Genomic DNA, 57,671 nt, shown 5'->3' on the forward strand with positions numbered 1-57,671 from the left:
TTTGGCAATTCTCTTTGCCCTCGCTGCATGACCTTATGTAAAACGGCATTTACTAATGCTCCCTGTTTTTTACCACCATGTTTTTTGGCTATCTCTACAGCTTCATTGATGATGGCATATGCCGGCAGTTTATCCATATAAAACAACTGATATGCACTCATATCCAATAAGACTGCTGTTTCTTCTTTTGGTAATTTCTGTACCATATCTTCCCATTGATAGCGACATAAGCGATAGTTTTGTAAGGTTCCATATACAATAGTCGTGATGAGTCCTTTATCCTTATGTTCAGCCTTATCTAATTCTTTACGTAAATAAAGGTTACTATAGGTTTTATGGATACAGATCTGACAAAGCGCTGTGTAAGCAAACATTCTAGCATTCATAATACTTCTCTCCTTCGATAATATCTTCGATAAAACAAATACCAGCTATAGGTCATAAGAAAGCCGACAGCAGTATCACTTAAAAAATGAGCACCCATGGCCATACGTGAGATAGGCATGTATATAATTAACATCCAAATGATGATCGTACGCACGATTGATGATTTTTCATAACGGTTTTTCCGCCACTCTAAGAAACACAGGATGCTAGTAAATCCGCTCGTATGACCACTAGGAAAAGAGCGATTTCCAGTAACACCTTGTGGGAGATACCATTTTATAAAATCCTGTGCATTTGTTAAATCACGATAGCGAATTCTGCCCCAAAAATGCTTTATGATGGTTGTACACGCTGCGGCACTTAACATCACACAAGTAAAAAAGATAAAGAAAGGTAGCCGCTGTTGCAACAAATGTTGATCCATTTGTGATAATAGAAGCAATATTGTAAAAAGATAGAGAACTGCCAATATAAGAAGTATGCCATATAACCATAGAGCGTCTATGCGCATCCAGTAATGTAAGGCATCCTGTACGACGTAAATAGAAGCAATCATAGCACAAAAAAGATATCTATATTTTCGTTTTACGAGATACAACATCGCAAAGGTTACGATGACCATAGATTGCAAAGGAATTAAAATCAATCGTTCAAAGAAAACACCACTATAGGGCAATCGTCCATGCAAAGCATTGGTAATCTGATAATCATAAAAGCTGCCAATAAGCAATAATACAATTGCTATACCATAGGGCAACACTGTTTTTAAAAGTTCTTTTTTCATATTTACTCCAGTACCACCGGTGATACATCAATATCCAATCGTGTTCTAGCTTTTTTGGTTATATGGTTCTGATAGACATCCCATGCATAATGATTCAATAATGCTTGATCCTTTCCTTTTAAGAGGATCCGCATGCGATATTCGTCACGTAGCTTGTTTAAAGAAGCCGGGCCTAAAATCTTACCGTTTTCTTTCTTTTCTAAAATCTGCATGGCTGCTTTCACATCCTTTTCCACCATTTTTTTTGTTTTATGAGAAAAAACCAAAGACACCAAATAACGATACGGCGGATATCCGGCTAAGTGACGATAACGCATCTCATGCTTAAAAAACATCAGATAATCATGATGAAGGGCACTTTGTATAGCATAGTGTTGCGTATCATATACTTGCAGGATGACTTTTCCTGCTTTATCACCACGCCCACTTCTGCCACTTGCCTGTTCTAATAAATCATATGTCAGTTCTCCGCTGCGATAATCACTTCGATTCAGCATAGCATCGCCATTCACAATGCCAACCAATGTAACATTGTCAAAATCTAATCCTTTTGCAATCATCTGCGTTCCTAAAAGAATATCTGCCTCATGATTCCCAAAGGATTTCAAAATGTCTTCATGGGCATGCTTTTTTCCGGTAGTATCTGCATCCATACGCAAAATACGAGCCTGTGGAAATTTGATCTGGACAAATTCTTCCAACTTTTGTGTACCTATACCTAAATACCGCCAACTGGCTTTACCACATGTAGGACAATAGGCAGGTACTGACATCGTGTGTCCACATGTATGACATTTTAGTACCTGTTCTTCTTTATGATACGACATTGCCACATCGCAATGGGGACACATTTGAACAAATCCACAGGAAATGCAGCGTAAGATTGGCGTATAACCACGGCGATTTAATAATAAAACAATCTGTTCTTTCTTTTGCAGACGCTCATAAATGGCATCCAATAAGTCATTTGATAGTAAATAGCTTTCTGAATTACCGACAGCTTTGCGCATCTCTACCAATTGCATTTCAGGGAAACGGGCATTGATGCGTTTTGGCATTTCTACTAGCTGATAAATACCTTTATGAGCTCTGGCATATGTTTCTAAAGACGGTGTTGCACTCGCCAACACGACTTTGGCATGATGATACTTTGCACGCCATACAGCGATATCACGGCAATGATAGCGTGGTGTTGCATCCTGTTTATAACTGGTATCATGCTCTTCATCTAAAATAATCAATCCCAAATGATCAAATGGCATAAAAATAGCACTGCGTGTACCAACGACAATTTGTACTTTATGCTCTTTTACCAATTGATACTGTTCATACTTTTCCTGAGCATTTAATGCGGAATGATAAATAGCTACTGCTTTCCCAAAACGTGCTTTTACCCGTTGTACCATTTGGGGAGTCAATGCAATTTCAGGGACCAACAACACAACCTGTCGTCCTGTTTCTAACACTTTTTTGGCAAGTTGTAAAAAAACCTCGGTTTTCCCACTTCCTGTCACACCATGTAGTAAGGATACCACCTGGGTTGCATGTAAAAGCTTTTGCATAGCCTTTTTTTGATCCGGCTGTAATGTCTTTTCTTCATCCTGCTCACTTTCCAGCAAGCTTGCCTTTGCTTCTTGTTCATAGCTTTCGACAATACCATATGCAATCAATTTTTTACCACAAGATTTAAACATTTGATAAAATGTGCTGCGCCGCATGCAGCCATGACGCTCAAGCTGTTCATAAGCAGCCTGTTGTTTTTCCGTTAATTTCTGTGTCGGCTCTTTGCAAATCCGTACCCATGTTTCCATTTTGATCTTGCCATGTGTTGAACTTGGTTTTAATTTTGCCGGCAGCATACATTGAAAACATGCAATACGCGGAGCTATATATGTTTTCCCCATCCAGTCAGCCAAAGCAAACAGTTCTTCATTAATCAATGGTTCTGCATCTATAATCTTTGTAATTTCTTTTATTTCATAAGGATATTTTGCAAGCGTTTGTTCATCTGCTTCTTCTACTTTACTGACAAATCCAATGATACTTGTCTTATGAAAAGGCACTTGAACACGGACACCACGTTTCACATTGGCATCGTAACAACGGTAAGTAAACGTATGGTCTAAATGTAATATTGGATGTTCTACAAATACATGTACAAGCCTCATCAGTTTCGCCTCGCTTTTTTTATGTAGGTATTATATCATGTTTTCTTCTTTCTTTTCTTATCCTTTTACTTATCTTTTACCATTCTTTCCGTTGAAACACTCGACGTTTGCTTTTTCCTATCCCACATGATTACTTATATGCTATAATAACCATACGTAACTGCTAATTCAGATTGTATGGAGATGAGTATATTGATACGATTACAAACGATTAATGAAGCCAATTATGAAAGATGTCTAGCTTTAAAAGCAACTGTCGCAAATACGAATTTTGTTGACACGGTAACATATTCATTGGCAGAAGCATATGTTTTTTATCATGATATGAAACCATTCGCCATTTATGAGGATGATACAATGATTGGCTTTGTTTCTATGTATGTAGGTGAAAAAAACTATCAAATTATTAATTTCTTTATTGATGATGCTTACCAGAAGCAAGGATTTGGTATAAAAGCGGCGAAAGTCTGCATTCATTTCTTACAAAAAGAATATAATGCAGCAAGAGTTTCTTGTCCGGTAGATCTTCATAACAAGGATGCGCAAGCCTTTTGGAAAAAATTAGGCTTTCAATTCTCAGACACGGTAGAAAATGGGTATGTTTTTATGCGGTTTATGATACCCGAAGATAAAAATTCCAGCTTTTAGCTAATATATAGAGAAAGGGTGATGTTATGTTTTCACGAAAAGAATTAAAAGACCGCTGTAAGGCAGTCATGCAGCGCAGCTATTGGAGGATGTTTCTCGTTTCCTTTATCGCCATGTTATTATGTGGCAGTATCAGTGATTCTATTGCCAATCAGGCACATCATGTATCCGATTATAAGGATGGTATCACATTGGGTGTTGGATCTTTAACTTATACTTTCCATGATGCGACGATCTTTGATACCATTTGGCTAAACAACTTTTTGGGCTTTGCATTTTTAATTGTTTTTATTATTGGCATTATAGGTATTCTGTACGGTATCTTTATCGCCAATCCTTTACGTTGCGGTGTCAATCGCTTTTTTCTTCAAAATATACAGGAAGCGCAAAGTATCGCCGTTATCTTTTCAATTTTTTCGGATAATTATCTCAATGTCGTAAAGATTATGCTGTTAAAAAATATCAAAATCTTCTTATGGACCTTGTTATTTGTTATCCCTGGCATCATAAAATCCTATGAATATCAGATGATTCCATATCTGTTGGCAGAAGATCCGTCAATGAGCAGTGAAGAAGCCTTTGCGCGCTCCCGTCATATGACAATGCATCATAAATTCGATATGTTTGTACTTGATCTATCCTTTATCGGTTGGCGTATTCTAGGCAATTTATTGATTATCGGTAATTGGTTTGTCAATCCCTATTATGAAGGCGTATTAGCTGAATTATATCTGGACCTACAGTTACGTAATGGATATGACAGTACTCATGATTTTTATTAAGTAACGATAATTTCCAGCTATTTTAAGACATCCAGATTGAAAAAGGTGCGTGATTTCTCACGCACCTATTTTACTTCATAGCCAACTTCTTCAATGGTTTCATTAATATTTTCTTCTTTAACCTTCGTTTCATCAAAGGTAATGACTGCCTGATTGTTCTTTGCGCTTGCTTCACAGCTCGTCACTCCATCTAGTGCCATAACAGCATTTTGAACACGTGTTTCACAATGTTGGCACATCATACCTTCAATCGTTATTGTTATTGTTTTCATCATCATCACTCCTCATCTATAGTGTAGCACAAGTTCTTATCATTTACTGTTTTTTTGCCTTAGGATCGCGCTCTTGCAATTTCACATGCACAGAATCTGAAGGCTGTTTGTTGATTATTGCACGAATATCTTTGCGTAACCCTAAAATATGACAAGGGGTCTTCATCTTAACTAAACTGCCATCATAAGGTACATCATCAAACCATGCATGAACATAAACACGTCCTTTGCCAAATTCTTTTTTCACATCAAAGGGAATCTCGACATACGCTCCATCTATATCTTCCACTTTTTTGATAATGGCATCAAATTCATAGATTTTTTCCTTCATATGTTTCACCTAGTAACAATATGCCACATAAAAACTTTACTATACATTATAGATTGGATCAATTTGTTTCAATTCTTTAAATGTATCTATTTCCACAATATCTTCCTGATGAACCGGTTTTACCATAACCTTATGATGATGCAGACATTCCGCTAAAGCCACCTCATCCCAATATTTTTCTTTACCTCCCGGCATTCTAAATACGGTTTCAATATCCTCAGCCATCGTTTTGCCATCTTCCTTATTCCAATAAGAAATACCGACCATCTGATGACAATCTTTCCCCCCGACACCCAATTTGGTTATATATCCTTTTTTCGTATGAAAACACCAATCATCGGTAACATCTACTTTAATCCCACAGTAATTGGTCGCATATTCATATTTGCGGATAATTTCCGGATTGTATAATAGCAAATCACTTTCCAACACATATGCACCTTCCATCATATCCTTGATCAGATACGCACTGGAGATATTATTGGTCTCATTATACAATGGATTTTCAATAAATTTAATTTTCGGATATTTATGCAGCAAGACATCAAACTGCTCACCTAAATAACCTCGTACGATTGTGATATCCTCAATACCGGCTGCGACGACCGCATCCAATAAGGTTTCAATGATGCGTTTCCCATGAACAAGTACTAATGGTTTTGGTGTATTTAAAGTGATAGGCACCATACGAGAGCCAAAGCCGGCAGCTAAGAAGATAGCTTTTTTCACCCGGTAAGGTTCTAAGGTTTCATAGCCTTTCAATGTCACATCATACACTGAATTGCGAATACTGCGCAGCATTTCACTTTCCAATAGCTCTGCCAGTGTTTTATTAACAACACCCAGTGATACATCTAACTGTTTTGCCAATGCTCGCTGTGTGATCTTTGTGTTTTGATGACGTTCTATGTAGACAAGTAATTCAAATTGATTTAATGTTAGCGTCATAATTCCGTTTCTCCTTTATGTAATCGTATTATAGCATTTCCCTTTGTTCTTGCAAACTACTTTTCTTTTTGTAAGGAACGCTTTAGTAAATAAATAATCAGCTTCATTACCAAATTCACGCTTAAGATCACAATGGAGATAAAAGCCGTTGCTTCAATGAGTGATTGTGAATCAAATTGTGGGATCAGCAAAGATAATGGCATGTTGCGGAAATTTGCCAAAAAAGACACCGCCGATATGGTAACCATACAATTCACAAAGATATAAGAAAACATTTCAATGATGGTTGCTTGCGTACATGGAATATATACATCTTTTAACATTCGTAGTTTAGAAATCCCCATCGTAGCTGAGATATCTTCCAAATTGCTGTGAAACTGCTGTAAGGAATTATAAGCAAGCAAGTATGGATTGGCGAAAAAGTGTGTAATATTGACGAGTACCAGAATGGAAAGTCCTCCATAAAGTAGGCTTCCTTTATAAAACAGCACATAGCTCAAACCTAAAACCACACCAGGAATGGCCAGTGATATCATGGAAATCAGATGCAGCGCCATATTGGAAAAGCTATGATGGCTGCGGGCGGTAATAAATGCCGTAAAATAGGTTAAGCACACACCTAGGATACTGGTCAATAAGGCAATTGCTAACGCATTTTTAAGATACATGCGAACTCCCAGATCAAAAGCCTGTACTACATTATCCAAGGAAAAACTCATATCGGTAGGATATTGTTTAACAAAGGATAAAATGGCGAAGGTGATAATCGGCAAAGAGATAAACACCACCGTGGCAATGCAGATGATATAGGCAATGCGATCACGTTTGCGATTTGGTGTTATGACATAGTTTCTTGTAACCGTAGAACTATTTCCTTTATTATCATTTTTAAAATCAATGATAAAAGCGATAAAGGCCGGTATTAACAGCAATATCCCAATGATGGCCCCTTTTGAAAAATCAAGCAAGCCGATTACTTCTCGATACATATAAACCGGCAATGTCATGGATTTCCCCCCAACAACCAGCGGTACTCCATAATCGGTAAAGATCATGGTAAAAACAGAAAAAATCACACTGATCAAAGGTCCTTTCACATTGGGCAAAGTAATTGTAAGAAACTGTTGTTTCTTACTTAGTCCTAAGACAGTTGCCGCCTCATAGGTCGTATAATCCTCATATTGAAAGGTATCACACAACATGAGGAAAGCAACAGGAAAGGAGTATAAAATAGAACCTAAGATGATGCCATTGTATCCATATAAATAAAACTTCATATGCAAAAGATTACTGATGAGTCCATTATCGCCAAATAATAACACCAAGCCCATGCCATGAGAGATGGAAGGTATAAGCATCGGTAACGTAAATAAAACGGTAAATATGGAACGATACCGAAGATTGGTACGATTCATGAACCAGGCCAAAGCAAAGGCTAGTGAAACAGAAAAGATCGTAGCCAGTGTCGTCGTTATCAAAGAATTAATCAACATCGGCGCGAATTGCGGACTGTGGATGACCTTACTGATATCTTCACCATCAATATGAAAAAACAAAGTGAAAAGAGGCAGTAATACAGAAAAACATAAGAAGATGAGCACCAACAGCTTACCTGCGCGAAAACCTCTATTTTTCATAAACATTCTTCCCTGTGCACACACACAACGATGCCAGCTTACTATCTAAATGAGCAATGACAAAATCTTTGATATAGTCATTAGCCGGATGTTCATAAATATTTCTCGGTGTATCGATTTGTTCAATATTGCCTTCGCTCATGACCATGATACGATCGGATAAATAAAAGGCCTCTTCCTGTTCATGGGTAATAAAAATCATAGTTGAGTTAAATTTTTTCTGAATATCCTTTAATTCCTTTTTCATAACCTCGCGCATGCTGACATCCAATGCGCTGATAGGCTCATCCAATAATATAATCTTAGGATTTAGGGCAAGCGTTCTGGCAATCGCTACACGCTGTTGCTGCCCACCGGATAATTGGGAAGGACGTTTATCAATCTGATCCAGCATACCGATTGCCTCTAAGGTGGACAGAGCAATCTTACGACTGTTTTGCTTCAAATCAGCACGCAGTTTTAAGGCATATTCCACATTTTCCAAGACACTCATATTTGGGAATAACGCATAGTTTTGAAAAATGATGCCCATCCCACGTTCACTTGGCTTTAAATGCGAAATATCTTGAGCGTCTAATAAGATTTCACCATCATCTTGTTTCTCCAAACCAATCAGAATACGCAATAAGGTTGTCTTTCCACAGCCACTTGGTCCTAATACACTTAAGAATTCCCCTTCTTTTACAGCAAAGGAGATATGTTTTAAAATATCCTTTCCGTCAAAGTTTTTATATAGATCCTTAACGATGAGTTTTGCATCCTTTAGTACTTCCATACTTCTAACAACCTTTCTTTTTCATGTATATCTTCGATTCCGGTCATATCCGCATAAGGAATATGTTTCGGATAATTGGGTATTGTATTTTTTTGATGCTGCAAGATCTGCTCCGGTGAGAAATGTTCCTTATCATATAATAGAAAATCATTTATGATAAAATCAAATACACGTTGTACATCGGCATCATTACTGCTATGTTTCATCATACCAGTGCCAGTCAATGAATATGGAGAACCTTCTTTCGGATAGACAATTTGAAATGGTGAACCTTCATTGATCTGATTTACTGCTTGAAAAGTCAGCCCTAAACCGATTCCAATTTCGCCCTGTATTAATAATTTAATAGGGCCACTGCCACTTTCACTAAATTGCTTCACATTATATTCCAGTTTATCAATATATGCTAAGGCATTCGCTTCTCCCATGGTATTCACCAAATTCTTATAAAAGAAATAGCCGGTACCACTGGATTTCGGATCGGGCATGGCGATAAGATTATAATATTTGCGATCTAACAGCTGTTCATATGTTGTCGGAATAGGAAGATGGTGTTTTTTTAAGACTTCGGTATTGATAATGAAAGCCCCTGCCTGACGTTCCCAGATTACATAGCGATTATCAAATTTATCCGGTTGTAATTCACGCAGATAAGATAATTTGCTATAACCTTTGATATCCGCTAATTCCTCTTTGATTTTTTCCATATAGCTGGATTCCAATCCTACGATGATATCTGCATCACTTTGATCCTTTTCCACATAGATTTTTGCTGCGGCTTTGGCGGTTGGCACATACATCACCATGGCATGCAGATCAGGAAATTGTTCATTCAATTGTTTTTGTAATTCTTCCCCACGGAATTGTTCCATGGAAGAATAAATAATGATGGTTTCTCTTTCCTGACGAATGCTCAGCAACAGAATTGCCGTAATTAAAAACAATGCCACGATTGCCTTCCTCATCTTTCCACATCCTCCCTTTGTTCAAGTTATATTCATTTTAGCATATAAAATGAACAAATCAACCTTTTAATTCTTAATTTAAGTTCATATTACTTCCGATGATTTTACATAAATTGAACAATCCATAATAATGAAAACGCTTTTTTGATCTTCCTAGTGAACGATTGTAGCAATAGCAAGTTCATAGCGAATGCCTTCAGATTGAGATTTGTGATAAGAAAAATCCCTTATCCACTTTTGCATGAAGACCATCGTAGCATACATACTAACCTTAGAAGGAGGGTAATCCTATGAAAAAAATTTATACAGTCTTTCTCATGGTGTTATTTTTATTTATCTTAACACCTGTACATGCAAAAGATACGCAAAACATCCTCATCACCGGAAAGCATCTTCCTTATATCATGGTAGCCAGTATGCAGGAAGATGATTCTATGGATATGTACCTTATACCAACATCTTTGACCTTACCGCTTTCGCAAAACCCCCAGCAGTTGCGGCCATTAAATCAATACGATAAGCAAGAAGAGATCAATCGCATACGTGAAGTGATTCAGCGATTCTTTGAGCTTCCCATCACCAATACCGTGTATTTACATATGGATACTATTCAAAAGGATATGGGAGTCGCTTATAATGAACAAACCTTTTCTGATGTAAAACATATGACCGCTTATTTCGCAAAGGTGGTCAAACAATTAAAACTCTCGATGATTTTTCATGCGTCTGATTATCTAGAGGATGATTTAAATATCAGTGATTATTATGCATTCTATAAGATATTCCACGATGGTTATCCAAAAATACGCTATCATTATGTAAATTATCTGTATATTGATTCTACCGTCTGCTATCCATTACATAATCAATTTTCATAAGGTAATATATCACATACGAATGGTAAAGTAAGATTGGGTAAAAACAGAAGTTGCCTTTCTTTGCTAGCTTTTGCTAACATCCATAACTCCTCCATCATAAAAGGAGCTATGGATTTATTTTTGCACATCTATTTATTTTCTCATGAAAAAAATTAAATTTTTTTAAATTTCTGCTTGCATTTTTTGTATTTTATTATATAATGTTATAGCACCGATGATGTGGGGCAATCAAAAATAAATATAAGGTTCCGTAGCCAAGTGGTAAGGCAATAGACTGCAACTCTGTGATCATCGGTTCAAGTCCGATCGGAACCTCCATTACTTGGGGTAGTGGCGAAATAGGCAGACGCAACGGACTTAAAATCCGTTGGGAGTTAATCCCGTGCGGGTTCAAGTCCCGCCTTCCCCACCAACTTACGAACTAGCCTTTGCAAAAAGGCTTTTTTTATGTTTTACCATTTCAAAAAAAGCATAAAGCCGTTTGCTCTATGCTTCTTATACCATGCAGGTAAATATCATTTTTCATATGCTTGCATGGTTTTTTTATGCTTTCCACATCAAGTGATATACCTGAACATTTATTTCTGCATCGTTTTCTTTTGTTAAAATAGTAAAGTGTTCCCTTTGATAAAAACGCAATGCTTTTTCATTCTTTTCATATACATGCAGGTGTAAAATTGTTTTGTGTTTTTTTAATTCATCCATTAACTTCTTTCCAATGCCCCTATTTTGCATCGCTTCACTAACAAAGATACCCGCAATATACGTATCCTGCAATCCGACAAACCCCACAACAGCACCATTCTCCTCATATACATATACCTCTGCTTCTTGTATGGCTTGAGAAACCATCGCATACTGCTTTTTCCAATAGGTAGGTGATAGAAAGGAATGCGCTGCTAGATTGCCATGTAGCCAAATATCCATAACAACGTCATGGTCCATAGCCTCCATTTTTCTTATCATACTACTTCCTCCTGCAAGATAGGCATGCCATCGCTCGTTTTTTATGTGCAACTTTTGTTTAATCTATGATTTCTTTGATACTTTGTATAGTATCAATACGCAGCATGCGCACGATTTTTTTTCGTTTTGTCATGGTTTCTATTAACAACCATTCATCATCTAAATCACATAAAACACCTTCTATGCTATACATTGCATCCAGTGATACCAGCGGTTTTTTTAAGACGATCGAGCAATTCTTCTTTAAATATTGCGGCAATATGGCTTGATAATTTAATGACGGTTGATCTTTTACAGTCTGTTTTTCCTTTTCCCCATGTGTCACTATTTTCATAAGATAGCACAATAACACAAGGATGATTAGCAATAAAAATATCGTCATGCTGCTTCCTCCACGATCATAAAGCCATGGATAGCCCTTGTATCAATAAGTTTTATCAATGTTTCTTTTTTGAAAAAAGCATTGCTTCTTCCTCTTGTATAAGCCACTCGTATCCATTCCTCAGTAACCTCCAGCACTTTTGCTTTCTCGTTATAGGAATTTAGCATGTAATCAAAATCCTCACAATCTAATATAACCGTTTTTCCCTGTAAAGCCTGTAACACATGCAAATCCTTCTTTGTTTTTTCTTTTGCGATAATCTCTAATCGATTATCCGCAAGATCATCTAAAGAAATATGATAGATAGCCGCCAACTCGATAGCTTTATCAAAAGTCGGTGCACTTTGCCCATTTTCCCAATTTGATATGGTTTGTCTTGTTAAAGACAGCAAATCGGCTAGCTCTTGTTGACTATAACCACTTTTTTTACGCAATGCAATTAACTTATCTTTTAACATGAATACCCCTTTCTACGTTTTGTGTGGTTTTATTATAGCGATTGTGCTAAAAAAACACTAGCAAAAATCTTTGGCATTTCGGCAAATTTCTATAACATTTCCCTAAACTACTGGCCCTTAAGCGTAATTTTAACAATTTCAGAGGTTGTTCCTATACGTATCGGCATGCCCCAAGTGCCAGCTCCACTGCTGACGATCATCGGATATGGCTGTTGATAAGCTCCATAATCATAAGGATATGCCAGCTTTGTGAAAAGGGTATTAGGAAAGATTTGTCCTTGATGCGTATGCCCGCTAACTTGTAAATCAATCGCATGGACATCATCAAAGCATGGTCGATGATCGATAACGATGATTGGCTTGTCTGCTTGACAGGATTTCATTAAGGTGGCAAGCTCCATACGTTTTTCCTTTTTGTCCTTGCGTCCAATCACATAAAACCGATGATCTACGAGGGCTGTTTCATCTTTTAGAATATGGATGCCACTTTGCTTCAAGAGGGTTTCATATGCTTTACGATTCTTACTCAGCAATTCATGATTGCCGGGACTGTAATAAATTTTATCATGAAAGGAAGCATTACGACATTTCATACAAAATTGCTGTAAGTCAGAAGTTGGTGTTGCTTCATCAAAGAGATCTCCTGCCACCAACAAAGCATCCATTGGCTGCTTTTCTAACATCGCAAACATTTGATCCATGCGGTGCTTGTCCACTCCACTTCCTAAATGCAAATCACTAAGTAAATAAAACTGCAGATCTTTCGCTATGTTCATTTTCGCAGTTACGCTATAGCTACGCAAGACAAGCGGTGCTGCCTGCCGATAACCGATATACACAAACAAGGCAGTAAAAAGAATACATCCACCTAGAATATAGCGCAAAGATAACTTATACGCCCTTCTTTTATCTAACAAAAAGGCAATCCCCTGCATGAGGGCAAATAATATGAGCCATACCAGCACAATTGTTGATATAAGCAAAAGCAATGCGCGTAAAGACTCTTGCTGCAGACGATAAAATTGATTGCTGAAGCGATAAAATAAAATACCATCACCAATCACTAACAACACCTGCAGGCATCGATAAAAAAAGCCTTGTACTTGTTGATGTATCCATCGCAATTGCAGATAACTCACAATGCACACCAACACTCCCATCCCAGCTAAAAACACACCCATCATGATTTTATCCTTCTTTCGTCTTTTGTCTATTATCATAGCACATTCTGATAGAAAGCACAGGTTTATACACAAAAACAGTGTGTATCATTATAACATTAGACAATCAACGGTAATAGTATTACAAATGAAAACGTTTACTACACTTTCATAATTTACACGGTCCAAACGGTTGAAGTTACGAAAAAGCTGTGTTATCATACAAATAGTTGAATAGTCAACTATTTGGAGTGATGATATGGAAAGCAACAATTATTTATTGATGAATATCTCCATTCTTTATCGTTGTGGGCAAAAATATTATGATAAACAGTTAAGTGATTATGATATCAATGCCGGACAGCTTCCTTTTCTGATTTTGATTTATGAAAATGAAGGAATCAGCATGCAGGAACTGGCAGTGAGAGGATGTTTTGATAAAGGTACCATTACCAAAAGTATTGGTAAATTAGAGGATGCCGGCTATGTTCGATCTTGTGCCAGTACGACGGACAAAAGAGTGCGCTTGCTCTACACGACCGATCGTACAAAAGACATCATTTCAAAGATTTATCTCATTCGACGAGAATGGTGGGAACGCTTGACTCGCGACATGAGTGCGAGCGAATGCGCTAATACGGAAGCTTTGCTAGATGCTTTGACTGAAAAAGCTAAGCAGTATGATGCCATGGAGGATGAAAAAGAAATTAAGCTCTTTGGCTTGCAGAAATTGACTCTGTTGGATTATCCGCAGAAGATGGCAAGCACAATTTTCACCGGTGGCTGTAATATGCGCTGTCCGTTTTGTCAAAATGCCGATTTGGTCTTCTTGAATGAGAATACCTCACAAATACCTACCAAAGATATTATCGCTTTTTTAAAAAAGCGTCGTAGTGTCTTAGAAGGTGTCTGTATTACCGGTGGTGAACCTTTATTAAATGATACCTTAGAATCTTTTTTAAGAACCATCAAAGAATTAGGTTACCAAATAAAGCTAGATACAAACGGCAGTTATCCAAAGCGTTTAAAAGAACTCGTCGAGAAAAAACTGATTGACTATGTCGCAATGGACATTAAAAATTGTCTAAAGCGTTATCCTGAAACAACCGGCATTCACAATTTTGATGTGACACCAATCAAAGAAAGCGCCGCATATTTAATGGAAGATCACATCCCTTATGAATTTCGGACAACGATTGTAAAAGAGCTTCATACCTTAGCCGATATGCAGGAAATCGGAAAATGGCTGAAGGGTGCCAGAGCGTATTATCTGCAAGGCTTCGTCGATAGTGAACGAGTAATTCAAAAAGGGCTACACGCTTACGATGCCCAAACCATGAAACAATTACAAGAAGCTGTTATTCCATATATTGCAAATACACAGCTTAGAGGCTTGTAAAGGAAAGGAAGAAAACTATGTACAAAGTAATTAAAAGAGATGGAAAGGTTACCGATTTCGATATCGCCAAGATTACCATAGCCATCACCCAGGCATTTGAATCTGTCCAGCGCCAATATCATCCAAGTGTTATTGATATGTTGGCATTGCGTGTCACCAGTGATTTTGAGCCAAAAATCAAAGAGGAATGCATTCATGTCGAAGACATTCAAGACAGTGTAGAGGATGTATTGATTCAGGCAGATTATGCCGATGTCGCAAAATCTTATATCCTGTATCGTAAACAGCGTGAAAAGATCCGCAATATGCGTTCGACGATCTTAGATTATAAGGACTTAGTTGACAGCTATGTAAAAGCAACCGATTGGCGTGTCAAAGAAAATTCGACGGTCACCTATTCCGTAGGCGGTTTGATCTTAAATAACAGTGGTGCCATTACCGCTAACTATTGGCTTTCTGAAATCTACGATGATGAAATTGCCAATGCTCACAAGAATGGCGATCTGCACATCCATGATTTAAGCATGTTAACTGGTTATTGCGCAGGTTGGTCATTAAAACAATTGATTCAGGAAGGTCTTGGCGGTGTGGTTGGCAAGATTACCTCAAAACCGGCTTCTCATTTAGCAACGCTTTGTAACCAGATGGTAAACTTCTTAGGCATCATGCAAAATGAATGGGCAGGTGCACAAGCCTTTTCTTCCTTTGATACGTATTTAGCACCATTTGTAAAAGTTGATAACCTTGACTATGATCAGGTAAAGAAGTGTGTGGAATCCTTCATTTATGGTGTTAATACCCCTAGCCGTTGGGGCACACAGGCACCTTTCTCTAATGTCACCTTAGACTGGACCGTTCCAAATGATCTGGCTGAAATGAACTGTATCATAGGCGGCAAAGAAGTAGACTTTAAATATAAGGATTGTAAAAAAGAGATGGACATGATCAATAAAGCCTTTATTGAAGTCATGTTGGAAGGCGATGCCAACGGACGTGGTTTCCAATATCCAATCCCAACCTATTCCATCACTTCTGATTTTGATTGGTCAGATACCGAAAATAATCGTTTATTATTTGAAATGACAGCGAAGTATGGTACTCCTTATTTCTCTAATTATGTAAATAGTGATATGGAACCAAGCGATGTGCGCAGCATGTGCTGCCGTCTGCGCCTGGATCTGCGTGAATTACGAAGAAAATCTGGTGGATTCTTCGGTAGTGGAGAAAGCACAGGTTCTGTTGGTGTTGTAACGATCAACCTGCCTAGAATCGCCTATTTAGCTAAGAGTAAAGAAGAATTCTATAATCGCTTAGATCATTTAATGGATATCAGCGCACGTTCTTTGAAAACAAAACGTACGGTTATAACCAAATTATTAGATGAAGGTCTGTATCCTTATACAAAACGTTATTTAGGTACTTTTGAGAACCATTTCTCAACCATTGGTTTGATTGGTATGAATGAGGTCGGCTTAAATGCCAACTGGCTGCGAAAAGATCTGACTCATAAGGAAACACAAGAATTCGCAAAAGAAGTTTTAAATCATATGCGTGAACGTCTGGTGATCTATCAGGAAGAATATGGTGATCTATACAACCTGGAAGCAACACCAGCTGAATCTACGACCTATCGTCTTGCAAAACATGATAAAGCACATTATCCAGATATCATTACCGCAACAGAAGAAGGCAATAGCCCTTACTATACCAATAGTTCACACTTGCCAGTAGGCTTTACGGAAGATATCTTTGATGCTTTGGATGTACAGGATGAATTGCAAACATTATATACATCAGGAACGGTATTCCATGCCTTCTTAGGTGAGAAACTTCCAGATTGGAAAGCAGCTGCATCTTTGGTACGCACCATTGCCGCAAACTACAAACTGCCATATTATACTTTATCCCCTACGTATTCCATCTGTCCAAACCATGGCTACATCACCGGTGAACAATACACTTGTCCTCACTGTGGTGCTAAGACCGAAGTATGGAGTCGTATCACAGGATACTATCGACCAATCCAAAACTGGAATGAAGGTAAATCCCAGGAATATAAAGAACGTAAGGAATATGATATCGGCCACAGCGTCTTAAAAGGAAGAGATGTGTTCGCCCCTCAAAAAGATGAGGAAGCGAAAAAACCAGAGGTACAACCTAAAAAAGTCATGCTCTTTACCACAAAGACATGTCCAAATTGCAAGATTGCTACCACATGGTTAGAGCAAGCAGGCATTCCTTATGAAAAAATTGATGCTGAAGAAAATCAGAAGCTGACAAAACAATATAAGGTCATGTTAGCTCCAACCTTGATTGTTGCCGATGAGCAGGACTATCAGGCATATGCCAATGCCAGTAATATTCGTAAGTTTATAGATGCTCATAAATAAAAAATATCTTTTCAAATGTGATTCAATTTAAGTAGTTAAAAAGAAGATTGCAACTATGATAAAAAATAGCGGACAATCTTCTTTTTCATATCTCTACTAAGTTAGCATATCCTTTACTATCCTTACGAAAAAGTATCTTATAAGTTATTAATTAAATAGATCCTAACTCCTGTATGAATTGCTAAAACTCTGGTATAAAGGTTTAGATTGAACAGCTGTTTATCAGCTTATGACATAACCATTGAACAATCTGTTGAAATACTCGTTCTTCATTGTCTATAAATTCAATAATAAGAATATTCCCATGTTTAAGACCTCCTATCACATATCATGCTTATTATCCATTTTTTCTTTAACCAATCTAGCATGATAAAAGTAGTTGATGTATTTTAGGTTTAACTCATCGCAATAAACATTTATAGAGCTTGCTAAATTATCCCAATAAGCATTATCTTTCTGCAAAAATATTTTTCGATACTCATTTGCCAGATTGCTATAATATTTATCAATATAAGTAAGTATAGTTTGTTTATAAGAACCTCTAAGGTTTAGATTTTCAAACCAATATTCATTTACAATATAGCTTGTTTCTTCTATGATTTTCTTCCAATCAGTAATATATGGAAAAATAGGAGATATAAACAAAACAGTATATATTCCTGCTTCATGTAGTCTTTTTATGGTATATAATCTATTAGCAATCGCACTAGCATTATCCATATCTTTTCGGAATGTTTCATTTAACGTATTCAGAGAAAACGCCACTTTAAGATTTGGGATTTTTTTTAGAATCTCAATGTCACGTAATATTAAATCTGATTTAGTGGAAATGGTTATTTGACAATCGATATTTATTAACTGTTCTAATATTTTTTGAGTTTTGCAATACCTTGCTTCATATTGATTATAACAATCTGTTACAGACGCTATGAATACCGATTTACCTTGAAGCCTTTTTTTACTTATAGGTTTATCACATTCCTTTATATCTATAAAAGTTCCCCATTCCTCTGAATGGCCTGTAAATCTTTTCATAAAACTAGCGTAACAATATTTACAGGCATGAGGGCAACCAACATATGGATTTATGACATAATCACTATCTGGAAGATTTGATTTTGTCAAATAATCTTTTGTATTGATTTGCTTTTCGATAATTTTCATCAGCTTATAACGCCTCCATGAAAATAGCATTCATAAATTTTCTCTTTCAAATAAAAGATTTCTTCATATCCTTGAAACCAAACAAATTCGCCTTCAACTTTGCAATGATAATGATAATCGCCCTTTACAAAAATTTTAGGACCCCGATAAGGTGCGTCAGCAGAAACACTTAATAAGGCTTCTTTTAAAAAGTCATTATCAAAAAAATCTCCTGTTATTCGTCCAGCATAGTTCATGCTCCAAATAGGCTTATCAAGATACCAAACAGCCTCAGAACCAGAAAATTTCTCTCCCCCTAAATATGTATCTAGGTACTTATATCCGTTTTCACTATAACTATAATCATGAGATTTTGTTCTTGATGAAGCAACTTTATTTCCATTTATTGGATAAGTGTTTTTTTTGGCATAGATTAAAAAAGAAATCATTTCATTTATGTCTATTTCTGCACCTTTATAAATGGGTAGATTACATTCATCATCATCTTTAACAATTCTATCAATCGCTATACCGTATAATTTACTTAATGCTATCAATCCATTTAGTTCTGGAATTGCCTGTCCATTTTCCCATTTGCTTATAGTTTGACGAGCTATACCAAGTTTATCGGCTAATTGTTCTTGCGAATATCCATTCTTTTTTCTCAATATTTGTAACTTTTCTTCTAATTTCATAGATACCACCTCTAGTTATTATTATAAAGGTTTATAGAGGTGTAATCTACCATCATACAGACACAAATATGTCACTAGTAATAGACAATAAAGTGCTTACTTTGATTATAAAGAGGCTTTTATACCTTACGAAACTGATAAAGCTTTTAAATATTTAACGATATTGCTATCTTTTCTTTCTTGTTTCATCCCTGATGGATAATTTCCCTGTAAATTCTCTGCTAGCTGATTGCCTTTAATCTTCAACATAATGTAGTTTAATACCGCCAAGAATAATCTTGTCCAATGCAAAGTGCTGTACCATATCTTTACATATCTAAAAATATCAACATAGCAAGGTTTATTAAATAAGTAGTAAAATGACTTCTTAAATCCTTTGAACATGCTGATAGACACTGTATTTAGGGAATCATCAATTTTTTTATTTTTTCTGGAATAGTCTTAGTTTCTCCTAATAAATATTTAAATTTATATTGGCCTAGCCGCGTCTTATTTAGATAATTTATAATGTTTTTTGCATCTATAGTATTTTAAAAGCATATATGTTATCATTACCATAATATCATTGAAAAGCCAACTAAATAGAAGTCAATAAGTCAAATGACTTTCTGTTGGCAATAGATGAAGAATTTGAAAAGAAATATATGTATACTGAAAACAATGAACACACTGCTAAACTAGGAGATAGTAAAATGAACAGACCACTTACCACCCTCTTTATGTTAATGAGCGTAGATGGAAAAATTAGCACCGGTGCAACGGATGAATTAGATGTTGATCTTGATTTTCCTAAACTGAAAGGACTCAAGGAAGGGCTACATCAATATTATGAAATCGAACAAACCACAGATCTATGGTGCTTAAATTCCGGACGTGTACAAGCTAAACTTGGAGTTAACCAGCGACCAATGCCACAAAAAACACCGGTATCTTTCGTAATCATTGATAACCGGCATTTAACCCTACAAGGAATACGCTATTTCTGCGCCTTATCAAAAGAATTTGTACTCGTTACTACGAATCGACAACATCCTGCATTCACCCTGCAAGAAACTAATCTGCATATACTTCAGCAACATGAACTTGATTTATCTGCAATTTTTAAAACACTTTATACCGATTACGGATGTCAACGTCTCACCATCCAAACAGGTGGTACCTTGAATGGACTTTGCCTTAGAGAAAAGCTGATTGACTATGTAGATATCGTTGTTGCTCCGGTACTGATTGGCGGTAAAGATACTGCTACTTTGATTGATGGTACTTCATTGATGTCAACGAAGGAACTATCTCACTTAGGTATCTTAAAACTTCTTCATTGTGAGGTTTTAGAAGATTCCTATCTGCGCTTATCCTATCAAGTGATTTCTTGATTCTGAATAATTTTCAAGACTTTGATTAAGATGTATACCAAGTGTTCACCAAAAAAGAACCAATCGGTTCTTTTTTGGTTTTTGGCTATCGTTATGTGCATACGTAATTTGCTATAGCAAATCCTCTAATGCTCTTTGATTTAATAAAACCAGATTATGTCCATCAATGCGAAAATATCCTAAAGCTTCCATACGCTTGATTTCCTGGTTTAGAGAAGAACGTGAAACACGCAAGGTATTTGCCCACATCGTTTGTGACTTTGGCAAAGGAATATGTTCATTTTGCGAAAGATTATTCATGCCAATCAACCAATATGCGACACGCTCTTGAATCGTCTGATAATTTAAACAGTTTAACAACATCTGATTCTTTAATCCACGTTTTGAGATATAGAGCATAAAGGAATACATCATTTCGGAATCTTCCTGTAACATACGCTCAAAAACAGAAGTCGCTATCCATGCAACTTCTGTTTTCTTAACTGCTGCCAATGTATACGTATATACTTTTTTGCCAGTGAAGTAGAGAAATTCGGGAAACACATCACAATCTTCAAAGTAAGCACTGCACAATTCACAGCCATTTACGGTATACAGATTTGCCTTTAAGATGCCATCCACCACGATTCCGAATTCATCAATCGGTGCTCCTGTTGGATGGATGATTTCTGCTGTTTTATAGCTTTGATAACGAAAGGCTTTCCCATATACGGGATGATGTAAACAGCGATATGCGAAAGGTGTCTGTTGCGATATACGGTTTTCCAAGGAAGTCTACCTCCTGCCTCATGTAGTTTTATGCAAATGCCTGATCTAAGAAATCACAGACATCATCGTAATCCCGTTCTCCATTAAAGCGTTGTACTTCTTTTCCATGACGATAGATTGCCACAACAGGAATCCCCTGTACATGACATGCATCCACAATGTCCTTATTTTCATCCACATTGACATAGCGGATATGGAAACTGCTGTTAAATTCATCCTGCAAAGCTTCCTCTAATACCGGATGCAACGCTTTACAATGAACACAGCGTTCAGCACCAAACAAGACAAGCACTGGTTTATCATTTACCTTTAATACTTTTTCATTCCAATCCGCAAAGCTGTTTACCGGTTCAAATAAATCCGTATCTACGCTAAATACTTTCTCACGCTTGCTCATGTCTTCTTCATCATCGGTCGCAACACAAAGAGCTACATCCTGATAATAAGGTAAAGTTCCCTCTACATCAATAATCTTCTTAGCACCAAAGGCACCGGCATTTGGTACACGATAGGTAATATTATCAATTTTAGGAATTGCAACTTCCTGTGGTGTTGGTTCTTGCGGTACATAACTGTATGGATAACGATATGCACGATAGATCATATTATTCTTTGGTCCGGTTTCATTATGGGTATAATAAGGTGAAATCCATTCCCAAACAATTTCATGTTCTGCCGTTACTTCTATTATACGACCATCGCTGCCTTCTGTCACTAGGGTATTTCCATTTGGCAAACGCTGGGCACTGGATACATAAGGGCTGTAAAATTTACTAGCATCGGTAGGAATTGCATGACCGAGTTCTTTTGGGGTCAGCTTCCAAACAACTTCCAATGTAATTGGATTGAATTCTAATACACGGCTATAATCGCGCAGCGCATTTTTAGTTCCGTTTTTAGAGCCTGGATTAGGAACGCCATAACCTCCCCAACCACCATTATCAAACACTAACAGGTTGCCTTCACCAGGAAGACCTTTAGGAATCATGTGGAAGTGATGCTGTCCAATGATCCAACCTAATTTCTTCAATTCCGGTGTTGCGTTAAAATCAGGACCGATACGCCAAACAATCTTACCGCTTTCCTTATCTAAGATTGCTAAAATATTGGCTTCACGACAATCAAAGATAATATTATCCGGTTTGAAACGGTTATCCCCTTGATCATACCATTTGTTAGGTCCAAGATAGCTCATGCAATTCACATGCAGATAATCACCGACACCGCCATCAGATGAACGCATATTCGGATCTCTTGAAAGGATATTTAAGGCTGCTTCATCAAAGCCTAATTCATCAAAGTGATCGGTAATAGACCATTTCCATAAGATATTGCCTTCCCAATCGACTTCGATCATACAATCATCTAACAGCTTTTTATCTGAAATCTTAGGATTATGCACTGTTTGATGTACGAGAATCAACGTATTTCCTTCTAATGGTTTGGCATCCATGCCTGGCACATAATAGCCGACAGGATTTCCTTCACGCTGGTAATCGTGATGCTGGCGTGCCATCCAGCGATGATCTCTTCCCGGGTCATTGATTTCTTCAAATTTATCAAATTCCCATACAATATTTCCATCATAATCAATCTCAATCAGGTTAACACCATCCTGCATACCATAGTCTGGATGACGGTAACCGGAAAGGCCCATCACATAACCTCCTGGCAATAATTTTGGTGGCATGGCATGCATATTCCAACGACGGATTTCATTTCCATTCATATCAAACAACAAGACACCATCATTAATCAACGGTACGATCGTATACCCACTCCAACATTTTTTTGGATCATAAACAGTAACTCCATGAGGGAAAACACTTGGCTGTCCCATAACTCATTCCTCCATTCTTTCTTTTATTCATCAGCATTCTTTGCTGTATGAGCCATTTTTCTATTTTCTTTATAAAGATTCTTCGATGCGTTCTACTTGGCCGTTTTCATAATAAGCGGCTGCTGGTACATTGTGCATTTGCAAGCGTTCATACAATAAACTTTGGCGTGTGATATCCTGACGTATGACATGATATGTTTCACCAAGCTTTTCTTCCATCTTCGTAAGAACATCAATTTGTGCACTATCATATGGATTGTAGAACAGAAAGGCTACTTTGCCACTGTCCGGTGTTAGGATAGCATCAATCTGTTTCTTTTCTTTCACATAGCGCTCACTGGCCGTTGCCGCAATCGCACCATCGGCGGCAGAAGTTACAACCTGTCGTAAGAAAGTTTGAGTACAATCACCAATTGCATAAATGCCAGCCACATTGGTTTCTTTCTTTTCATTTACCTTGATATACCCTTTCTTATCACAGGCAACCAAGTCCTTTACAAATTCGGTTTGCGGTACCATGCCGACAAAGAAGAAGATACCATCGGCTTTTACTTCCATGCTTTCATTGGTGACAACATTCTTGATGACTAGGCTTTCGACTTCCTCTTTCCCCTTAATTTCCTGTAAGGTAGAATTCCAAACGAAGTGAATCTTTGGATTATGGAAGGCCGTTTCTGCTGCGACTTCATTACAATCAAGATGACCTTCTTCATGTAAGACGATGATGGTGACCTTACTTGCAAAGTTTGTCAGATAATCGGCTTCTTCAATTGCCTGATCTCCGGCACCCAACACATAAATTTCTTTGCCTTTGAAGAATTCCGCATCACAGGTTGCACAATAGGCAACACCATGTCCAGCAAATTCAACTTCACCAGGAATACCTAAGATTCTTGGTTTTGTACCGGTATCTAATAACACGCACTGTGCTAAGAAATCTCCACGGCGTTTGGTATGGATCACAAAGCTTCCATCCGTTGCTTTTTCAATGCCGGTAACCGTTGTACGCTTGAATTCATTTGTTGCATAGCTGCGTGCATGTTCCTTGAATTTTTCCATCAATCCAGCACCGCTATCAGAAATTGTGCCCGGATAGTTACGAATCTCTCTAGTGTCATTGATTCTTCCACCATAGCTGCCTTTTTCAATCAGCAGTGTCTTGCGCTGTGCGCGGCCTGCATAGATAGCAGCTGCTAATCCGGCAGGGCCGCCACCTATAATAACAACATCATACATTTCACTCATCTTTCACCACTCCTTTGCATATGCAAGCTATGTTTCACTTTTTCTCTATGTCGGCCCAGACCAAATACGACCCAGGCGATACAGACAAGTGTTAACAACAAACAGTAATATGACGATATAAAGATTTGCCACGGTGTAACATTCGGCAGCATTGGATTTTTCGCTGTCATTTCCGCAACGACTGTTACAGCACCCATGACAAAGGCCGAATTGATTGGGACAATGGCAGTCACATTGGTTGCCATCGCAGTTAACAGAATACTTCTTCGACTGGCAGGAATCTCAGCCTTTTGTCCAACGGTATCTGCCACATCTTTAAACATGATGATCGAAGGTAAGACACAGCCCGCCAGTAAGACATTTACCACACCTACACCGATGGCGATGATGCCTTCTGCCCCTGCCGGCTTTTGGATCATCTTACGACTTAGCAAAAAGTCACAGCATTTCTGCATCATGCCGCCTTCAACTGCGACCTGAATCAAACCATATAACAAAATGGTAGATAGGATGATATCCGTTACGCTAGTAATACCATCGAAGAATACCCCATGCAGCTGTTGGGTCGTTGTATCAATGAAGAAGATATCCGACATTTGGAAAATGCCGGTTACTAAGCCAATGACGATACCGGTAAGAATACCTCCACTCACTCCCATGAACAAATCACTTGTCTTAAAGCAAATAAGCAATAAGACAACGATAGGCAGCAGCATCCATAAGCCTGAACGATTAGAAAGCTTGCTTAATTCTGCCACATGCTCTACCGCACTTGTATCACTGCCTAAAAAATAAAAGAGAATCATGGAAACAATACCGGCGAAAAGGATATACGGCAAACGTTCTTTCATCGTTTCGATTAAATCCGCGCTCTTTTGGGTATGGGCATCGTGTTGCGAAGCAATGGTCGTATGGATAACCTGCGAACTTGGTGATAAAGCATCGCCAAAGAAGATGCCACTCATCATTGCCCCCAATAACACAGCAGGATTAGCCCCTAGCATGATACCGGCCGGATAAAAAATCGGTACCACCGCTAATAACGCCGCAATCGGTGCACCTGCGCCCATTGAAATAATACTGCAGCCAAGGAAACAAAAGACCACAAAGGCACCACCATGCAAATCTAAATGCAAACTGGCCCAGATAAAGCCACCGCCGATGCCTCCTGTCACTAACACCTTAGAAAAGATACCAATCACCATAAAAATCAGAATGAGCCGAGCATTTCCATACTGTGCTAATCCTCGTACGATGGCATTCCAGTATTCCTTTTTCTTACGGCAAAACAAATAACCAATAAAGATGGAAACGATGGCCGCAAAGATCAGCACTTTCATAGAATAATACTGAAATCCTATCATGATAGCTCCTCCTAAAACCACATAAAGGAGAATAGGAATCATCGCCAATTCTTGACGACCGTAGAAGGTTAGGGATTTTGTCTGTTCGACATTCATAATCGCACCAGCTCTCTTTTAACCAGTTCTATGATAACACTCTTATTTTTATAAAACATGTTGGATATCCAACACTTTTTTACATTTTGTGAATAAAATATCAATTATTTGTAAGCGCATACGGTGTGATTTCCGGTATGTCCCCATTTACCACTTGAATGATGATGGGAAGTTCCATTTTCGTCTTATATTCACTCACACTTAAAAACGTGATGACTTGTGCATCCACATGAACAACAAGGGAAATCTTAATCATCGTATTATTGATACCATAAGGTTTTGCCTCTGTTTTGATTTCTCCGGTGACATCGTTGAGCATCTTCATACGTATCTTAACCTTCGGTCCTTTATCATAAAACAAATAAGTTTTCGTAAAATAACCGATTGGTACTTCATATAAGATTCCATCTTCATAAAAGACCTCTTTAGTTGTCGGATCTTTTTTTCCATCCTGCGCTGCCAATAAAGATTCATCAATTGTATTTAAAGCGGAGTACAATAGCGCATTTAGTTTTGCCGAATCATACTCTACACTTGTAATCTGATTTGCGCTATTACGTTCCACGCGCAATAGATCGTCACTTTTATATTCCATATCACTTAATACCTCTTTCACGATATTATTGATAGCAAAACCGGTATGCTGCTTGGCAATCGCCTGTAGCTGAGGTTCAATGGTATGGTGAAAAGCTGTTATCATTTGAAAAATGATCAATAGAAGAACGATGAAAAGAAGTAAAAGTTTTCCTTTTTTATATCGTTTGATCCTTACCTTCTTCACAAAGAATCACCGCATCTTTCGCTTTCATGCCGATGGTAACGCCTTTTTCCTTCGCTATGTGATTCATGGACATAATCTCACTATCTAAAATGCCGGCAAAGCCAAAGGTATAGCGACATAAAAGTACGGCTACCGGACGATCCAAACGTTCAAAATAGTCCATGGAGAAATTATCCTGTGCTAAGATCGTATGTGTAGAAATGATAAAATGAATCGGATATTGAGGCAGATTGATATAAATACCTGCGAAATGATACTGTCCTACCGTAATACTTTTGACTTCAACCATATACGCATTCCTCCTGTTGTATAGTATATGAAAAAACAAATAAATCTTGTCAGTGAGATAAAGGTAAACAAGTAACACGAGGAACAATCGTATTTTCATCAGGCCTTTTTTAATTGCGAAAAAGGATATAAAAAAACACCGTCACATGAGACGATGTTAGGTTTCCATAACGTTCTTGATAAAACTTTATAATTCATCTAAGAAATCAAAACGATCTAACGTATTGCAATCAGAAATCACAACCAAATGATCCTGTGCTTCTATGCGATACTCGGCATCCGGACATACATTCAAATGTTCTTCTAAATAGCCACGTATTCCTACGACGTTAATACCATACTTACGACGCAGATCTAATTCAATCAATGATTTCCCTACCCATTGTTTCGGTGTCGGTATTTCCACAATACTATATTCACTGTCTAAATCAACAATATCAATGATATTTTTTCCTAAGACACTTTTCGCAACCTGTTCGCCCATTTCTTTTTCCGGACGGACCACTTTATTAGCTCCCAATTCAAGAAATATTTGCATATAACGTTTATTTTTCGCCTTGGCAACAATATAAGGAATACCTAATTCTTTTAGATTGATAATTCCCATAACACTTTCTTCCAAATGGTTCCCCATACTGACAATTGCCACATCACAATCCTGAATACCGGCAGCTCGCAGCTGATCGATATCTGTGATATCACACTGCATGGCCTGTGTGACAATATCGGCCATACGATTCACACATTTAATATCGCTGTCTACTGCGATAACATCGCAATTATAACGACTTAATGTTTTGGCAACGGTTGATCCGAAAATACCAAGTCCTAAAACGGCATATTGTCTGTCTGTATATTTTTTCATATTTTTTTCTCCTTTTAACCAACAATGATATTTCCATTAGGATAGGAAACCTTCGTACTTTTATCAAGGCCAGGTTTTGGTCTGGTAAGTGACAAGATCAGTGTCGAAATACCAATTCTTCCCACATACATCAATAAAATGATGATCAGTTTTCCACCTACTCCTAAAGTAGCCGTAATGCCTAAAGATGAACCAACGGTCGCCATAGCGCTCACCGCTTCAAAAGCGAGTGAGATAAAAGGTTTTCCTTCCACAATATTTAATAAGAAGATACCTGTTAACAGCGTTACCAGATTAATAAAGAAAATACCCATCGCACGTATAACAATACTGTTGCCAATCGTTCTGCGTAAGACAACCGTCTTTTCACGACCCTTTAAGGCACTCAACATATAAATAACGATAACAGCAATCGTCGTCGTTTTAATACCACCGGCGGTACCTCCGGGAGAACCACCAATGAACATGACGACCATCATCAAAAGATCGGTTGCAGGTCGTAAACCACCATAATTAATCGTAGTAAAACCGGCTGTACGCAACGCGATGGATTCAAACATCGCCGTCATTGTCTTTTCGAAGATATTGAAATCACCAAGCGTATGAGGATTAGCAAATTCTAACAGTAAAATAAGCAATCCTGGTACTAAGATCAGCGTCAGACTGACCGAAATAACAATTTTCGTATGCAATGATAAAGAGTGTTTAAACTTTTCAAAGCTAATTTGTCTTTTTACTAAAGGCTTGATCTTATCACGGATATCAAACCATACGGCAAAACCAATACCGCCGAGTACGATAAGTCCCATAATGGTGAAACACATGAGCGGATCATGAACATACTGTTGCAGACTGACTGATCCTAAGGTATCAAAACCGGCATTACAGAAAGCCGAAACAGAAAGAAACACCGCCTTAAACCCGCCATCGAGTAAACCAAAACGCGGAATCATGCGAAAAGCAATCAAAATCGCCCCAACAGATTCAAAAAACAAGGTATAATATAAAATATCTTGCAGGAATTTCTTCATATTGACCACATGATCCTGATTCAGCATTTCCCGCATAACGATTTTTTCATTCATGGATAAGCGATTGCGAATGATTAGGACAAAGACAGCCATAAAGGTCATTAAGCCCAAACCACCGATCTGAATCAAAAGCAGAATGACGATTTGTCCAAATGTATTAAACGTATCCGCAACGGTCACCGTAGAAAGTCCTGTAACACAAGTTGCACTGGTTGCGGTGAATAATGCATCCAGCGGATGAAAAAAGCTTCCATTTTTTGTCGATATCGGCAACGTCAACAATAATGCCCCGCAAAGAATGACCAATAAAAAACTTGCGGCAATTTTTTGCGCAGGAGACATTTTTTTAAAGTTGAGCAGCGAATGTATGAAGTTCGTCATAGCTTGTTCTGACACCTTTTCCCTTCGTTAAATATCTATTTTAGAAATTGGATTGAATTTCTTATGTTCTTGCTTAAGATGTATCATATTCATTTTACACATTTCCACATTTTTTACAACACTTGCATAAACAATTTTTACAAGAAATCGTTTATGGTTTAAGGAAATGTGTTTAAAAGCTTCTCTTAAACATATAGAAAGTACTGTTCCTCATCCTACACTACCTTATATATATTTAAGAAAATTGCTATTATGATTTTAGCACACTCTGTTACATAACAGGAATTTTTTTCGAAACATTACCAAAAACAAGATACTACCAGATAGAAAAAAGAGGATACCGCCTGGATATCCTCGATAAATTTACTAGTAATTCTCGTTACGTACTTCAAAATAAGAACGTGGATGATTACAAACCGGGCATACTTCTGGTGCTGTTTTGCCAGTATGCAAATGACCGCAGTTTAAGCATTCCCAAACCGTTTCTTCACTCTTTTCAAAAACGGTACCATCTTCGATGTTATTCAATAATGCCGTATAACGTTGTTCATGTGTTTTTTCAATTGCCAAAACACCTTCCATTGTATCTGCGATATCATCGAAACCTTCTTCACGAGCTTCTTTTGCCATACGAGCATACATATCTGTCCACTCATAGTTTTCACCGGCAGCGGCATCTTTCAGATTCGTCACAGTATCAGGCATACCATCATGCAATAATTTAAACCACAATTTCGCATGTTCTTTTTCATTGTTAGCCGTCTGTTCAAAAATATTGGCAATCTGTACATAGCCGTCTTTCTTAGCCTTAGAAGCATAATACGTATATTTGTTTCGTGCCATGGATTCCCCGGCAAATGCTTCATTCAGGTTTTTTTCCGTCTTTGTTCCTTTTAAGTTCATTGGTAGATCCTCCTTTTCTTGATGATGGATACAACCATGTATATGAAAACTCCTTCACACTTATACCTTGGTTACGCATCATCAGTTTCTATACTTATTGTACTCTGTTTTTTTTGATTTTTCATCTTTTTTGCTAATTTTTTTAAACTATTTGTTATGTTTCTTCCTTCCTCTGCACTGATATTTCTAACATTTCTATAGCATTTCGCTATACTTTCGCTATACTTATAAAAAAAGGCGGTACTGTTTATATCAGAAAATCTTCACGATATCTCCTTTTATCTTATTTTTTTCACATAATTAGCGATTATTTTTTGAATAAGAACCATTATTTTAGAAAATTAATGAGAATTTTCTTAATTTTTTTGAATCTACTATACATATTTAAAAAAATAAAGTAAAATCAATACATAGGAGGATCAAACTATGACAGAAAAACACCCTTTTGATGATTTCGGTATCAATTTGTTTAGTGAAAGCGTGATGAAGGAATGTCTGCCTCATCCCATCTATACAAAATGGAAAACAGCCACCCGTAAAGAAGATGCTTTAGATCGCAATACAGCCGATGCGATTGCCCATGCGATGAAAACCTGGGCCATGGAAAAAGGCTGTACCCATTTTACACATTGGTTTCAGCCTTTGACTGGTTCAACAGCAGAGAAACACGATTCTTTTATAGAACCAGGAGATCATAATCAACCCATTTCACGTTTCTCAGGAAAATCGTTGATTAAAGGGGAAGGTGATGCTTCTAGTTTTCCAAGCGGTGGCTTGCGGGCAACCTTTGAGGCACGCGGCTATACCTATTGGGACTGCACCTCTCCAGCGTTTATCAGAGATAACGTATTATGCATTCCGACGATCTTTGTATCTTATAATGGGGAAACCTTAGATAAAAAAGCTCCCTTATTAAAGAGTGCGGAAGCCATCAGTAAACAGGCTACCCGTATCGTTAATCTGTTTAAAGATAAAGATATCAAACGGGTCAATGCCATGGTTGGCTTGGAACAGGAATACTTTTTGATTGATAAACAGCAATATCAAAAGCGTATGGATCTTATGCATACCGGACGCACCCTGTTTGGCTCCATGCCGCCCAAAAGTATGGATATCCGCGGTCATTATTTTGGCTCGATTCCTGAGCGCGTACAAGCGTTCATGAGTGATGTAGATAAAGAGTTATGGAAACTGGGAATCTATGCAAAAACCGAGCATAATGAAGTAGCACCGTGTCAATTTGAAATTGCCCCTTTATTTATTGATGTCAATGTCGCCATTGATCAGAATCTGATTATCATGGATGTCTTAAAGAAACAGGCTGATCGCCATGGCTTTGCCTGCCTGTTGCATGAAAAACCATTTCAAGGTGTGAATGGCAGCGGTAAGCACAATAACTGGTCTTTGGTCACTGATGATGGACAAAACCTGTTAGAACCCGGCGATCGCCCACATGAAAATATTCGCTTTTTGCTCTTTGTATGCGCCATTATTGAAGCTGTTGATACTTATCCGGAATTATTACGTATGGCAGCTAGCTGCTACGGCAATGATTATCGCTTAGGTGCCGATGAAGCCCCTCCAGCAGTTATTTCCATCTGTATGGGAGATGAATTAGAAATCATCTTAGAAAAGCTGCGCAAGGGTGAACATGAATTAAAGAACGAAGTAGAAACACAACCTTATGCGATTGCCAATTTGTCCTATGTGCCAAAGGATACCAGTGATCGTAACCGTACTTCACCATTTGCCTTTACCGGCAATAAATTTGAATTCCGCATGGTTGGCAGCAGCCGCAGCGCATCCACGACAAACATCATTCTCAATACCATTGTCGCAGATTCTTTAAGTCGCATAGCCGATGAATTGCAAAATTATAAATATATTGATGATATCCGCAAGAAATCCTTAACCATCTGCCGCAACATTTTACAAAAGCATCACCGCATCTTATTTAGCGGAGATGGTTACAGCGAAGAATGGTTAAAAGAAGCTGATAGACGCGGATTGCCAAACATTGCACATTATATTGATTCCATTCAAGCATTGATTGATGATAAAGCCATTGCTATGTTTGAAAGAAATAAAGTATATAATGAATTAGAATTACAAGCCCGTGTCGATATTTTAACAGAAGAATACCGCAAATCAGTGAAAGCAGAAGTATTGACCTTGTTGAATATTTCTAAAAAAGAAATTCTGCCGGCTTTAGTAAAAGAAATCAAATTTTATAGTGATGCCCAGAATTCACTAGGAATAGAAAATGCTTATTATCAGCGAAAGATCAAACACCTGTTACAATTATTACATGATTTTGATGAATATTATCACGAATTAAAGGAAAAAATGGAAAATCGCGAACAGCATCCGGAAAACCGCGCAAAAGCAAAATATCTGGATACTGTCGTATTACCTGCCATGGATGCTTTACGAACGGTCATTGACAATATTGAAGAATCAATTTCTCGTGAACATTATCCATTCCCGACGTACGACGATATGTTCATGGCAATGTAGAACATTTCCTCAGAATTGAAAGAATGTTAAGGAAAGTCAGAAGGACGACGTCTATCTGGGTTTCCTTTTCTTTTCCCTTTTCATTCGCAAACTTTCATAGATTGAAAGAAACTTTGAAGTTAACTATCATAAAGCAGGATCCTTTCCAAAAACCTTGTAAAATATAACAGAAACTATTTATAATAAATGCATACTCCTTCTAGCAATTCATGTAAATTACGTGCAGAACAATCGTTTCCATCTTACGCTACAATACCTGAAACAATTACGAAAAAAAAGCAGTACACCATTTCGATATACTGCTATTGGTCTTTGCCTCGTTGTTCTACATATGCTCGATGTTCAAGTAGTCCACGATAAGAGCTATGAACTCCTTGTTTGTTGGACGTACTTTACGGCCGTCAACCGTATTATGAAAGATGCACATAATCTCATCCATATCACCGCGCAGCCATGTGATTTCAATAGCAACACGAATCGTACGCTCCACACTTTGAATCGATGTATGATGACGCTTTGCGACGAGTGCGTATACATCATTGATGATATGGTTTAATCTTGTGATATCTTGATACACTAGAATAATGGCATCTCTTACATAATAAAAGCCCTTGATATGAGCAGGCATACCAATATCATGTAAAATATCGGTAACTTCTTTGATTAATATCTTCTTTGTTTTTATGACCATCCTATAAATCCCCCTTTGTTGAAAGGCAAAGACCGCTTTAACTTTAATTATTCTGAGCAGATAAATAAAGTCGATTTGTAGCGATTTTTATTTTTTTGGGAAAAATACCGATAAGAATTAACTATGAAAAAACAACCTTTTTTCATTTCAGTTATAGAATAAAAAAAAGGAAATGGAGCAATATTCGAATAAGAGCACAATAAAAGCGATTCATAAGTAAAAATGCATAAAAAAGATATCCAAATTGACTGTCAAACAAGTGTCCTTTATAAAATTTGCACATTTTCCATCTTATCGATAAAATAAGAAGCCATTTATTTTTTATATGCTTTAGATTACAAATACCGTTCAAAAATTCACCAATAGCCAATTTTTTTAAATCATCATATGATTATCATCCTGTTAAACAACCAGCAAACAAACCTTTTCTTGCTTTTTTTATTTTCCTGTGAAAAATTAACAGACTCTTAACAATACTTATATTGTAGGAACTTAAAAAGTCCATTATACTTTTACTGGATGTAAACAGGAGGTTAAAATTCCATGACTTTTAACAATTTACTCGCCTTATTAGGCGGTTTAGCTTTATTCCTTTATGGAATGCATATGATGAGTGCCGGTTTAGAACAAGCTGCCGGTGATCGCATGAAAGCAATACTGGAAAAGCTCACCAGTAACCCTTTCTTAGGCGTTATCGTAGGCGCTGTCATTACAGCCATCATTCAAAGTTCTTCTGCAACTACGGTAATGGTTGTCGGCTTTGTGAACTCACAGTTAATGACATTAAATCAGGCTGTCTGGATTATTATGGGTGCCAATATCGGTACGACGATTACCGGACAATTAATTGCCTTAGATGCCAGTAAGATTGCCCCTTTGGTGGCAATACTCGGTGTTGTGATGGTTACGTTTATGAAAAACAAAAAGGTCAATGCTTTTGGGGAAATACTGGCAGGCCTTGGGATTCTTTTTATCGGTATGGATATGATGAAAAATGCGATGGTCCCTTTACAACAATCCGAAGCGTTCATTCATGCCATGACAACGATTTCCAATCCTGTCTTAGCAATTCTGTTAGGTGCCGGTTTTACTGCCTTGATCCAAAGCTCCAGCGCATCGGTTGGTATCCTACAAGCATTGGCAATCAGTGGATTGATTCCTTTAAGCTCTGCAATTTATATTATCTTTGGACAAAATATCGGTACCTGTATTACCGCTGTATTGGCATCTCTTGGCGCAAATCGCAATGCCAAACGTACCACGATCATTCATTTATCCTTTAATATCATCGGAACAATCGTCTTTTTGATCTTTGTTCATCTTGTGCCGTTTGTAAGTTGGATGGAAACCATTACTTCCAATCCAGCTGCTCAAATAGCCAATACGCATACCGCATTTAATATTGTCACCACCTTATTATTGTTGCCATTTGGTAATAAGCTCGCAAAACTGGCTCAACTCATTCTGCCGATAAAACCAGAGGAAATAGAAGATGCCGGCTACAACATTCCATTGACTTTTATCGATGAAGACAACATCGGTAGTGTCCCTATCGCGATTTCTTCCTTACGTAAAGAAGCCTTAGCCATGTTAAAGCTGACAGAAACCAATTTGCAGGAAAGTATGCAGGCTTTATATGGAGAGCCATTTAAACTAGATAAAATCAACAAACGAGAAAAACGCATAGATTTCATTAATTATGAAATCACCAACTACATGTCAAAGGTCAGTTCCTTAAAAATGAACGAAAGCGATTCTACCACCTGTAATGCTTTATATAAATGCTTTGCTGACATTGAACGTATTGGCGATCATGCCATCAATATCATTCAATATGCCATAGATGGCAGCGAATATAAACTCAGCAGCAGTGAATGGATCAAGGATGAAATAAAACAACTTGAAGAGCTGTTAGAAAAAAGCTTCGCTCTTTTGTTTACCTATCGTTTAGATTCACAAAATGATTGTTACGAAAAGATTGAACGTATTGAAGATCGTATTGATGAGTTAACCGCAAATTATCGTCAAAAACAAATCGAACGTTTATATGAAGAGAAAATCAATGCGAAAGATTGTGTCATCTATTCGGAAATCATGACGGATATTGAACGTGTTAGTGATCATATCATGAACATCATCCAAGAATGCAAGCGTTGCAACTTCACATTGAGTGATGAATTATTTGAAAGTGGTATTGCTGCCTTAAATCCAGCGTCTTAAGAAAGGACATTACGTCCTTTTTTATTTGGGATAAGCGTCATGCGAAGCTTACAAAAAAACGATAACACGCACTGTTGCTGTCTCATACAATTTGAAGCAGCAAAGGAAAGCAAACCTTGGTTATTTTTTCTAAAAGCTTTATAATAGAACAAAGGAGGTATGCATATGCCATGTCGTTTTATTAATATTTCCAATGATCTAAAAGCCATTACGAAACTTATTCAGAAGGAATTGGGTTATGGGGCAATGAATGAAGAAGATGTCTTGATTCAGCTGAAAGCCATGGAAAAAAGCGATCAGTATCAAAGCATCGTCTTTGAAAAAGATGGTGAAGTGCTTGGCTTTGCAGGATTGGCATATCTTTATGCATATGAAACCAAAGGACAATACGCAAGATTAATTGCTCTGGCTGTACGCGAGGACAAGCAGCATACCGGTATCGGAAGCAGCCTTTTAGCCTATGCGCAAACGTGTGCCAAAGCACATGCGGCTAGTGATATTGCCATCAGCAGTGGTTTATGCAGACAGCAAGCACATACCTTTTATGAACAAAAAGGCTATAAGAAAAAAGGATATACATTTACAAAACAATTATAAAGGAGTTGATGAGCATGGAAATGAATGCCCGCTGTATTGCTTGTTTAATTAAAAAACAGGATGAAAAAATACGAAAAGAAAACGATGAAAAAAAGAAGCTTTCTTATATGAAAGAAGTTTTGCATATCTTAGGAAACAGCAAGGATGAAGAAACCATGCCTTGGCTGTCTAATCAAATCGATGCTTTATATGCTAAAACCTTTCCACATGCTGTATTGCCCTATGCCGCCATCAAAAAACATTATAATGAAATGATGTGTGCGATGGAAGCGGATATCCGCAAACAGATACAGTGCAAAGAAGATGCACTTGCATATGCCATCCAATTGGCAAGAGTCGGCAATTATATTGACTTCGGTGCTTTGGATGAGGTTGATGCGAATTTCTTTTTAGATTTATTAGCAAAAGCCGATGAAGATGTGTTGGATTCCCAGAAATATGCCGCATTAAAACAAGATTTAGCAAATGCCCAGCGTCTTTTATATATTTGTGATAATTGTGGTGAGATTTTGCTTGATAAATTACTCATTGAACAATTGCAATTCCAATATCCTCACCTTAGCATCACCGCGATGGTACGTGGGGGTGAGGTCATTAACGATGCCACGATGATAGATGCACAGGATGTTCATCTGCAAAGTATCTGTCATGTGATTGATAATGGTATCGCCATGGCCGGTACGGATATTCGTCATATCAGTCAACAAGCCTTCCAGGCCATTCAGGATGCAGATATCATCCTTGCTAAAGGACAGGCAAATTTTGAAACCTTATGTGGTAATGGATTGCCTGTCTATTACTTGTTACTATGTAAATGTGATTTATTCGCAGAACGCTTTTCCTTACCTAAATATAAAGGCGTATTATTCCATGAGGATTCACCTTCTACATCACAATAAGCCAAAAGAGAAGAACAGCCGACAAGATCTATTTGATCATTATGCGACTGTTCTTTTTAAGTATTCTTTATTCATCATCACGAATAATTTCTTCAAATTCCTCTTCTTTTTGTTTAGCATCCTTTTGGGCCTGAAAGCTTAGTTGTTCCAAAGACAGTTTTTTCTGTTTTAAACGATAATTCACAAATTCACGAACGGCAGCATAGATAACAGCAAAGCAAGGAACTCCGATAAACATACCGATGATTCCAAATAAACCTCCCCCTACACATACCGAGAATAAGATTCCAATACTTGGTAAACCAAGTTTATCACCTAAGATCAAAGGTCCTAAAATATTGCCATCAAATTGTTGTAATACGAAGATGAATAAAGCGAAATATAAAGCTGTGATCGGATGAATGATAAAAAGGATCACAATGCCCGGCACAGCTCCAATGAAAGGACCGAATACCGGTATCATATTCGTAACACCGACGAATACAGACAATAATAAAGCGTATGGGAACTGAAAAATTAATGAACCAATATAACACAAGATGCCGATAATCAAAGAATCAATTGCCTTTCCTACGATGAAGTTATTAAAAATATCCCCGCTGGCAAGTGTCATACGATGCAAATATTCCGCTATTTCTATTGGGAATAAGGCATAATTGATACGTTTTGCATATCCCATTAAACGTTCCTTATCAATCAGCATATACAAACCAGACATAATGCCTAACACGATGTCCAATAAGGTCGAACCAAATTGATATGTATACTTTAACATTTTTGGTACTGCATCCGTGACAAACTCTGTCATTCTGGTCAGCAGATTATTTTGTGACAGCATCTTTGTGATTTCCTCTGCCGCAATTCCATTTTCTTCGATAAAATCATTGATAAACTCCTGCGTATCTTCCATATAGCCAGGAAAAGCCTTTACTAAAGATAAGATGCTCTCCATCAATTGCGGAATCAGCATTGCCAAGAACGCCCCAACAATGATAATGCCTAATAAGACAGCCAGGATTGCCGCAATATTGCGTCGATGCTCTTTTTTCAGCGGTAATTTTCCTAATAACTTATACTCAATAAATTCCATCGGTTTATTTAACAAAAAGGCAATAGCAAATCCCAGAATAAAAGGTGTTGTTAAAGAACAAATACTTTTTATGCCATTCCATAAAAGTGAAAACTTATCGAATGCGAAAAAAATGGTAATGCCTGCGGCAATGACAATAATGGCCATCCACATCTTCTTGCGCATTTCTTGTGTTATTTTAATTTTCATACAGTCCCTCCATCCCTTTTATTTTAGCATAGAACTTTGTGAAGAAATCTTAAATTTTTGAAAGATTAGCCACCATATTTCTGTTTAAATGCAGCAAGCAAGCTTTGATCTTTATGCATTTGTGACAGCTTACGATTGGTAAAATTATCATGATGGACACAAATAGCCGGAGGCAATTGCAATCCTTTAAAGGCATTGCGCTCTTTCGTAGTTAAGAACCATTCTAGATCCTTAATAAACGCTTTCGGATCGTCTAGCCCATAATAACAGACCCATCGCCAAACTTCCTCATCCAGCGTCTTATCCTCATAGCGTTTTAAGTATTGTGATACACTCATATCTTTTCCTAAATGTTCCACCAGATAATCATGATAGAACCATTTCATAGGATCTAATTGATCTTCCTTTAATTCTGCACTAGGGGGCATTTCCCAAGTGATAGCATCTCCTCGCACATCAGGTAATAGCGCATGTGGCACAACTTCTTTCGCGAATACGTCATTTAATTCTTTTGATAATGCAAACAACTGTACCTTGGTAAGGTCTCCAATCAAAGACAATGCACCGATGCTATCACCATATAAAGTACAATATCCTAACGCTACTTCTACCTTATTGGCATTATTTACAACAACGCCTCCTAACATACCAGCAAAGCTATTTAATAAATAACCTCTTGCTCTGGCCTGCAAATTTTCTTTTACCAAGATAGGATATTGTTTCACATCGTAACCATATTCCTGCAATAAAGTTGTTTCTGTCGCTTCAACAAGTGCTTCTATGGCCCCTTCGCGATAAGCGATCCCTAAAGCTTGTGCTTCTTGTCGGGCATTTGATTTCGTAATATCGCGATTATGGCGAGTAGCCAGATTATAACCATAAACACGTTGTTTGCCTAAAGCATAAACAAGCAATGCTGCTGTGACACTGGAATCCAAGCCACCGCTCATTCCAACGATCCAAGGAAGCTTTCCTGCAAAAACCTGTACATCAAATTGTTGAATACCCATGGTTAATGCCGCTAACAAAGAGCGTGGTTTTTCTTTATCTTCTTTCTGCGATGCAAGATCAACCAAGGCATAATCTTCTTGAAAATAAGGCGCCTGATAAAGACATTTTCCATTATGAAGCACACAGCTTCCACCTTCCATCAGCATGACGCTGTGATCCATATTTTGCATCCCACAGGCATTGACGTAAATGACATTTCCATGGGGATGATATGCCTTCTGCATATCATAAGGGCGTGCATCCAGATTGATATTCATATCCGCAAGTTGAATCTCATCACCAAAATTCAACGCAAATACCATATCCTCTTTATATTCTATCGCACTATTTATCGGATTTTCTTCAAAATATAAGGCATCCTGCATATAAGGCAAAAGCTCATTTTGTTTCACGCGCATATGCGTCTTTTTCTGATAAGCAAAAAAAGCCGCATTAAATCGCCGGCGATTACGATAACGGATATTCCCCCAAACAATCGCAATATCCTCACTTTCACGAATCAATTCATCATTAAAACTGTCCGCATACCGACAAAAATCCTCATCTAACCAGACATCGCCTAACAAATAACCGCTGACAGCATTTTGAGGAAATACAATCAAATCAGCTCCATCTTCCTTTGCTCGCTTGATCTGCTGTTTCATATATTGCACATTTTCAGCGCATTGTCCTGCTTTTACATTCATCGTCACAAGTGCTGCTTTCATAGTCATCCTCCTGTTCATACTGGTATTAGTGTACCATTTTTGACGCATGAAGAAAAGAAAAGTCCTTGTAATTTGAAAGAATTATATTATAATGGTTAAAAGAAATGAGGAAGTTTATGGAAACCTGTATTGTCGAAGGAAATATCAGTGTAAAAGCAGTTTTATTAGGAAAGAAACGCAAGGTTCATAAGATTTTGGTTGATGCCAAAAAGAAGGATAAGGATACTGCTTTTATTTTGCATAAAGCAAAAGAAGCTCAAGTGGATATCGCCTATGTGAAACGAGAAGAGATTGATGCTCTTGCTACAGGAAAGACACATGGAGGCATCATCGCCTATTGTGGGCAACGCAAGTATCAAAATTTAGAAGAGCTTGTTAATAAAAAGCAGGTATTTCTGGCATTGATAGAAGGAGTAGAAGATCCCTTTAATTTTGGCTATGTTTTACGAACCTTATATGCCGCAGGCTGTGATGGTGTTCTTGTACCTTTGCGTAATTGGACAACGGCAGCCGATGTCGTTACCAGAGCAAGTGCTGGAGCAAGTGAATATATGAATATTATTATCGCAGATGATATGGAAGATACCTTAACCTATCTTCATCAAAAAGATATCACGCTTCTTTGTGCGCAGCGCAAAGATGCAATCTCGCTTTATTCCTACACCTTTCCTGAACGCATCTGTCTTGCTATTGGGGGCGAAATGCGTGGCTTAAGTAAAGCTGTTATGACGCACAGTGATCAAAATCTCTATATACCTTATCGCAGTGATTTTCGCAATGCCATGACGGCAGCGGCCTCTACCGCCATTTTTGCCTTCGAAGTCGTACGTCAAAAAGAAAACTAATTAACCATTTATAGCGAATAGAATGAAAAAGCCAGAGGCGCTCTTTATCAGAATGCCCGCTGGCTTTTCTTATCGCATACAACTATACGCGCTTTTTTCTTTTCAATAAGGTAATAATAGCTCCACCAGCAATGATCAGCAAGCCTGCAAATACACCTGTTGCACTGGTATCCCCTGTAGGAACATCAACCGTATCCTTTGTTCCCTCAGTTTTGTCTTTATCACTTACATTTGTATCTTTATCACCTATAGTTGTATCTTTATCTTTTAATCGTATAGCTTTTTGTCTTTCTTCTTTTAGCAATCGTAATGCTTCATCCAGTTCCTGCTGATTCTTAGCAGTTTTTTTCACATCTTTTGCATGTTGGAAAGCATCTTTAAGTTTTGCAACCGAAGAAGGCTCATATCGATCAATATGGTTAAGCATATCTTCGACAATGGTAATTTCACGATCTAATTTCGTTGTATCCAGCCTTACTTCCAGCTTTTTGATGGCCGTTACCAAGGTGTTATGCATTGCTTTTATATCTTCAAGCGTTGCTTTTTCGTCCTTATAAATTTCCTTGGCCTGTTTTAAAGATGTTTGTAGCGCCTGAACACTCTTAGATGTCATTTGCTTAATATCTTCACCCTTTAACAATACATCCGCATATTGTATCATTTCCAGCAGCTGTTTCTTTGCCGCTTGAAGTGTCAGATCCTTTAACGCTTGAATGGCTGTAGATAAAGATAACACAACTTCTTTGGTTTCCTCATCACTCATATTAGATGGATCTTTTAATAAACTTTCTGCCAATGTTAAAGCCGTTTGCACGTCCTTAAATTCATCTTTTGTATAGATATCTTTTAATTTCGTACCTTCTTCAACAAGTGTTTCTAATATCTCTACACTTTCCTTGCTTGCTCTAACGACGAGTGCATTTTTCGCACTTTGTAATTCAAGTTCTGCTTTGCTTACTTCATCTGCACTTGGATTTGTTTTTTCCAATACCGCTTTAGCATCTTGCAATTTCTTGCTAAGTGCTTCATAGCTTTGCACCGTATAAAGATCAGCTGTTACCTTTTCCACTTCTTTAATAAGTGTTTGTAGTGCCGTTGTATCAGGCGTCACTGGCTCTTGTGGTTTTAATCCTTTTACTGCATTCACAAGAGTTGTATGAGTCGTCTTAATTTGTTCAAGTGATGCTTTTTCGTTTGCTATTACTTCCTTCGCCTGTTTCAGCGCCGTTTGTAATGCCTGTACGCTTTCTGCAGTCATTTGTTCAATAGTATCTGCTTTTAACAGTGTATCTGCATACGTAATCATTTCGGTAAGCTGCTCTTTCGCTTCTTGTAGGGTAAGCTTATGCAATGCATCGATAGCTGTAGATAAAGATAGCACGACTTCTTTTGTAGTTACTTCCGCCATATTTGATGGATCTGTCAATAAACCTTGTGCCAAATCTAACGCTGTCTGCACATCCTTAAAGGCTTCCTCAGTATAAGCATCTTTCATTTTCTTGCCATCTTCAACAAGTCGCTTTAATACAGCTACACTTTCCTTGCTAGCTCTTACAACTAACGCTTTCTGGGCATTTTGTAATGCAAGCTCTGCCTTTTTCACTTCTTCAGCACTTGGGTTTGTTTTTTCTAGTACTGCTTTTGCTACTTGTAACTTTTCAGCAACCACTTTATAGCTGTTTGCTGTATAGTCTGTTTCTGCAAGCTGTTCTACTGCCGCAATTAATGTTCTTAAAGCACTCGTATCAGTTTTAATTGGTTCCAAACCTTTTATAGCCTTTGTTAAAGTGGTTTGTGCTTCCTTGATATGTGCAAGAGTTGCTTCTTGATCTTCATATACTTCATTGGCTTTTGTCAAAGCTGCCTGTAACGCTTTTACACTCTCTGCCGTCATCTGTGCAATAGTTTCATCCTCAAGCAACGCGCGTGCCTGCTGGATTGTTTCTGATAATTGCTTTTTCGCTTCTTGCAAAGTCACGTTTTTAAGTGTTTCAATAGCTGAAGATAACATAGAAATACTTTCTTTCGCATCTTCTTCACTCATATTAGCAAGATCTTTTAACAAGCTTTCGGCTGCATCCATAGCCGCTTGTACATCCTTAAAGGCATCTTCAGAATAGGCGTCTTTCATGCCTATTGCCTCTTTTACAAGACTTTCTAACTTAGTTACACTTTCAACACTTGCCTTTTCCACCAAAGCATCCTTAGCACTCTGCAATGCAAAGGCCACTTTCTTAACATCCTCTTCACTTATCTCATCTTTTTTTAACAATGCTTCTGCTACTTCTAGCTGTTTAGTCACTATCTGATAGCTTTGTGCTGTGTAGTCATCTTTTTTCAATGCTTTTACTTCAGCAATCAAAGCTTCCAGCGCTGTAGTATCCACCTTTACGATGGCACTACCCATGATCTGTAATTCTCCAACATTATAAGAACTACGTTTTTGATCATCGGCTTCACGTTGAATATTCGTTGTCACCATCTTAATAAATTTTGCTTTTACCTGTTGTAAAGCATAAGAATCCTCTGCTTTATTAGGTTTATTCTGCGATGTTTTTTCGCCGACTTTCACCCATTCATTACCATCAACGCTGGTATACAATTCATAATTGTGCCATAAATTACCACGGGAAGCACTGAATTGCACATTCAAATCACTAATATTGTAAACATCATCCAATTCAATGATAACCCATCCCGGCATGATTGGATCATCCTGATATGGTTTTCCTGTTGGACTCAGGCGTCCGGAATTCCAACCAGTCTCTATTTCACCATCTACGATATGTTGAGAATTACCAGAAGGATCATTCATTGCCGTTACTTTTTTCACTTTGGTTAATCCAAGATTGATCAAATCACTTAAATTTAAATTCAAGATGTTATCATATAATGCCCAATACACGGTATTCACATTATCCAGATTTTCATCATTCTTAATTGCTTCTTTTGCAGCCTGCAATGCCTTTGTAAAGCTTTCCACATACATAGCATCACTCTTGGTAAGATCAATCGTATCCGCATAGGCAACAAGTCTTTGCAGTTGTTCCATAGTAGCCAGCACCTGTTCTCCATACACTCTGATTTCCTTGTAGGTAATCGTATGTGTATCCTTACTATTTTCCGCAATCGCCGTCACCTTCACAAAACGGCCGATTGCATCACTGACTTCAATAACATTTCCCTTTTCGGCGATATCTGCTGCCGCCACTTCCCCTACTTTTTTCCATGCTTGCTGATCAACACTTGTATAAATTTCGTATTTATCAAAGGTACAAGCGTCTGCGACTACTTGAATTTGTGATAATTGGAATTCACCAACCAGATCAATACTTGTTTCTACTGCCGCTTTTCCATCTTCATTCTGGAATGTCACCGTATTGCTCTCATCCCCATCCGTGACATTTTTTAAAGCGCCCTCTAATTTCTTGGTATCTGTTTTCACAACCCGATGAAGTGCTTTATTTCCAGCATTTGGATCCATTTCACCGGATAACATGCAGTTATCCAACACTTCCTGAATAACAACCTGCATTTCTTCCGGACTGTCTTTGGCAACTCTGGTATACGTTTGATCACCTAATACCCATTTCCAATATACTTCAAAGTTAGCGGCAAACGTAATCGGTGAGCCATTTTCTAAATTAGCTTCCACTTGATCTAAATAATCAATCCAGTTTTGTTTATATAAATCAATAAACATGCCCTGATAATTACGCCATGCATAATCCTTTAATCCACCGGCGCTGCTTCGAGATGCCCAAGAAGTAATCAATGCTTTCGCATTCATTTCAAACGCATCTTTCGCAAAATCATCATAATCAGCAGCTCGATCTTGTGCTTTCCCAATCCACTCTCCAGCAAGCTGATCAACCTGTGTTTCCTGAATATCGTTTAAAACATCAAAAGACTTCAAAAATTTTGCTTTCTCTTCTTTAAACTTTTCAATGTTTTTATCCTCACGCGCATCAATAACATTGTTATACGTCAAGGTTGAATAATTACTTACCATCTGACGCATAATTTCTGTCAGATCATAACGATAACATTCACTATCTTTAAACTTATCATAATCTTCAATTAATAAACGGAATGCCGTTTCCAATTTATCAGCACCATATGAGATATTTTGTTTCCCATAATCTTGTGGTGACTTTCCTTTCATACCATAAACTTGTGCAGTAAAACGCACTCCATGATTATAATTGGCATTCTTCATGATTTTCCAAGCTTCTTTGGCATTATCGCTCGTTCCCCCATAACGCCTTTCAATATACTTGTTTAACCATTGATCTAAGCTGAAATCATCATCAACCCATGCCAAATCAAAAATCAAATCATATAAAACGGGATTATCATACTGCGCTTCTGAAATAATACCCAAACCAGCCATATGTGTTCGTTCTTTTTTCGCCGTTTGAATATCATTGACCATTGTTTGCATCTCGCCGTTCATGGTTGGATTGCCTCCAAAACCACCGAGTAATCCCCATGCCCAACTAGTACCTTTAAATTCTGATTTATTGTACTTCGTCCATGATTTTATAGGATATTTAATCAAATCAACAATCAAGACATGATTTTCTCGATATTCTCCCATACCATTTAACAAACCATCGGTTGGATTGCTCTGCCAAGCCTGTACGACCCATACAGCATCTTTATCATAATCTAATAAAGAATTCAAAACTTCTCTTGCCACTGTCTCATCACTCAAGCCTTCTGGACGTGTACCACCTTCATGATAAGGATCAACGGCATAATAATCTGAGGTTGCCCCATATATATATTCTTGTGCTTCATAGAATAATTTAGCATATTCATCATAATATGGTGAATCTGTAGGTATCATGCTTGGTCTTGCTAAGCCGCCCCAGCTTTTTTGCGCCGTTAAAGGCACATTTGGTTGGAATTCACTAAAGTTTGTTGGAACCATACCGGCATATCCCTGTAATACCGTATTCATTCCTAAAGAATTTTTCCAACGCTGTGTCGTTCTTGCCAATTCTACACGATCTACAACATATTGATCTGGAATCGGTCCACCAAAGGTTTCAATATTTTGCATAAACTGCCATGCATAGTAAGAAGGACCTACTAACCAATCTTTTGCATCATCAAAAGAATATCCAAAATTCATTAAAAATTTAATCCAAGTAGCTTCTTGTCCTGCAACATCTAATACGACATTAACTCCATTTAGCGCTAACCAATCGTTTTCTCTTTGCCACTCTTCTTCGCCAAAGAATGCAAATGTATAACTGAGAGTACAATAGTTATAAGCATAGCGAACCTTATATGGTGTTTCTTTTCGAACAGTGCCTTCCACTTTGACGATTTCTTTAGGCATGTTCACCTGCATTGTCTGTTCCGAAATCTGAACCTTCAAATAGTTTTTAAAATAATAATTCAAACCATACGTAATAGAGGTTCCGACATTCCCTTTGATATGTATTTTGCCATCTAAATTACTCAATTCGAAATAATCCATCTTTGCATCTGCAGTCGGATCTAATTCAAAGGTAAACCAATCACGATATTCGGCACCAATCGTACGATCGATAATACCATAAATATTGTCATACGTTTCCTGTTTTGTAATTAAAGCTGCATAAGCAGTATCTTCAAATGCCTGAATACCTAAGATATCTTCAAACGTTCCCTTACGTAATTCTTCTTCATTCGTATTGGTCTTAGTCCCATAAGCTCTGACTTCAGAAACATATGCCGCATTTTCGCCTTTTGTATATTCCATATAAACACGAATGATACGATAAGATTGCGGCTGGTCGAAATGAATTTTATCTCCTTGTGCAAGGGCTGGCTGCTGTTCTCTTGTCTGGTAAAGTTTATCGTAATTTTTACCATCATTGCTTCCATAAATCGTATAATTTACTATTTTTCCTGTTGGAACAAATAATTTAAGATCTGTTAACTTATAAACATCCATTAAATCAATGTCCACATAAGATGGATAGAATGTACCCTTCCAATACGTATTCACATCTCCATCCGTTACTTTATATACTTCTTGCTTTGCCAAATTGCTTCTAGTAGGCTTTTGATATGCGATATTATCCGCATCGTTAGGATCTAATACACTTACAAGATTTTTATACGCATTTTCTAATTCCTTATAAACAACTTTGATTTCATCGTTTGTTGGATTTTGAGCAGCCAATACTTTATTGGCATTGACAAGCTTTTCTTTTAACACACTGTATGTATCTTTTGTATAATCACTTTCTTTTAATGCTGTGCATTGTTCAACCAAAGTAGTAAGCATCTCTTTTGTATATTCATCAAAAGAGCCAATTAATTTTGGTCTGAACTCAGCAGGTGCTGTTTCTTTGGCATGTACTTGTATTGACATGCCGCAATCTGTATCGCCGGTACCAAAAATAGTGATTTCTTCCACACCATTATGGATTAATTCTAAGACCTGATCAGTCACATCAAAAGACATTGTTCTTTCATCTTCTGTTTTAGCCTCAAAATTTTCATCCTTAGCAATTTTGAAACGGAATAATTCCTTTTCAGCATTACGTTTCATAAATGACGGTTTTGTATTCCACGTCAACGTTTTCTCATCCCAATTTGTGTCTGAGGAATAGTAATAAATATATGTCTGATCCCCATTTTTATAACCAGGATTTCGAATCATGTGAAATTCAAATACAAATTTATTAAATTTTTTTTCTTCTAAATCTTTTTCTGTTGGAAGTTTTACCTTCATTGCACTGATGATTTCATCTGTTGGCGCATATTTGGTACTAATAGACTTGTAACCTTTCCCAACATATTGCGAACCATGCGCACTGGTAATTTCTTCATAATCATAATTTGTATTTGGACTTTTGCTTCGGATATAAGCATCTTGTGTAACTGGATATTCAAATGCATTATCCGCTGTTTCATCCGCATGCACTTTGACAATACTAATATTAAAATTCGCAATCATCATGCACGCAATGATCATGAGTGAAAAAATACTTCTACTGATTTTTTTCATACGTTTCTCCTTCTCTTTAGAATTACGATCATCTGTTTTTTTATACAGAAATCGTATTTCCATATTCTATTCCTTTCCATTTTCATTATATTTTTTATAAATGGTAAAATATTATGATATAGGAGAAATATTTAAGATTCTTTCGTTTTTACTAGAGGATACATGAAAAAAACCCACATGGGGTTTCTTTCATATTACAACATTTTACACGTACATCCTTATTGCCTTAATCATAATAAAAGACAAGACCATAATCTTCTTTTATTGCAGCTTGTATACCTTCCAGCAATGCTCGTTTCATCGCATCCAAATAATATAGATAATCATTGCGATAAACATGACGATCCTCATTCCGCAGCTTTTCTAATACCTCTTCCATTTCGATCTTTGTTAATCGCTTACGCAATTCGATCAAGGTCTTCGTATCCTCTATACATAAATAATAACCCTGTTTCTTCTGATCATGTACCTTTTTACTTATATATCTTCTTGGATGATCTTGCGTTATGATCTTCCATATGCTTTGGAAATCGTGTTCTTTCATTTGGATCTGACCATGTACCTCAGAGAATAACTTTAAGCATAGTTGCTGCTCTGCTATCCCTGTCTTCTGTTGGCATATCTCCTGCATCTTTGATATCTCGATCACATACATCTTTATCATGCTTTTATGCCCTCTTTATACTTTCTGATCAATGCTCCATCTTCACTTTCTTCCGCAATGCCACAAGAGCTCCTATACTTCCTATCATCGCGATTCCTATCAGTACATAGATTCCTGCTCCTCCGGTGATCGGTATCCAAAAATGCTTATCATTGTATACCACCATATGCAGCTCGTCATTCTCTCCTACCTTCTTCGTCTCAATCTGGATCTGCTCATTCCCTTCGCTTTGGCCATACTCCTTCTCGTTTATCTTCACCATCAGCTTCCCTGTTCCTTCTTCTCTTGTGATCTCGATCTTGATGACCCCTTCCATGAGTAGATAGCCTTTTGGTGATTGTGTCTCTTTCAGATAGTAGGTTCCTGCTCGCACATTTTCAATCATGCACTTCTCTTCCGTTTCGCTCTCATAGCTTGCGATCGCATTCGTCAGTTCTTTATCCCTATACAATGTGAACTTCGCTCCTGCTATTCCTTCCTTTTCGCGATTTGCCTTCTTCAGATATAGATCGATCGCTTTCGGTGTATACTCATTCGTATATAAGAATTGGATGTTCTTTTCTAATACTTCTTCCTGGGCCTCTGTCTTGATGGTGTATTCCACATTCGTCTGTTTCTCTTCTACCTTATACGTTTCTTTTTGTTTCAGCTCCCTAAATAGTGCGGTCTGATTTCCTTTTATCTGAAATTCACCTGCTTCATTCGTCTTATAGGTGCTTTCAGAATCACCGAGCGCTATGACATAGTTCGCATTCTTGACAGCTTCGTATACGTCTCCGTTCTTTCTGCTCAACACAAAGGTGAACTTGATATCATCCATCGGTATCTCATCCGTCTTATTCTCGATCAGCTTCGTTACCGATAAGATTCCTTCTTCCTTCATCTTTTCATTGACGAACGGCAATATCTCTACATTATCGCCTACGACCTTGTTCTCATAGCCTTCATTGCTTACCGGTGTCTTTTGGATATAGCCTGGTTTTACTATTTCCTGTACATCATACAGGATCCCCGGTGCTATCCCTAAGAACATGGCAGTCTCATTCGCTTTCAAGGTGAAATGTCCATTCTCATCGGTTGTATAGGTTACATTATCTACACGTTTTCCACTCACACTATCATACAGTACATACTTTGCATTGCTCCATGCCTTCTTCATATGATCCATCAACAAGAACGTAAACGTTTCTTCCGATGTGCTCTTATCGCTCATTGTCTTATTGACCCCAAAGGAAGCGATCGCATTCGTATATTGTACTGCTGTTACCGGTGCCTGTGTCGCTCCGCTTTGTTTTACATCTCCCAATACTCGCCAACCTTCTGCGTTTTCCTCAACGACCTCATAGTCCACATCTGCCTTGACTTCCTTAAAGACAGCACTCTGTCCGCCTTTTAAGGTAAACCTGCCGTTTTCATCGGTTCTTGCTTCTTTCACTTCTTCGCCAGTATTGCTATCCTTGATCGTATATGCCTCATCCGCATATGCTTTCCCTTCCAGCTTCAAGGTAAAGTGAAAGCTATCTTCTCCATCATATACATAACCTTGTGGAAAGGAGATATGCTTTGTTACGATCAGATCCGTTGTCTTCTGCTCAACATATGGCATATACAGATTCACAAATTCAACTCTGGCACCATCTGGTTTGATCGTACCGATGGCAGAGGTCCCCGCTGCCGGAGAAACCTGTTGAAAGTTTTCTTGCGGCAGCTCCAAGATCTCATAGGATACCCCATTGCCGACATACTCAAATTTTGCAGTATAGCCACCATATAAGGTAAAGTTTCCATTACGATCGGTCATGAAAGGTATCTTATTGGTTGTTTCTGAAGATATCGTACCATCCTGATGATTGTATACCTCATCACCGTTTTCATTAAACACACGGTATTGTTCCTTATTGGCAAGCTTTTCATTTAGCTTCAATACGAATTTGAAAGCTACATCCTTTGGTACCTCATAGCGATCATCAGCACTTTCCACATGCTTGGTGATAAAGAGGTCAGGAGTCTTATTCTCTTCATTGGTAAAGGTCACTCTCGTTGTTTCCTCTGCCTGTATAGCTTGCGTACCTGCGACCATACAGAAAGCAGCAAGCAATAGTACGCTGATTCGTTTTATATATTTCATAATATCATGCCCCTTCTCTGTGATGGTTGCCATTCGATAGTAGCATCATAAGCTCCCCAAGGAGAACCTAAGATTTCTCCTTCAAATTTACCTTGAATGATGATTTTTTCAAGATTGTCACACCTTAAGAATGCATAATTTCCTATGCTTGTTACTGAGTCTGGGATTATTAAATCTCCTGTGAATCCACTACACCAAGAGAATGCAGAATCACCTATGCTTGTTACTGTGTTTGGAATTATTAAATCACCCGTGAATCCGCTACAATCATAGAATGCCTTATTTCCTATGCTTGTTACGGAATTTCCAATTGTCAATGAGCCTGTGAAGCCGCTACAATCAGAGAATGCAGATTCTCCTATCCTTGTTACGGAATTTGGTATTACTAAATCTCCTGTTAATCCTTTACATTCATAAAAGGTAGAATTCCCTATTTCATTTACTGTTTCAGGGATATCAATTGTCGTTAAGGATGTACAATTATAAAATGCACCCTCACTAGCATAATACATTGGCGAATAATCGCATTTTATACTTATTAACTTATTTGGTAATTTAACGAATTCTAATGAAGTACAATTAGAAAATGTACCACTTTCAATTGTTTTTACTTCATCAGATATTGACACATTTATTAATCCTTTGCATCCTTTAAATGCTGATGCGCCTATACTTATAACAGAGTTTGGAATTGTTAATGCGCCTGTAAAACCTTCACAATAACGGAATGCAGAACTTCCTATGCTTGTTACTGAATTTGGGATTATTAATGAGCCTGTGAAACCTTCACAATAAAGGAATGCAGAACTTCCTATGCTTGTTACAGAATCTGGAATTGTCAATGAGCCTGTGAAGCCTTTACAATAAGAGAATGCATCATCTCCTATGCTTGTTACTGAATTTGGAATTACTAATGAACCTGTGAAGCCTTCACAATAAGAGAATGCCTCACCACCTATGCTTGTTACTGAATTTGGAATTACTAATGAATCTGTGAAGCCGTTACATCTTTTAAATGCAGATTCTCCTATGCTTGTTACGGAATTTCCAATTGTCAATGATCCTGTGAATCCACTACAATCAGAGAATGCAGAATCTCCTATATTTGTTACCGAGTCTGGAATAATTAATGAGCCTGTGAAACCTTTACAATTATAGAAAGCAAAATTTCCTATGCTTATTACTGAATCTGGAATAGACAAATCTCCTTTAAAACCCTTACAATTATAAAATGCTGAATTCCCTATATTTTTTACGTTATTGCCAATTGTCAAAGTTTCGTCAAATCCCATACAATTATAAAATGCATATACACCAATATATGTCACCGTATTAGGTATAATAAGCTTTCCTTTCAATTTACTACAACCATAAAATGCAAAATTTCCTATTTCTTCAACTGTATTAGGTATATTAACAGTTGCTAAGGAAGTGCAATTATAAAACGCTCCTTCATCTGCATTATCTTTATTAGTGTTATAATAACCTTCAATTTTAGTTAATTCATCTGACAATCTTAAAGATTCTAACGAAGTACAGCCAGAGAAAGTCCCATAATTAATAACTTTAACACTTTGAGAAATTTCCACTTTCTTTAAACCACTGCATTTTTTAAAAGCATAATTACCTATACTAGTTACAGAATCAGAAATAATTAAATCACCTGTTAATCCTTTACATCCATAGAATGTGTATCTTCCTATACTTGTCACTGAATTTGGAATATTCAAATTACCTGATAATCCTTCACATTGATAAAATGCTTCATCACCAATGCTTGTTACTGTACTAGGAATAGCAAGATTATTTACCAAACCACTACAATTGTAAAATGAACAATTTCCGATTTCATTTAACTTAGAAGGTAATTGAATCTCTTTTAAAGATATACAATTATAAAACGCTCCATCTTTATAATAGGTTCCAACAGTATTCATTGGTCCTTTAATAGATGTTATTGTTTCAGGAATATTAACCTTTGTGATAGAACTACAATTGCTAAACGTACCCATTAATATAACATCTAAACTATTTGGAATAGTAACCTCACCCGTTATATTAACACAATCTGAAAATGCATTCGGTCCTAGACTATTTATGTTAGAACTTATACTTAACGTACCATCAAAACCTTTACATTTGGAAAACGCATGAGTTCCAACGCTTTTTACTGAATCGGGAACAATTAAATCACCCGAAAAACTAGAGCATCCTTGAAAAGCATATTCTCCAATGTATGTTACAGAATTTGGTATGACTAAAGCACCGGTCAAATTACTACATTCACGAAAAGCACTCCCTCCTATTATTATGACGGAATCAGGAATGACCAATTCCCCGCTTAATCCTGTACAATTTGAAAATGCCTGACTACCAATAGAGGTTATAGTATTTGGTATCTTAACACTAGTTATATCTGTGTTATATTGATAAGCTGCAAATCCTATTTTTGTTATAAAATATGGATAATTATTCTTAATTATGATTTCCGGTATTTCTACATTCCCTTTATTTAATACTATAGGTTTTCCTGTAATTGCATCTACAACACCATTATCGACCATGCTAGATGTTAGTTCAATCGTTCCAGCTATGTTTAAAGCCTTATTTTTTTCTATTACTTCACCCGTTTTCTTGTCTGTATATGTGAATTTCAAATTAAAGACAGTTCCACTATTAGGTATAATTGTTTGATCTATTTCATATTCATCATTCGATAGTTGCTTTGTCATTTCATCAGAATAGATAGCTGTTACTTCAAAATCATCTTTATCTATTTCACTTCCTTGCATAAAATATTTTTTATTAGTATTAATAGATAAATTAGAAAGGATGATTGGTGCCCTTCCTTGGATGATCATAGCATTATCAGATAATTTTTTGGTATTCTCGTCATTTCCAGATATACCCGTTAATATATATGGGGTATCCTGTTTCTCATTCACTAGCCAGATCGTTCCATCTGCTATTTCTAGGCGTGTAAATTGATTTCCTTTCAGCTTGATCTCACCTGTGATGCCTGTATTGCCTTTCCCGATCTCTTCATTGCTCTTGCTATCATAGATCCCATAATCTATATTGGTTCCTATCCGCGTTTCCAAGATTTCATCTATTGATTCGATCGTTTCTATCTTTGATTGCATCACTTGTTTCAATGTAAACGTAAAGTCTTGATTGCTTTCTACATCTAGCTCTTTCGCTATCTCTATCGTTGTCGTTCGATTGCTATTGACGAATGTATTCGCATCTTTGATATCTAAACTGCCATTATAGCTTTCTGCTAGTCCGATATAGCCTGATAACATTCCCCATTCTTTATCGCTTTCTTCTATCAGTTCTCTGATACGATACGTCCCTTCTTCTACCTTGCTTGGATTGATCTTTACATCCTCATCCGTAAAGTAGACGATCGGATATCCTTGTTCTGTCTTTTCAACGACGATCTTTCCATCTTTTTCTGTGACCTGTGACTGCTTATCGATCCATCCGCTATCATCTCCAACAATATAACGTACTTGTTCTGCTGGATTCCATACCTTTCCATCATAGCGTTCTACCTGATATACCAATCTTGCTCCTGTTGCTACTTCATTCGATCCTAGATGCATCTTCTTCTGGATCGATGATTCCTGGTTTCTTCCAACGACCTCATTCTTTATGATCGCTAATGGACGATCTCCTACCGTACCACTAATCGCTTCATCATTCTTTGGATCTTGTTGCGAGATTTCTATGAAATTACTGCCTTTCTTATAGAGCTTATGCTGATCCTTCTTATCTTCACTTAAACGATATCGTACATCCTTATCCAACGTATCTACAATGACTTGTTGCCAAGATTCCAGTTGTATAGTATCCCGACCATACCAATATTTACTGCTTATCTTTCCGGTCAAGGTATTTATGACCTTAAAAGTACTACTAGATGATGGAAAAGTTTCCCACTTACCAGACGCATTTATCCTTTCCAGCTTTAATGTTACCTTCTCATTGGCACGTGCTGTTGCGTTTGTCTTAAGTTCCTCTACGTATGCAGCTCCTGCTCCATTGTCTTCTTCTCCTGCTACATATTCCTTGCCGATTATTAAAGTGTTATCCGTTCCATTGATGATGGTTACTTTTGATCCTCCTTTTTCAATTATACCCTCTGCCGCTTTTCCTTCTGTTGGATAGATCTGTGGATATTGGGTGTCTTCTTCCTGCAGTTCCTGTACAGTATACTTCGTACCTGCTCTTCCGATTCCTTCAAAGACTGCGGTCTGATTGTTCCTGATCGTGAATTTTCCTTCAGCATCGGTTTTTGATATTTCCAAGATATTTCCATTCTGCATGAGCGTATAGTCTTGATCTTTATATAGTTCTCCATTAACCTTGATCTGCATCGTAAATTCTGTTTCATTGATCTCTGTGATCTTATCCGCACTCATTCCTGTTGAATCATAGGTTACTATCTTGGATACGCTTAATGGGCGTAACAGATAATCATTCACGATCACTGCATCGCTTTTTAATGCATACAGTGGTATGGTTCCTTCTGCTGTTCCTGTGATCGGTTCATAATCATCGCTTTCATCTTCATCGATCTCTATGATCTTAAACTTCGTTCCTGCTTCAAAACCTTTGATCTTTACGGTCTTTCCTGCTATTACAGCGCTAAATCGACCTTCGCCATCGGTTCTTCCCTTTGTTTCACTTTCTGTTCCATCCTCATTCAGGATGACCCATTCTGCATCCACGAATGGTTCTCCATTGCTCTCTACTTGAAAGGTGAAGGCCTGCTCACATTTGTCCGCTTCTTGATGTTTCAACTCTTTTGTCAGATATACATCTTTCCATTTATAGTAGTTGGTAATTCTCGCCGTGTTTCCTTTGTTTACCATTATTCCATTGACTGTTGTATCATCACTAAACCAGTCATCACCTGTTTGCATTTCTTCGATCTCATAGCTTGTTCCTTCTCCTCCTGGGAACAAGGCGATGATATCGTTCTTATGGATGTTGAATTCACCGTTCACATTCGTACTTCCTATTCCTAGTTTCTTAGGAACGCCTCCATCTAATCGCACGCTGTCTACTAGCCAGTATTCTGCATTTGCTAAGGCTTTCCCTTCTGCGCTTGCCTTGAAGGTGAAAGTGTCCTTGCTTACATCCATATCCTTTCTATATCCTTCTAATTTCTTTTGAATATATAACACCGGGCGATATGTATTCTTATATGTCCTTATCTGGATCTCATCCTGTTCCTTTATTTCTGTTTCTACTTTCCAGAATGGATTTTCTTCTTCCTCTACCGTTAACTGATTCTTATCCTTCACCTGGAAGACTGCTTTCTCTTCCGCATGCAGATAGAAGCTTCCGTCTGCTTCCGTCGCATAGACGCGATTCGTTCCCTGACGTTCCCAAGTTCCATCTATCTTCTTGAATAGCTGATATTCTTGTGTGGCATAGCTAGATCCATTATAGCTTGCGATAAAACGGAACTCTTCTCCTTTCCTGCTTTCTGGTACCTTTCCTTTATATTCCTTTACGATCTCTACGGTTTCCGGATCATGCTGTGTCACCTGTACCGAGTTCCCTATTACCGTTTGCTTGATCTTCGTCTCTTCTGTTTCTGAATAGAATCCTGTATTGTTATAGGCATAAGATGCTGGTCGGTCTCCCTTGGCCGTATTGCTATGTTCTGCATCTTCTCTTGACTCGTCTTCCTCTGGTGATACCATATGGATCTGGAAGCTTATTGATCCCATCTCCTTTATCGCAAATCCTTCCTTCCTCAGATCTACCGCTACCGCCTTTACCTCTTTCAGCTCTTTCTTCCAGCTGCTTGCCTCGATCCAACCATTCTCTTCCGTCAATACGCTGCTTGGATCTTCTGCTTCTTTCGTTATCCTTGCATCCCTTTTTTCATTATAATAGATGACCGGCTTTGCTCCCGCTTTCTCCAACGCTGTCGTTATCACTCCATCAAAGCTTCCATACCACCAGTTTTCTTCAAAATCTTCCTTATGTTCCTTGCTTGACAGATGGTTCGGTGCATCCTCCAACAGATCATATACGACGATGTTCTTTAGCGTTCCCTTCGCATTCTTTACCGTGATCTCATAGGTATAGCCTTCTTTGGGCTCTACGATTGCACTCTTCGTATAGATGCCAAATCGATCATCATCTGCTCGTACATCCTTCACGATCTCACTGCTCGATGCTATCGCCATATCATCATAGATCGATGTGCTTGCATACAGGACGGTCTTTTCTTCAGTATTTCCATCATTATCAATATCACTTCCAAAGATCTGATATTCTTCCTTCATCCCGCTTGGATACGCTTGCCCATTATCCTTCATGACCTCGTTGTCCTGCCCTAATAATGCCGTATCATCCTTCTGTGCAGGCATGAAGGCTGAGATGTTCGTTGCGGCATTGCAGATATCGATATCCTTCCAGTCATAATAGGCTCCAAAGCTGATCCCCCAGCCTTCCATCCACAGCTGATCGCTTCCATAGCTGGTCAGGACCGTTGGATCTTCTCCTTCATAGTGTACATGGAATCTTAACATCGTCCTTCCGCTGTTCTTATAGTTCGTGATGATATCTTCTTTTGAGTCGAGCGTTACCCTTACCTGTCCGCTGTCCCAGGTCTTCTCTTGTCTTACGGCTCCTTGATCTGTGCTCTTGACCCTTCCTGCCTTGATATCTACGCTAGGATCATATTTTACCCCATATGGCAATAGGTCATAGAAGACGACTTCCTTTCTTCCCGGTTGCTGTGCCTTTCCTTCCTTCAGCTTTTCGACGACCTCTCTTCCATATACCTCATAGCCATCATATGCCATGATGTTATACTTCAGATTGACCCTTCCATTTACCGGATCGTTCCAATTCGTTCCATACTTATATGATCTTGCATGCTTGTCTGCTGAGTACAATTGAGCATATGCATTATCACGGATCAATAGGTTTCCATCATATAGTGCTTCCGTCAGTTCCTTTAGTCCCGG

42 protein-coding genes and 2 tRNA genes (2 of these 44 cut by a window edge) are annotated in these 57,671 nt (G+C 37.7%); 13 read left to right on the forward strand and 31 right to left on the reverse strand.

The window, feature by feature from the left end; translation table 11 throughout:
• The 3 genes in view from rsmB to priA are tightly spaced (at most 2 nt apart) and all read right to left on the reverse strand, a layout consistent with a single transcriptional unit that may run on beyond the window.
• Positions 1–386 carry the 5' end (the start) of a 16S rRNA (cytosine(967)-C(5))-methyltransferase RsmB gene (gene rsmB, locus EDD61_RS04290; RefSeq protein ID WP_132224203.1) on the reverse strand. 862 nt of this gene lie to the left of the window's left edge, so only the first 386 of its 1,248 coding nucleotides appear in the window; the start codon lies at positions 384–386; its stop codon lies off the left edge, out of view.
• Positions 383–1,171, reverse strand: coding sequence for a phosphatase PAP2 family protein (locus EDD61_RS04295; RefSeq protein ID WP_132224205.1), 789 nt, complete (start codon positions 1,169–1,171; stop codon positions 383–385). The genes rsmB and EDD61_RS04295 overlap by 4 nt, the downstream gene beginning before the upstream one ends.
• A 2-nt stretch (positions 1,172–1,173) precedes the next feature.
• Positions 1,174–3,339 carry a replication restart helicase PriA gene (gene priA, locus EDD61_RS04300; RefSeq protein ID WP_132224207.1) on the reverse strand — a complete coding sequence of 722 codons (2,166 nt, stop codon included), beginning with the start codon at positions 3,337–3,339 and terminating at the stop codon, positions 1,174–1,176.
• A gap of 183 nt (positions 3,340–3,522) precedes the next feature.
• Here priA and EDD61_RS04305 point away from each other — a divergent pair, with 183 nt between their 5' ends.
• Positions 3,523–3,987 carry a GNAT family N-acetyltransferase gene (locus EDD61_RS04305; protein ID WP_132224209.1) on the forward strand — a complete coding sequence of 155 codons (465 nt, stop codon included), beginning with the start codon at positions 3,523–3,525 and terminating at the stop codon, positions 3,985–3,987.
• Positions 3,988–4,013: 26 nt separating this feature from the next.
• Positions 4,014–4,769, forward strand: a complete 756-nt coding sequence (locus EDD61_RS04310) for a DUF975 family protein (protein WP_132224211.1) — start codon at positions 4,014–4,016, stop codon at positions 4,767–4,769.
• A gap of 65 nt (positions 4,770–4,834) precedes the next feature.
• Here the strand turns inward: EDD61_RS04310 and EDD61_RS04315 are convergent, their stop codons facing one another.
• From EDD61_RS04315 to EDD61_RS04340, 6 genes are read right to left on the reverse strand one after another with little or no spacing between them, the layout of a single operon-like run.
• Positions 4,835–5,041 (reverse strand): heavy-metal-associated domain-containing protein, encoded by a 207-nt coding sequence (locus EDD61_RS04315; protein WP_020991200.1) that lies wholly within the window; start codon positions 5,039–5,041, stop codon positions 4,835–4,837.
• 43 nt (positions 5,042–5,084) lie between these two features.
• Entirely contained in the window at positions 5,085–5,372 is a 288-nt protein-coding gene (locus EDD61_RS04320) for a DUF1905 domain-containing protein (RefSeq protein ID WP_117547221.1), read from the reverse strand.
• Positions 5,373–5,411: 39 nt separating this feature from the next.
• On the reverse strand, positions 5,412–6,320 hold the full coding sequence (locus tag EDD61_RS04325; protein ID WP_008979620.1) for a sugar phosphate nucleotidyltransferase: 909 nt from the start codon (positions 6,318–6,320) through the stop codon (positions 5,412–5,414).
• Between the two features lie 56 nt (positions 6,321–6,376).
• Positions 6,377–7,957 carry an ABC transporter permease subunit gene (locus EDD61_RS04330; protein ID WP_017144611.1) on the reverse strand — a complete coding sequence of 527 codons (1,581 nt, stop codon included), beginning with the start codon at positions 7,955–7,957 and terminating at the stop codon, positions 6,377–6,379.
• Positions 7,947–8,732 carry an ABC transporter ATP-binding protein gene (locus tag EDD61_RS04335; RefSeq protein ID WP_008689211.1) on the reverse strand — a complete coding sequence of 262 codons (786 nt, stop codon included), beginning with the start codon at positions 8,730–8,732 and terminating at the stop codon, positions 7,947–7,949. Before EDD61_RS04335 ends, EDD61_RS04330 begins: the two co-directional genes overlap by 11 nt.
• Entirely contained in the window at positions 8,720–9,697 is a 978-nt protein-coding gene (locus tag EDD61_RS04340) for an extracellular solute-binding protein (protein WP_008689213.1), read from the reverse strand. The genes EDD61_RS04335 and EDD61_RS04340 overlap by 13 nt, the downstream gene beginning before the upstream one ends.
• Before the next feature lie 290 nt (positions 9,698–9,987).
• Here EDD61_RS04340 and EDD61_RS04345 point away from each other — a divergent pair, with 290 nt between their 5' ends.
• From EDD61_RS04345 to EDD61_RS04355, 3 genes are all read left to right on the forward strand, one after another.
• Positions 9,988–10,575, forward strand: a complete 588-nt coding sequence (locus EDD61_RS04345; RefSeq protein ID WP_132224213.1) for a hypothetical protein — start codon at positions 9,988–9,990, stop codon at positions 10,573–10,575.
• 244 nt (positions 10,576–10,819) lie between these two features.
• Positions 10,820–10,893, forward strand: a tRNA-Cys gene (locus tag EDD61_RS04350).
• A 6-nt stretch (positions 10,894–10,899) separates the two neighbouring features.
• Positions 10,900–10,987, forward strand: a tRNA-Leu gene (locus tag EDD61_RS04355).
• Between the two features lie 131 nt (positions 10,988–11,118).
• On the opposite strand, the gene EDD61_RS04360 is transcribed toward EDD61_RS04355, so the two are convergent.
• From EDD61_RS04360 to EDD61_RS04375, 4 genes are all read right to left on the reverse strand, one after another.
• Positions 11,119–11,541, reverse strand: a complete 423-nt coding sequence (locus EDD61_RS04360) for a GNAT family N-acetyltransferase (RefSeq protein ID WP_132224215.1) — start codon at positions 11,539–11,541, stop codon at positions 11,119–11,121.
• A 58-nt stretch (positions 11,542–11,599) separates the two neighbouring features.
• Positions 11,600–11,923, reverse strand: a complete 324-nt coding sequence (locus EDD61_RS04365; RefSeq protein ID WP_008979626.1) for a hypothetical protein — start codon at positions 11,921–11,923, stop codon at positions 11,600–11,602.
• Positions 11,920–12,381 carry a helix-turn-helix transcriptional regulator gene (locus EDD61_RS04370; protein WP_132224217.1) on the reverse strand — a complete coding sequence of 154 codons (462 nt, stop codon included), beginning with the start codon at positions 12,379–12,381 and terminating at the stop codon, positions 11,920–11,922. Before EDD61_RS04370 ends, EDD61_RS04365 begins: the two co-directional genes overlap by 4 nt.
• 107 nt (positions 12,382–12,488) lie before the next feature.
• Positions 12,489–13,565 (reverse strand): metallophosphoesterase, encoded by a 1,077-nt coding sequence (locus tag EDD61_RS04375; protein ID WP_132224219.1) that lies wholly within the window; start codon positions 13,563–13,565, stop codon positions 12,489–12,491.
• A gap of 235 nt (positions 13,566–13,800) precedes the next feature.
• Here EDD61_RS04375 and EDD61_RS04380 point away from each other — a divergent pair, with 235 nt between their 5' ends.
• Together EDD61_RS04380 and EDD61_RS04385 are read left to right on the forward strand one after the other, a co-directional pair.
• The gene (locus EDD61_RS04380) at positions 13,801–14,940 is read left to right on the forward strand and encodes an anaerobic ribonucleoside-triphosphate reductase activating protein (protein ID WP_008979629.1); all 1,140 of its coding nucleotides are present in this window, start codon (positions 13,801–13,803) and stop codon (positions 14,938–14,940) included.
• Between the two features lie 17 nt (positions 14,941–14,957).
• A complete protein-coding gene (locus EDD61_RS04385; RefSeq protein WP_132224221.1) occupies positions 14,958–17,330 on the forward strand; it encodes a ribonucleoside triphosphate reductase in 2,373 nt (790 codons plus the stop codon).
• Between the two features lie 321 nt (positions 17,331–17,651).
• Here EDD61_RS04385 and EDD61_RS04390 read toward each other — a convergent pair whose 3' ends face one another.
• Positions 17,652–18,494, reverse strand: a complete 843-nt coding sequence (locus EDD61_RS04390) for a radical SAM protein (protein ID WP_132224223.1) — start codon at positions 18,492–18,494, stop codon at positions 17,652–17,654.
• Positions 18,494–19,168 (reverse strand): DUF5680 domain-containing protein, encoded by a 675-nt coding sequence (locus EDD61_RS04395; protein WP_132224225.1) that lies wholly within the window; start codon positions 19,166–19,168, stop codon positions 18,494–18,496. The genes EDD61_RS04390 and EDD61_RS04395 overlap by 1 nt, the downstream gene beginning before the upstream one ends.
• Positions 19,169–19,860: 692 nt before the next feature.
• Between EDD61_RS04395 and EDD61_RS04400 the strand changes: the two genes are divergently transcribed.
• Positions 19,861–20,541 carry a dihydrofolate reductase family protein gene (locus EDD61_RS04400; RefSeq protein WP_119983254.1) on the forward strand — a complete coding sequence of 227 codons (681 nt, stop codon included), beginning with the start codon at positions 19,861–19,863 and terminating at the stop codon, positions 20,539–20,541.
• Between the two features lie 111 nt (positions 20,542–20,652).
• On the opposite strand, the gene EDD61_RS04405 is transcribed toward EDD61_RS04400, so the two are convergent.
• From EDD61_RS04405 to rbr, 9 genes are all read right to left on the reverse strand, one after another.
• Positions 20,653–21,309 carry a Crp/Fnr family transcriptional regulator gene (locus tag EDD61_RS04405; protein WP_119983253.1) on the reverse strand — a complete coding sequence of 219 codons (657 nt, stop codon included), beginning with the start codon at positions 21,307–21,309 and terminating at the stop codon, positions 20,653–20,655.
• 28 nt (positions 21,310–21,337) lie between these two features.
• Positions 21,338–23,149 (reverse strand): aryl-sulfate sulfotransferase, encoded by a 1,812-nt coding sequence (locus EDD61_RS04410; protein WP_132224227.1) that lies wholly within the window; start codon positions 23,147–23,149, stop codon positions 21,338–21,340.
• Between the two features lie 69 nt (positions 23,150–23,218).
• Positions 23,219–24,394 carry an NAD(P)/FAD-dependent oxidoreductase gene (locus EDD61_RS04415; RefSeq protein WP_132224229.1) on the reverse strand — a complete coding sequence of 392 codons (1,176 nt, stop codon included), beginning with the start codon at positions 24,392–24,394 and terminating at the stop codon, positions 23,219–23,221.
• A complete protein-coding gene (locus EDD61_RS04420) occupies positions 24,391–25,854 on the reverse strand; it encodes a Na+/H+ antiporter NhaC family protein (protein ID WP_119983250.1) in 1,464 nt (487 codons plus the stop codon). Before EDD61_RS04420 ends, EDD61_RS04415 begins: the two co-directional genes overlap by 4 nt.
• A 100-nt stretch (positions 25,855–25,954) precedes the next feature.
• Complete coding sequence (yunB, locus tag EDD61_RS04425) at positions 25,955–26,635, reverse strand: sporulation protein YunB (protein WP_008979635.1); 681 nt, start codon at positions 26,633–26,635, stop codon at positions 25,955–25,957.
• Positions 26,607–26,924 (reverse strand): hypothetical protein, encoded by a 318-nt coding sequence (locus tag EDD61_RS04430; RefSeq protein WP_008979636.1) that lies wholly within the window; start codon positions 26,922–26,924, stop codon positions 26,607–26,609. Before EDD61_RS04430 ends, yunB begins: the two co-directional genes overlap by 29 nt.
• Before the next feature lie 186 nt (positions 26,925–27,110).
• Positions 27,111–27,788 (reverse strand): potassium channel family protein, encoded by a 678-nt coding sequence (locus EDD61_RS04435; RefSeq protein WP_008689238.1) that lies wholly within the window; start codon positions 27,786–27,788, stop codon positions 27,111–27,113.
• A 14-nt stretch (positions 27,789–27,802) separates the two neighbouring features.
• The gene (locus EDD61_RS04440; RefSeq protein ID WP_119983249.1) at positions 27,803–29,200 is read right to left on the reverse strand and encodes a TrkH family potassium uptake protein; all 1,398 of its coding nucleotides are present in this window, start codon (positions 29,198–29,200) and stop codon (positions 27,803–27,805) included.
• Between the two features lie 366 nt (positions 29,201–29,566).
• Positions 29,567–30,103, reverse strand: a complete 537-nt coding sequence (rbr, locus tag EDD61_RS04445; RefSeq protein WP_008689243.1) for a rubrerythrin — start codon at positions 30,101–30,103, stop codon at positions 29,567–29,569.
• Positions 30,104–30,529: 426 nt separating this feature from the next.
• Between rbr and EDD61_RS04450 the strand changes: the two genes are divergently transcribed.
• Positions 30,530–32,620: a glutamine synthetase III family protein gene (locus tag EDD61_RS04450; protein WP_132224231.1), complete on the forward strand. Its 2,091-nt coding sequence runs from the start codon at positions 30,530–30,532 to the stop codon at positions 32,618–32,620.
• Positions 32,621–32,945: 325 nt separating this feature from the next.
• On the opposite strand, the gene EDD61_RS04455 is transcribed toward EDD61_RS04450, so the two are convergent.
• Positions 32,946–33,311 carry a sporulation initiation factor Spo0A C-terminal domain-containing protein gene (locus EDD61_RS04455; RefSeq protein ID WP_132224233.1) on the reverse strand — a complete coding sequence of 122 codons (366 nt, stop codon included), beginning with the start codon at positions 33,309–33,311 and terminating at the stop codon, positions 32,946–32,948.
• Positions 33,312–33,854: 543 nt separating this feature from the next.
• Between EDD61_RS04455 and EDD61_RS04460 the strand changes: the two genes are divergently transcribed.
• The 3 genes from EDD61_RS04460 to EDD61_RS04470 all read left to right on the forward strand — a co-directional run bounded on the left by EDD61_RS04460 (position 33,855) and on the right by EDD61_RS04470 (position 37,027).
• Complete coding sequence (locus EDD61_RS04460; RefSeq protein WP_120136530.1) at positions 33,855–35,531, forward strand: Na/Pi cotransporter family protein; 1,677 nt, start codon at positions 33,855–33,857, stop codon at positions 35,529–35,531.
• A gap of 165 nt (positions 35,532–35,696) precedes the next feature.
• Positions 35,697–36,128, forward strand: coding sequence for a GNAT family N-acetyltransferase (locus EDD61_RS04465; RefSeq protein WP_132224235.1), 432 nt, complete (start codon positions 35,697–35,699; stop codon positions 36,126–36,128).
• A gap of 14 nt (positions 36,129–36,142) precedes the next feature.
• Complete coding sequence (locus EDD61_RS04470; protein ID WP_132224237.1) at positions 36,143–37,027, forward strand: damage-control phosphatase ARMT1 family protein; 885 nt, start codon at positions 36,143–36,145, stop codon at positions 37,025–37,027.
• A 67-nt stretch (positions 37,028–37,094) separates the two neighbouring features.
• Here EDD61_RS04470 and EDD61_RS04475 read toward each other — a convergent pair whose 3' ends face one another.
• The gene (locus EDD61_RS04475; RefSeq protein ID WP_132224239.1) at positions 37,095–38,306 is read right to left on the reverse strand and encodes an AI-2E family transporter; all 1,212 of its coding nucleotides are present in this window, start codon (positions 38,304–38,306) and stop codon (positions 37,095–37,097) included.
• Between the two features lie 65 nt (positions 38,307–38,371).
• Positions 38,372–40,024 (reverse strand): NAD(+) synthase, encoded by a 1,653-nt coding sequence (nadE, locus tag EDD61_RS04480; protein WP_132224241.1) that lies wholly within the window; start codon positions 40,022–40,024, stop codon positions 38,372–38,374.
• Between the two features lie 116 nt (positions 40,025–40,140).
• On the opposite strand from nadE, the gene EDD61_RS04485 reads away from it, so the two are divergent.
• On the forward strand, positions 40,141–40,869 hold the full coding sequence (locus tag EDD61_RS04485; protein ID WP_119983241.1) for a TrmH family RNA methyltransferase: 729 nt from the start codon (positions 40,141–40,143) through the stop codon (positions 40,867–40,869).
• 82 nt (positions 40,870–40,951) lie between these two features.
• On the opposite strand, the gene EDD61_RS13920 is transcribed toward EDD61_RS04485, so the two are convergent.
• The 4 genes from EDD61_RS13920 to EDD61_RS04510 form a co-directional block, all read right to left on the reverse strand.
• The gene (locus EDD61_RS13920) at positions 40,952–47,881 is read right to left on the reverse strand and encodes an alpha-N-acetylglucosaminidase TIM-barrel domain-containing protein (RefSeq protein WP_207900968.1); all 6,930 of its coding nucleotides are present in this window, start codon (positions 47,879–47,881) and stop codon (positions 40,952–40,954) included.
• A 226-nt stretch (positions 47,882–48,107) separates the two neighbouring features.
• The gene (locus EDD61_RS04495; protein WP_132224245.1) at positions 48,108–48,545 is read right to left on the reverse strand and encodes a hypothetical protein; all 438 of its coding nucleotides are present in this window, start codon (positions 48,543–48,545) and stop codon (positions 48,108–48,110) included.
• A 28-nt stretch (positions 48,546–48,573) separates the two neighbouring features.
• A complete protein-coding gene (locus EDD61_RS04500) occupies positions 48,574–50,673 on the reverse strand; it encodes an MSCRAMM family protein (protein WP_132224247.1) in 2,100 nt (699 codons plus the stop codon).
• On the reverse strand, positions 50,670–57,671 hold the 3' portion of the coding sequence (locus tag EDD61_RS04510; protein WP_207900969.1) for a leucine-rich repeat domain-containing protein. It continues 2,634 nt past the right edge of the window; only the last 7,002 of its 9,636 coding nucleotides appear in the window; its start codon lies off the right edge, out of view — the gene reads right to left on this strand; its stop codon occupies positions 50,670–50,672. The genes EDD61_RS04500 and EDD61_RS04510 overlap by 4 nt, the downstream gene beginning before the upstream one ends.

It is taken from the genome of Longicatena caecimuris (assembly GCF_004341945.1).
Classification (GTDB): domain Bacteria; phylum Bacillota_I; class Bacilli_A; order Erysipelotrichales; family Erysipelotrichaceae; genus Longicatena; species Longicatena caecimuris.

Bases quoted from the DNA above. Each gene is read 5' to 3' on its own strand.
- EDD61_RS04380 (WP_008979629.1), top strand. From the start codon at position 13,801: ATGGAAAGCAACAATTATTTATTGATGAATATCTCCATTCTTTATCGT.
- EDD61_RS04435 (WP_008689238.1), bottom strand. From the start codon at position 27,788: ATGAAAAAATATACAGACAGACAATATGCCGTTTTAGGACTTGGTATT.
- priA (WP_132224207.1), bottom strand. From the start codon at position 3,339: ATGAGGCTTGTACATGTATTTGTAGAACATCCAATATTACATTTAGAC.
- EDD61_RS04495 (WP_132224245.1), bottom strand. From the start codon at position 48,545: ATGATAAAGATGTATGTGATCGAGATATCAAAGATGCAGGAGATATGC.
- EDD61_RS13920 (WP_207900968.1), bottom strand. From the start codon at position 47,881: ATGAAAAAAATCAGTAGAAGTATTTTTTCACTCATGATCATTGCGTGC.
- EDD61_RS04310 (WP_132224211.1), top strand. From the start codon at position 4,014: ATGTTTTCACGAAAAGAATTAAAAGACCGCTGTAAGGCAGTCATGCAG.
- EDD61_RS04440 (WP_119983249.1), bottom strand. From the start codon at position 29,200: ATGACGAACTTCATACATTCGCTGCTCAACTTTAAAAAAATGTCTCCT.
- EDD61_RS04475 (WP_132224239.1), bottom strand. From the start codon at position 38,306: ATGAAAATTAAAATAACACAAGAAATGCGCAAGAAGATGTGGATGGCC.
- EDD61_RS04325 (WP_008979620.1), bottom strand. From the start codon at position 6,320: ATGACGCTAACATTAAATCAATTTGAATTACTTGTCTACATAGAACGT.
- EDD61_RS04455 (WP_132224233.1), bottom strand. From the start codon at position 33,311: ATGGTCATAAAAACAAAGAAGATATTAATCAAAGAAGTTACCGATATT.
- EDD61_RS04465 (WP_132224235.1), top strand. From the start codon at position 35,697: ATGCCATGTCGTTTTATTAATATTTCCAATGATCTAAAAGCCATTACG.
- EDD61_RS04500 (WP_132224247.1), bottom strand. From the start codon at position 50,673: ATGAAATATATAAAACGAATCAGCGTACTATTGCTTGCTGCTTTCTGT.
- EDD61_RS04400 (WP_119983254.1), top strand. From the start codon at position 19,861: ATGAACAGACCACTTACCACCCTCTTTATGTTAATGAGCGTAGATGGA.
- EDD61_RS04370 (WP_132224217.1), bottom strand. From the start codon at position 12,381: ATGTTAAAAGATAAGTTAATTGCATTGCGTAAAAAAAGTGGTTATAGT.
- EDD61_RS04385 (WP_132224221.1), top strand. From the start codon at position 14,958: ATGTACAAAGTAATTAAAAGAGATGGAAAGGTTACCGATTTCGATATC.
- EDD61_RS04295 (WP_132224205.1), bottom strand. From the start codon at position 1,171: ATGAAAAAAGAACTTTTAAAAACAGTGTTGCCCTATGGTATAGCAATT.
- EDD61_RS04410 (WP_132224227.1), bottom strand. From the start codon at position 23,149: ATGGGACAGCCAAGTGTTTTCCCTCATGGAGTTACTGTTTATGATCCA.
- EDD61_RS04470 (WP_132224237.1), top strand. From the start codon at position 36,143: ATGGAAATGAATGCCCGCTGTATTGCTTGTTTAATTAAAAAACAGGAT.
- EDD61_RS04330 (WP_017144611.1), bottom strand. From the start codon at position 7,957: ATGAAAAATAGAGGTTTTCGCGCAGGTAAGCTGTTGGTGCTCATCTTC.
- EDD61_RS04395 (WP_132224225.1), bottom strand. From the start codon at position 19,168: ATGAAATTAGAAGAAAAGTTACAAATATTGAGAAAAAAGAATGGATAT.
- EDD61_RS04460 (WP_120136530.1), top strand. From the start codon at position 33,855: ATGACTTTTAACAATTTACTCGCCTTATTAGGCGGTTTAGCTTTATTC.
- EDD61_RS04485 (WP_119983241.1), top strand. From the start codon at position 40,141: ATGGAAACCTGTATTGTCGAAGGAAATATCAGTGTAAAAGCAGTTTTA.
- EDD61_RS04415 (WP_132224229.1), bottom strand. From the start codon at position 24,394: ATGAGTGAAATGTATGATGTTGTTATTATAGGTGGCGGCCCTGCCGGA.
- rbr (WP_008689243.1), bottom strand. From the start codon at position 30,103: ATGAACTTAAAAGGAACAAAGACGGAAAAAAACCTGAATGAAGCATTT.
- EDD61_RS04305 (WP_132224209.1), top strand. From the start codon at position 3,523: ATGAGTATATTGATACGATTACAAACGATTAATGAAGCCAATTATGAA.
- EDD61_RS04420 (WP_119983250.1), bottom strand. From the start codon at position 25,854: ATGAATGTCGAACAGACAAAATCCCTAACCTTCTACGGTCGTCAAGAA.
- EDD61_RS04430 (WP_008979636.1), bottom strand. From the start codon at position 26,924: ATGGTTGAAGTCAAAAGTATTACGGTAGGACAGTATCATTTCGCAGGT.
- EDD61_RS04345 (WP_132224213.1), top strand. From the start codon at position 9,988: ATGAAAAAAATTTATACAGTCTTTCTCATGGTGTTATTTTTATTTATC.
- EDD61_RS04335 (WP_008689211.1), bottom strand. From the start codon at position 8,732: ATGGAAGTACTAAAGGATGCAAAACTCATCGTTAAGGATCTATATAAA.
- EDD61_RS04315 (WP_020991200.1), bottom strand. From the start codon at position 5,041: ATGAAAACAATAACAATAACGATTGAAGGTATGATGTGCCAACATTGT.
- EDD61_RS04340 (WP_008689213.1), bottom strand. From the start codon at position 9,697: ATGAGGAAGGCAATCGTGGCATTGTTTTTAATTACGGCAATTCTGTTG.
- EDD61_RS04390 (WP_132224223.1), bottom strand. From the start codon at position 18,494: ATGAAAATTATCGAAAAGCAAATCAATACAAAAGATTATTTGACAAAA.
- EDD61_RS04450 (WP_132224231.1), top strand. From the start codon at position 30,530: ATGACAGAAAAACACCCTTTTGATGATTTCGGTATCAATTTGTTTAGT.
- nadE (WP_132224241.1), bottom strand. From the start codon at position 40,024: ATGAAAGCAGCACTTGTGACGATGAATGTAAAAGCAGGACAATGCGCT.
- EDD61_RS04365 (WP_008979626.1), bottom strand. From the start codon at position 11,923: ATGACGATATTTTTATTGCTAATCATCCTTGTGTTATTGTGCTATCTT.
- EDD61_RS04320 (WP_117547221.1), bottom strand. From the start codon at position 5,372: ATGAAGGAAAAAATCTATGAATTTGATGCCATTATCAAAAAAGTGGAA.
- EDD61_RS04375 (WP_132224219.1), bottom strand. From the start codon at position 13,565: ATGATGGGTGTGTTTTTAGCTGGGATGGGAGTGTTGGTGTGCATTGTG.
- EDD61_RS04360 (WP_132224215.1), bottom strand. From the start codon at position 11,541: ATGATAAGAAAAATGGAGGCTATGGACCATGACGTTGTTATGGATATT.